Origin of the sequence: Streptomyces sp. M2CJ-2 (assembly GCF_016757295.1) — a bacterium.
Classification (GTDB): Bacteria; Actinomycetota; Actinomycetes; order Streptomycetales; family Streptomycetaceae; genus Streptomyces.
The window spans coordinates 57,672-115,342 of the sequence record NZ_JAESIF010000013.1 but is presented as its reverse complement, the minus strand read 5'-3'; the positions used below and the strand labels follow the sequence as shown (position 1 = coordinate 115,342).

Sequence of the window (57,671 nt, the reverse complement as noted above, 5' to 3'; positions counted from 1 at the left end):
GGCCGCGCGGGACGCGGCCGCCGCCGACGTCGCCGTGCTGCGGGAGCAGCTGGGCCTGATCGGGGACGCACTGGCCGACGCCGGTGAGCGCCGGGCCGGTGAGTACCGGGAGGCCGGGGCCGGGGCTCCGGTGACGCCCCTGCCCGCCCGCCCCCGCCGTACCCGCCGCCCCCTGCGGATCGCCCTCGGGGCGCTCGTCGCGGCGGCGGCCGCCACGGTGGTCGTCGGCACGGGCTGGCTCGTGACGCAGACCGGGGGAGGAGCCTCCGAGGCGTCGGGTGCCAAGGCCGCTGCCGACGCCTCGAGCGCCGAGCAGTCGGCCGGTGTCGCCTTCGGCAGCCCCCACTACCTCGCCTGCGCCCGGCTCGTCGTCGAGGGCACGGTCTCGGCGGTGGAGCCGGTACCGGGCACGGGCGCGGGCGCCGGACAGGAGCGCGTCACGCTGACGGCGACCCGTCTCTACAAGCCGGAGAAGGACACACAGGGCGGCGATGACGAGATCGTTCTCCTGCGAGAGGTCGTCGGCCACCCCCCGCTGCACGAGGGCGACCGGGTCCTGGTCGGCCTGCCCCGCGAGGGCGCCGTCCCGGACACCGTGATTGTCGGTGAGGAGGCCATCGCCCCCGAGCGGGCGCGGATCACCGCCGCGCTGCCCGTGTCGCGCACCCTGACCTGCGATTGACATCCTCCCCCTCCTGAAGAAGGAGGGGGATTCCTGGCTCAGGCTGCCGCCGGGAGCAGCGCTCCCGGGGGTCTTGTGCCCTCAGCACCAGCCGGGTCGAGACCAGCCCGGACCAGCATCACGCGTGCGGAGTTCTTGTCTCTGGGGGAGACGGCCCGGCAGGCGGTGCAGGTGTAGGTACGTTCCGAGAGAGGCAGTGCGTGCTTGGTTCTCGCTCCGCACGACGCACAGTCCATGGTGGTGTGCGCGGGATGCACCAGGCGGACGTCCCGCCCGTGCTTGCGGCCCATCTCGATCAGGGCCTGTTTGGTGGCGCCGATCGCGGCGTCGGCGGCCTTGCGGGCCATGGTGGTGCGGGCGAGGAACTTCGGCCGGAAGTCCTCGACGGCGATGGCGTCGTGGTCGGTCACGACGCGTTTGGCCCACTTGCGGGCGGTGTCCTGCCGCTGCCGGGCCACCTTCTTGTGCAGCTTCGCGGCCTGCGCCTGCGCCCGCCGATAGCCCTTGGACGCAGCATGCCCGCGGGCGGGCTTGCGGCGGGCCATCATCCGCTGATAGCGGGCGAGGCGCTGCGCGGCCCGCTTGCCGTGTTCGGCGTGCGGCAGGTCGTGCGCGTCGGACGTGGTGGTCGCAGTCTGCCTGACGCCCCAGTCCACGCCGATCACAGCGCCCGTCTCCGGGAGCGGCTGGACTTCGGTGGCGACGACGAACGACGCGTACCAGTGACCGACGCTGTCCCGGTACACGCGCACCGACGAGGGTGCGCGGGGCAGGTCCCGCGACCACACCACCATCAGGGCGATCCCGCCTGCCAGGTGCAGACGGCCGTCCTTCAGGCGGAAGCCCCGGGTGGTGTAGTTCAGGCTCGGGGCGGCCTCGCGCTTCTTCTTGTGGCGCGGCATTCCCGCACGTCGCTTCACCGGGAGACGCTTGTCGATATCTTGTCGAGCTGGGCCGGGCCGCACGTCAGCCTGTCGTCCGGGTGCGCGCGATTGTGGGCGTGCACCTGTCGGGACTTGGCCACGCATTCGTTCCACACCCAGCGGCAGCGGTCCCACTCGGCGAGCAGGGCGGTGCGGGCGGTCGACGACACCCGCAGCCGGTAGGTGTACCGGGCACGCCCCGCCCTGTCGGCCCCTGCTGCGTGCGCCACACCCTCACCCCCGTCCACATTCCGGTCGCGCCGACCCTGCGAGGCGACCATACGCACGAGATCCGCACACCCGCACCCCTCTTCCGCCCCGACCACCCCCACCAGCGAACACCGGCACACACGTTCGCCCTCACCCCCGGCCCCACCCGGCAAGCCACAGCGGCACTCCACGCTCAGAAGGGGGCAGGACGCCGCGACGTCCCGCGCCGCTGTCACGGAATGCGATTCTCCCCCGCAAGCGGGAGGTACCCCCACCCCGGCATGAACGCCGGGGCCTCCTCGCAAGAGACCAGGTGAATGATCGACGGGGGGCGCGTACGACGAGACGAAGGGGCGGGCGCCCCGGTGGACGCCCGCCCCTGCCGCTGGTGGCCGTCGGTTACGGCACGACCTTCTCGATCGTCACGCTGCCCGTGCCCGCGACCGTGCCGCGCGCGTTGACCAGCTGGACGCGTCCGAAGAACTCACGTCCCTCGGGGGCCGCCGCGACGGCGGTGACGCTGCCGGAGACGGAGGCCGAGGCACCCGTGCCGAGCTTCACCGAGGCGGCCCCGTCGACCGTGATCTCACCGAGCGTGGCGGAGAAGAACACGTCCCGGTAGTCGTACTCGGCGGAACCGGCCGGGACGGAGTAGCCCACGACCTGGACGGTGTACGTACCGGCGGCCGGCTTGGCGATGGAGACCGACTCCTCCGAGTCGCCGTCGGCGGACTGGGCGACGCGGGTGCCGGCGGCGTTGTAGACCGCCAGGTCCAGGTCGGCGGCGGTGTCGGTGACGTTGCCGATGGCCACGTCGAGCGACGCGGCGCCCGCGGGCACCTCGACCGTGGTGGTGTGGACGTCGCCCGTGCCGATGGTCGGCCGGTCGGTCCTGGCCGAGCCGAGCGGGCCGCCGACCAGCTTGCCGTCCAGGGCGGCGGCCTGGTTGGTCACCTTCCAGGAGACGTCGGCCGGAGCACCGACCTTGGCCTCCGGGACGGTCACGGTCTCCGGGTCGAAGACCGCGCCGAGCACGGCGACGTCCAGCTTGTACGGGTTGTCGAGCAGCGGCGAGGTGCGGCGCGACTCGACCTCGATCTCCCAGACGCCCGGCTGCGGGTCCGCGTACGAACGCACGTCGGGACGGCAGGTGTTGGCCGGGTTGTTGTAGTTCGGGTAGCAGTTGACCGTCGACGTCGGGTCGGCCGGGACGCCGTACGGGTGGATGGCGATGAACCGGGTCTGGCTCGTGGCCTTCAGCCCGCCGAGCGCGATCTCCAGCGTCTTCGCGCCCTCGGGCACGGTGACGAAGTAGGAGGTGGTGCTGTTGCGCTGGGCCGTACCGGAGGCGGAGAAGGTGTGCTCCAGCGGCGCCGAGACGACCACGGTGTTCAGGATCTGCCGGTCGACGCCCTCGGTGCGCGGGTCGTCGACCTCGAGGATCGCGCTCTTCAGACCGGCCGAGCCGGGCGAGGCCTGGACCTTGACGGTCACCGGCTTGTTCAGCGGCAGCTGCACGTCGCGGTCACCGAGGATGCGGAAGGTGTCGCCGGCGTTGTTCTCGAGGTCGAGCCTGTGCCGGATCGCGCGGTCGGGGCCGGACGTACGGGTGACGGTGATGTCGTACGTCTTCTTCTGACCGGCCTTGAGGCCGCCCTCACGGTCGTAGAGGCCGGTGCCGAAGCCCGGGGTCTTCAGGAACTGGTCGATCGCGGTGTCGACCGGTGCCTTGACCGTGTACTCGTGCGCGGTGGCCCCGTCGCGGATCGCGTCCCAGGCGTCCTCGATGTCGATGAGGCCGGCGCCCTCCTCGTAGGCCTGCACGTCCTTGATGTGCTCGGCGGTGGAGGTGAGGGCCGTGCGCAGCTTCGCGGGCGTGAGGTCGACGCGCTTCTGCTTCGCGGCCGACAGCAGCAGCGCGGCGGCGCCGGCGGCCTGCGGGGAGGCCATCGAGGTGCCCTGGAGCATGCCGTAACCGGCGGGCAGGCCGTAGCCCGCCTCGGCGACCGGAGCGCCCGGCGACCAGGTCTGGATGGTGTTGATCGCCGCGCCGGGCGCGACGAGCGTCGGCGTGAAGCCGCCGTCCTCACGCGGACCGCGCGAGGAGAACGGCATCATGGCGTACTTCTTCTTCACCTCGGAGCCGTAGTTGGCGGCCCACGTCTCCTTGGAGATGGTCGCGCCGACCGAGATGACCTTGTCGGCCAGGGCGGGGTCGCCGATGGTGTTGGTGCCGGGGCCGGAGTTGCCCGCGGAGATCACCAACTGGACGCCGTAGGTGTCGATGAGGCGGGTGTACAGCTGGGCGCGGGCGTTGTTGCCGTCGTTCAGCGCCGGCAGACCGCCGATGGACATGTTGACGATGTCGACACCGCGGTTGGCGACGAGGTCGATCATGCCCTCGGTGAGCGCCACGCTGGTGCAGCCGCCGGACCAGGTGCAGGCGCGGGAGGAGACGATCTTCGCGCCGGGGGCGGCGCCGTTCATCTTGCCGCCGAACAGGCCGTTGGCCGCGGTGATGCCGGCCACGTGCGAGCCGTGCGAGCCCTGGATGAGGCCGATGTTGACGAAGTCGGCCTTGGCGCCGGCCGCGTTGTACACGACGTCCTTGCGGATCTCCACGACGAACGGCTGGCGCTCGGCGACCTCGGTGGCCGGGTCGTCGGTGCCGAAGTACCCGATCTGGAAGCCGTCCTTGTACGGCTTCATCGGGGTGTCGTCGGAGAAGTCCCGGTTGTTGTTCAGGTCGACGCGGACCGTGCCGGCCGCCGCGTCGTACAGCACGCCCCAGGAGTCGGTGGTGTCGCCGTCGCGGTTGGCGTCACCGCCCGCGTCACCGCCGATGGTGTACGACTCCTTGAAGGTGCTGATCCGGTACGAGCCCTCGGGTGCCGTCCAGGTCGTGCCCTCGTGGGTGAAGGTGGGGCCGGACACCGATTCGGACATCTGGCGCCAGGTCCTGTCGCCGTCCACGAGCGGGTCGGTCGCCGTCACCCAGTCGACGATCTTCCGCTCGCCGGTGGTGGTCTTCTGCAGCGCCGGGTGGCCGAGGTCCACACCCGTGTCGAGGACGCCGATGGTGACACCGCGGCCGTCCGCCTTCGGGTTGTCCTTGACGAAGTCGACGGCGCCGGTCTCGAAGGACGGGTTGTACGGGTTCTTGGCGGGGGTCCGCTTGTCGGGAGCCGAGTAGCCGCCCTTGCCGCCCTCGCCGGCGGCGCCCTTCGTGGTGTCCGCGCCGGGCGTCGGGTCGTCCAGCGGGATCTCCTCGCGCAGGTCGATGCCGTGCACGGTGGAGAGCTTGGCGGCGGCGGCGATGGCCGAGTCCGCCTTGGCGGTGGGGACGGTGGCGCGGACGTAGCCGAGCGCGTCGTGGGTCCGGCCGACCGAACCGCCCTTGACCGCGTCCAACTGCTCGGCGACCTGCTCGGTCTTGCCGGGAGCGGTGGCGATCATCATCGTGACGTTCTTGACGCCGTCCGCCTTGGCCTCGGCGAGCAGGTCCGCGTCCTTCGAACCGAGCTTGTCGGGCGCGGACTTGACGTCACCGTCGACGGGCGCGGCGGTCGGCGCTGCGGCGGCGACCGCCAGGGGTATCGGTCCGACCGCGCTGAGCGCGGCGACGAGACCGGCGGCCAGGGCGACACGGGCGACGCGTCTCGCGCCCGATACCGCTTCGCGCTGGGAGGAATGGGTCATCGGCATCCCTTGCAGGTAAAGGCACCATCGTGGAGCGACCGGAGCTGATCGACCCTGGCCGCAGTCGTCCGGAATGCGATCCCGGACGATCGCTGAGCCTTACGCAAGGAACAGGTGTTTGGGGAGGGTTGGCCGAATCGAAATGGATGTGTGGGGAAAACCCGCTATGCACGTATCGGGCGTCCGGTGGCGAACCGGGCAAGTCGCCCGCGCGGTCGCGCCGTACGGCGCCGGCCCGTTGTCGGTTGCTCGCCTGCCGGTCCGGCGGTCGTCGGGGTAACGTCCCCGGGTGCGAGAGAAGTTGCGGGTGGCGGCCTACGCCGTGGTGGTGCGCGACGGGCAGTTGCTGCTGGCCCGGTCCCCGGTGCCCGAAGGCGCCCCCGAGTGGGTCCTGCCGGGCGGCGGCATGGAGCACGGCGAGGACCCCTACGACACCGTGCGGCGGGAGGTCGAGGAGGAGACCGGCTACCGCATCGAGGTCACCGGACTGCTCGGCGTGAACTCCAGTCGGCACACCTTCCCCGGCGGCCGCCTGAGCCGCCCCGTCGACCACCACGGCGTACGGCTGGTCTACGAGGGGCGGATCATCGGCGGCGAACTGCGCAACGAGATCGGCGGCTCCACCGAACTGGCCGCCTGGCAGCCCCTGGACGCCGTCCCGGAACTGGTCCGGGTCCGCATGGTCGACATCGCGCTGCGGCTGTGGCGGGAGCGGCCGGCCGCGGGGCGGGTCGCGGAGCGCGCGGAGGGCTGACCGGTGGGGGCGACCGGTCGAGGCCTTTGACCTCGATCGGGTGATTGCGTCAATCGTCGCTGTCGGGTTGACGTTCTCCGGCCCGGTCCTCCCGTGAAGTGAACGCGGAGTGACCGGCTCGGGGCCGGTGCGGAAGCGGGTCCCGACACACGGGGTGGTCCAAGATCCACGTACGGCGATCGGTGTCGCGCGTTGCCACCGCGTTCACACGCAGGCCATTCCCGCTGCCAAGCATCCAGTACGAGCGGGACGTTCGCCCGGCGAGCGCCCCGCGACCACTGCCGACGCGTTCGCACCCGGGGAGGGAAGCGCCATGTCGCGCATACGCTCAGTCGCCGACTCCACTGGACTCCACCGCCGTTCCGTCCTCGCCGCCACCGGTGCGGTGGCCCTCTCCGCCGGCGTCGGTTACGCCCTGCGGCCCGGCGGCGAGGCCGTCGCGGCGGACGCCGCCACGGACGGGGCCGTGCGCGCCACCTCCCGCCGGGCACCGGCCGCCCCGCTCGCCCCGTACACCCGGGGCACCACCCTCGAAGGGGTGTCCGCCCCGCGCGGCGGGTCCGGCTACCGGCGCCTGGAGGAGGGGCAGGGCTGGGGGCGGGTGGTGCGCGGCGAGCTGGCCGCGGCCCGCTCCGGCCGGGACGACCGCCGCACCACGCTGGCGGCGTTCGTGCAGCTCACCGACCTGCACATGCTCGACACGCAGCATCCGCTGCGCCTGGAGTACCTGCGCTCCACCGATGTGCGCGCCTGGCGGCCCCAGGAGGCACTCACCGTGCACGGCGCGGTCGCGCTCGTCGAGCGGATCAACGCGCTGCGCGGCGCCCCCGTCACCGGCTCCCCGCTGCACTTCGCGATGACCACCGGCGACAACACGGACAACAACACCCGCACCGAACTGGACTGGTTCCTGACGGTGCTCAGCGGTGGCCGCGTCACCCCCAACTCCGGGGACCCGCGCCACTACGAAGGCGTCCAGAACAGCGGTCTGCGGCAGTACTGGCAGCCGGACACCGCCGTCCGCGACGCCGACAAGCAGCTCGGCTTCCCGCATCTGGACGGCTTCCTGGCGGCGGCCGTCCGCGAGGTCAACAGCCCCGGCCTCAACCTTCCCTGGTACTCCACCGTCGGCAACCACGACACGATGCCGCTCGGCTGCTACGCCTCCCACGGCGACTCCCACCTCACCGAACTCGCCGTCGGCGGACGGAAACTGATGGAGATACCGGCGGCCGAGGCGAAGAAGCTCCAGCAGGCCATCAGAAAGGCCACCGACCCCCGGGGCGTCCAGTACGGCGAGTTCCTGAAGTCCCAGGCCCGCGCCATGCGTTCGGTCACCCCCGACGAGGCGTGCGCCCCGTTCACCCCCGCCGAGTACCTGAAGGCGCACCTGGACCCCGCGCACCGCGGATTCGGCCCGGTGGGCCACGGCTACACCGCCGCCAACCTCGACACGGGCACCCAGTACTACGCGTTCCGCGTCTCCGACGACGTCATCGGGATCAGCCTCGACACCACCGACCCGGGCGGCCACTACACGGGTTCCCTGGGGACGGCCCAACTGCGCTGGCTGGAGCGGACCCTGCAGGCCGACAAGGACTCCCGCGCGATCATCTTCAGCCACCACACCAGCGAATCGATGACGAACACGCACCGCGACCCGGCCCGCCCCGACGAACGGCGCCACGACGGCAGGGAACTCCTCGCGCTCCTCGGCCGGCACCGCAACGTGGTGGCCTGGGTCAACGGCCACAGCCACCGCAACGCCATCACCCCGCACACCGGCTCCGCCGGCTCCTTCTGGGAGATCTCCACCGCCTCCCACATCGACTTCCCCCACCTCGCCCGCGTCATCGAGCTGGTGGACAACGAGGACGGCACGCTGTCCCTCTTCACCACCCTGGTCGAGTCCGCGGCCCCGTCCCGCACGGACCACGACGACCTCACCCAGACCGGCCTGGCCGCCCTCTACCGCGAACTGTCCTACAACGCCCCGGGCGCCCGCACCGACCTCGGCGGCACTCCCCAGGACCGCAACACGGAACTCCTGCTGAAGAAGGGCTGAAACCGGCCAACCACCGTGACCGGAGCACCCTCAGCGGCCCCACCCGTGGTCCCCTGTCCCTGCGATCACACCCGAGGGACAGGGGAGACACGAGCGTGCGGATGCGGATGCGGATACGGACGACGGCGGTGGCAGCGGTGGCGGCGGCCCTCTCGGTGGCCCTGGCGGCCCCCGCCGTGGCGGCTCCGGGACCCGGAGCCGGACCGGGGAGCGCCACCGACACCGACCACGGGGCGACCCGCCGGGCGATGCGGTCCGCGGTCGCCGCCGGTGTGCCCGGGGTGACGGCGACGGCGCGGGACCGGCGGGGCACCTGGTCGGCGACCGCCGGAGTGGGCGACCTCCGCACGGGGCAGAAGCGTTCCCCGCGCGACCACTACCGGGTCGGCAGCGTCACCAAGACCTTCGTGGCGACGGTGGTGCTGCAACTGGCGGCGGAGGGCGCGCTGTCCCTGGACGACACCGTCGACACCTGGCTGCCCGGCCTGGTGACCGGCAACGGCCACGACGGCACCCGGATCACCCTGCGGCAGCTGCTGAACCACACCAGCGGCGTCTTCGACTACACGAACGACGAGAACTACCGGAGGACGTACTCCACGAAGGAGGGCTTCTTCGAGCACCGCTACGACACCCGGGCCCCGGAGGACCTGGTGCGGGTCGCCCTGGCCCACGAACCGTACTTCGAGCCCGGCGCCCCCGGGGAGTGGAAGTACTCCAACACCAACTACGTCCTGGCCGCCCTGGTGATCGAGAAGGCCACCGGCCGCCCCTACGGGGAGGAGGTCCACCGGCGCGTCATCGAGCCCCTGCACCTGACCGCCACCTCGGTCCCCGGCACCCGGGTCTCCCTGCCCCGGCCCAGCAGCCGCGCCTACTCCAAGCTGGGGTCGCCCGCCACGGAACCCACCTACGACGTCACGCGTTTCAACCCGTCCCGCACCTTCGCGGCGGGCGAGATCATCTCCGACTCCGAGGACCTGAACCGCTTCTACCGCGCACTGCTGACAGGCCGGCTGCTCCCCCCGGAGCAGCTGGACGAGATGACCGCCACGGTGCCCATGGGCGCCGGCCAGGGGGACTACGGTCTCGGCCTGATGAAGACGACGCTGAGCTGCGGCGTGACCGTCTGGGGCCACAGCGGCAAAACCTCCGGGTCCACGACCGTCGCCGTCACGACCGAGGACGGCCGGCACTCCCTGGCGTTCAACTTCAACGGCGACTGGGCGGGGAACACCATGGCGGTCCTCCAGGCGGAGTTCTGCGGCGACTGACGTCCGTACTCCACGCGCACGCGCAGGGACCGCCGGGCCGCGGCTCCCGGCGGCCCCTCCGCTCCCCTCCCGCGTACCGCCCTACCGGGGCAGCACCACCACGTACGCCGCGGGATCGCGGTCGTCCGCGGCCATCAGCGCCGTACGGACCACCGCCGCCTGCTGCTCCGCCGCGTCCCGCAGCTTGCACGGGGTGACGTGCACGACGGTGATGCCGAGCCGCTCCAGGAGCTCACGCCTGCGGGCGTACTCGAACCACACGTCCTCCTGGAGGGGGCCCTGCCGGGACGTCCGGGCGTCCAGCTCGAGCGCCACCGCCTGCTCCGGCCAGTAGGCGTCCAGACCGCCGAGGCGGGGGCCGCCCGGCAGGCGCAGGTCGACGTTCCACACCGGGTCGGGCAGACCGTGCTCCCGCACCATCCGGTACAGCCGGTCCTCCGCGACCGCGCGGCCCTCGGCCACCAGCGAGTCCACCGCGTCCACCACGTGCGGCCGGTTCAGGAGCTTCGCCCCGGTCAGCTCCCGCACCACCGTCGCCGCGTCGCAGTGGCCGCCGGCCACCGCCTCCGTCAGCAGCCGGCGCACCGTGGCAGCGTCGTCCAGACCGGCCACCGCGTCGGCCAGCGCCCGCGCCACCGGCGCCACCGGCACGCCCGTCACCTGCGCGGGGACCGGCAGCACCGGAGTGCGGACGATGCGGACACAGCCCGTGGAGCGCAGCCGACGCAGCCGTGGCACCAGCACGTCGAAGGCGTCCAGGGAGGGCAGCGGGGGAGCGGAGGAGAAGCCGTGCAGGGTCAGCGCGGCCAGCCCGGTGATCATCGCCTCGTCGTAGCGGGGCGCCGCCGAGTCGGCCGGGCCGGGCTGGTCGGGGACCCGCACGGACCGCTCCCGCGCCGTGTACATCAGCACCGCGTGCAGCCGCTCCTCGCTGGTCGGCGGGCCCGGGTGGAGCAGCACGACGCCGGGGAGGAGCTGCCGCCAGGCACCGCCGGGGCGGCACCGGTCGTGGACCTCCGCGGCGGAGACGCCGTACGAGCGGAGCCGGGCGGTCGTCAGCACGCGCCGGGTGCCGGCGGCCAGGTGGTGCAGGGAGCGGGGGAAGAGCGGGGTCTCGTGGTTCATGTCCGGCAATGTCCCCGCGTCGCGTCCGCCCCCGAACCCCTGTTACAGAGCCGTCGACAATCAGGGACAAGGCCGCCCTGAAGGACGCTTGTTCGGATGCCGAAAACCCCTGGTCCGTTCGGGTGGGACCAGGGGTCACGGCTGTTGTTGACCGAATTCCGTAACGGTCACGGAGCGTGTGTCCCAGGGGTGGGGTCGCGCCGGGAGCGGGTGGGTGTCAACCCGCCGCCGCAGGGGGTGTCAGCCGGCCGCCGCGTCGCACGCCTGGCCGCGCAGCGCCCGCGCCAGGTCGTCCCGGGCCTCCAGCACCAGACGGCGCAGCGCCGGGGCCGCGTCCTCGTGGGCCGCGAGCCAGGCGTCCGTCGCGTCCAGCGTATGAGGCGAGTCCCGCAGGTCGGGGAACAGGCCCCGGACCACGTCCATGCCGATCTGGATCGACCGCTCGGTCCACACCCGCTCGATCACCGCGAAGTACTTCTCCGCGTACGGTGCGAGCAGCTCCCGCTGCGAGGGCTGGGCGAAGCCCGCGATCGTCGCCTCCACCAGCGCGTTGGACAGCTCGTCCGACTCCACGACCCGCTCCCACGCCCGCGCCTTCACCTCCGCCGACGGACGGGCGGCCAGGCAGCGGACCTGGTGGCGCTTGCCCGAGGCGGTGTCGTCCCGGGCCAGCTCCTCGGCCAGCGCCTTCTCGTCGGCGAGCCCGTGCGCGGCCAGCGGCTCCAGGAACACCCAGCGCAGCTCCTGGTCGACGTCGAGCCCGTCGACCGTCACCGTGCCCGACAGCAGCTCCTGGAGCAGCTGGAAGTCGCCCGGCGCACCGGCCGACCGGGCGAAGAAGCGGGCCCAGGCCAACTGCTGCTCGCTGCCCGGCGCGGCGGCCTCCAGCTCGTGCCGGGCGCCCTCGGCGAGCAGCCGCCCGCCTGTCTCCCGCCAGGCGGGCGCCGCGTAGTGGACGAGCGCCGACTCGGCCCAGGCGTGCAGCATCTGGAGCACCCCGATGTCGGACTCGCGCCCGCCGAACCGCAGCACCAGGTCCACGAACTCCCGGGCCGGCAGCAGCGCGTCCCGCGTCATGTTCCACAGCGCCGACCAGCACAGGGCGCGGGCCAGGGGGTCGGTCAGCGTGCCCAGGTGCGCGCGGAGCGTGGCCAGCGAGGTCTCGTCGAAGCGGATCTTGCAGTACGTCAGGTCGTCGTCGTTGACCAGCACCAGCTCGGGCGCCTCGGCACCCGCCAGCTCGGCGACCACCGTACGCGCCCCCTCGACGTCCGCCTCGGCACGCGCGTACCGCTCCAGCGCGCCGCCGTCCGTACGCCGGTACAGGCCCACCGCGACCCGGTGCGGGCGCAGTTCGGGGTGGGATTCGGCGGCCTCCTGCACCACCGCGAGCTCCTCGACCCTGCCGTCCGCGCCCAACAGCACTTGGGGGGTCAGGGAGTTGACCCCTGCCGTCTGCAGCCAGGACCGCGTCCAGGCCGCCATGTCCCGCCCGCTGGTCTCCTCGAGGACCGACAGCAGGTCACCGAGGCGGGTGTTGCCGTACGCGTGCCGCTTGAAGTAGCGCCGGGCACCCTCCAGGAAGGCGTCCTGGCCGACGTACGCCACCAGCTGCTTGAGCACCGAGGCGCCCTTGGCGTAGGTGATGCCGTCGAAGTTGAGCTTGGCGTCCTGGAGGTCGCGGATGTCGGCGGTGATCGGGTGCGTGGACGGCAGCTGGTCCGCACGGTACGCCCAGGCCTTGCGGCGGTTGGCGAAGGTGATCCAGCCGTCGGTGAAACGGGTGGCGCCCACCAGCGAGAACGCGCCCATGAAGTCGGCGAAGGACTCCTTCAGCCACAGGTCGTCCCACCACTCCATGGTGACCAGGTCGCCGAACCACATGTGCGCCATCTCGTGCAGGATCACATTGGCCCGGCCCTCGTAGGAAGCCTGCGTGACCTTGCCGCGGAAGATGAACTCCTCCCGGAACGTGACGAGTCCGGGGTTCTCCATCGCGCCCAGGTTGTACTCGGGCACGAACGCCTGGTCGTACTTCCCGAAGGGGTACGGGTAGTCGACGTGGTCGTGGAAGAAGTCCAGGCCCTGCTTGGTCACCAGGAACACGTCGTCGGCGTCGAAGTGCGGTGCGAGACCCTTGCGGCACATCGCGCCGAGCGGGATCTCCAGCCGCGTGCCGTCGGGCAGTTCACGCTCGTAGGTGTCCGTGACGTAGTGGTACGGCCCGGCGACCACGCACGTGATGTACGTCGAGATCGGCTTGGTCTCCGCGAACCTCCAGACGTCGTCGGCGAGTTCACCGACGCCGTTGCTCCACACCGTCCAGCCCTCGGGGGCCCGCACCTCGAAGCGGTAGGGGGCCTTGAGGTCGGGCTGCTCGAAGTTGGCGAAGACGCGCCGGGCGTCGGCCGGCTCGTACTGGGTGTAGAGGTACACCTCGCCGTCCTCGGGGTCGACGAAGCGGTGCATGCCCTCGCCGGTACGGGAGTACGCGCACCGGGCGTCGACGATCAGCTCGTTGTCGGCGGCCAGGTCCTCCAGCAGGATCCGGGAGCCGTCGAACACCTCCCCGGGGTCGAGATCCCGCCCGTTGAGGGAGACGGCCGTCACGCTCGGCGCGATCAGGTCCGCGAAGCTGCTCGCGCCCGGCTCCGCGCAGCGGAACCGGAGGGTCGTCACCGAGCGGAAGGTGTGCGGCCCGGTCGCGCCGTCACCGCCGTCAGACCTTCCGTCCCCGCCGGCCGCGGAACGCAGGTCGAGGGACACCTCGTACCCGTCCACCGACAGCAGTGCGGCCCGCTCCCGGGCCTCGTCACGGGTCAGGTTCTCACCGGGCACGGGCGGACTCCTCGTACGTCGTCGTCGACAGGGCTGGACAGCACCGATCCTGCCATGCGCCCCTGATCAGGGGCAGCCGGGAATGACCGGGGGGACTTCGGGCGTTTCCCCGGGGAAACGTCCGCTCCGCACTTCCCTCCCGAGGAGAGACATGCCCGACACGTCCCCTGCCGCCACCCCCGTGGACTTCTGGTTCGACCCGCTGTGCCCCTGGGCCTGGATGACCTCCCGCTGGATGCTGGAGGTGGAGAAGGTGCGGGACGTCAAGGTCCGCTGGCACCTGATGAGCCTCGCGGTCCTCAACGAGGACAAGCTCGACGAACTGCCCGAGGAGTACCGCGAGATGCTCGAGACCAAGGCATGGGGACCCGTCCGGGTCGTCGCCGCGGCCGAGCAGGAGCACGGTGCCGAGGTGCTCGGCGACCTCTACACCGCGCTCGGCACCCGCATCCACAACCAGGGCGAGGGCCCGGAGAAGGAGGCCGTCGCGGCCGCCCTGAAGGAGGTCGGCCTGCCCGACTCCCTCATGGAGCACTGGGACTCCACCCCGTACGAGCCCCAGCTGCGCGCCTCCCACCAGGAGGGCATCGACAAGGTCGGCCAGGAGGTCGGCACCCCGGTCATCGCCGTGCCCGGCGCGGACGGCGGGCAGATCGCCTTCTTCGGCCCGGTCGTCACCCCCGCACCCCAGGGCGAGGAGGCGGCCCGCCTCTGGGACGGCACCCTCGCCGTGGCCTCCGTCCCCGGTTTCTACGAGATCAAGCGCACCCGCACGAAGGGCCCGGACTTCAGCAACCTGTGAGGGCGACGGGTCGCTTCGGGGCGGGTCACTCCGGGACGGGCACGCGGACGGCCTTGGGGAACGGCTTCATGACGAACCCCGTGCGCAGGTTGCGGCACTGCCTGCCGGTGTCCGGGTCCAGCACGTTCTCGCAGAGCCAGAACTCGTTCACGCCCGTGCGGCCCAGCCGCTCCTTGAGCCAGTCCTGCTCGGCCTTGTCGAGCTGACGGTGCTGCTGGTCGGCGTCGCACGTCCAGCAGGGCAGTTTCATGGTCCTGGGTGTCGTCATGGGTCACTTTGACCCGGAACGCCGCATACCGGAAGCCCCCGCGAGTCCTGTCCTCGCAGGGGCTTCCCTTTTTCCGCCTGCCGGGTGAACGGTGAGAAGACGATCACGAGGCAGGACGCTCACCGGGGCCTTGCGGGCCCCTCGGAGTGCCGGGCCTCACGAACCTCTTACTGCGACAGTGTCGCAACTGCACGCTAGCAGCAGAAGGGGGTGGATCGTGTGCCCGGGACGCACGCGGGCAGGGAAAAGGCCCTCGGCCGGACGATGCGTCCTGCCGAGGGCCTTCGTCGTCGCGGGAGGGGGCTTCGGGGAGGGCTTCAGCTCCCGGCGCCGGCCCGGTTCCGGGCCCGCTGCCAGGCGTAGCCCACGGCCGCCAGGACCAGGACCATGCCACCCGTCGAGTACAGCTGCACGCGCGTGCCCGGCTCCCGGGCCATGAGGGCGAAGACGCCCGCCATCCCGGCCAGCGCGATCCACGTCAGCCACGGGAACGCCCACATCCGCACCACCAGCTTCTCCGGTGCCTCGCGCTCCAGGACGCGCCGCAGTCGCAGCTGTGAGACGGCGATGAAGATCCAGACGACCAGGATCACCGCGCCGATCATGTTCAGCAGCCAGGAGAAGACGTCGTCGGGCCGCCAGTAGCTCAGCAGCACGCACAGGAATCCGAAGACCGAGGAGGCCAGCACGGCGAGCCGCGGCACCCCGGCCGACACCAGGTTCAGCACCTTCGGCCCCTGCCCGCGCTCCACCAGGGAGTAGGCGATGCGCGAGGCGCCGTAGATGTTGGCGTTCATCGCGGACAGCAGCGCCACCAGCACCACGACGTTCATCAGCTGACCGGCGCCCGGGATGCCGAGCCGGTCCAGGGCGGCGACGTACGGGCCGCTCTCGACCACCGCCGGCGAGTCCCACGGGACCAGGGCCACGATGACCGCCATCGAACCGACGTAGAACAGCGCGATCCGCCACATCGCGGTACGGACCGCGACGGCGACGCCCTTGACCGGGTTCTCCGACTCGGCCGCGGCGATGGTGACCGTCTCCAGTCCGCCGTACGCGAAGACGGAGGCGAGCAAGCCGATCACCAGCCCCTCGCCGCCGTTCGGGAACAGATCGGTGAGGTTCGAGGCGCCCGGGGAGTCGGTGCCCGGCAGCACGCCCGTGAGGGCCAGCACCCCGAGCACCAGGAACAGGGAGATCGCGCCGACCTTCAGTGCCGCGAACCAGAACTCGAACTCGCCGAAGTTCTTCACGGCCGCGAGGTTCGTGCCGCAGAACACCACCATGAACAGCGCCACCCACGCCCACTCGGGCGTGCCCGGGAGCCAGCCGGTGACGATCTTCGCGGCACCGATGCCCTCCAGGCCGACGGCCGTGCACAACAGCACCCAGAACGCCCAGCCCACCGTGAAGCCCGCCCAGGGCCCGATGGCCCGCTCGGCGTGCGCCGAGAAGGAACCGGACGACGGATGCGCGGCCGACATCTCGCCGAGCATCCGCATCACCAGCATGACCAGCAGGCCGGAGAGGGTGTAGGCGAGGACGATCGAGGGCCCGGCGGCCGCGATACCCGCGCCGGAGCCGACGAACAGCCCGGCCCCGATCACCCCGCCCAGGGCGATCATCGACAGATGGCGCTGCTTCAGGCCGTGGGAGAGGGAGGACTCCTCCCGCTGCGGCGGTGTCTCGACGGAGGTGCTGGGAACGGGCACGGCTCGTCCAATACGGGAGACGATGAAACTCCGTCAGTTTGGGCGGCCGCTCCCGCCCGGCGGAGGGGGTGACCACCATGTGGACTCGGGTCATGCGGAGGGTGTGAATCCGGTTACCGCCGGGTGGACCAGGGTCGCCCGGCGGCGGGCCGGGCAGGGGGCGCGGACCGAGCACGGGGCGTGGGTGCCGGTTTGGCGGGACCCTACAGACGTCGGCCGGGCGGTCCTTGTGGGAGAGGCCATGTCACCTCCGTGACCGGTATCACGCCGTTCCCCGGGTTGGGTGCGTTCTTTGTCCGGAGCCCACCATCCGCGGGTCGGCGCCTTTGTCGAGCGCTGACGGTGATCGGCGCGAGGACGCTGGGATAGCGTCGCTGTCGTCCCCAGCCCTCTCACCCCGCGGAGTCCCCATGAGCACCGCTGCCGCCTCGTCCGCCCTGCCCCAGGAAGGCGGGGCCCGCGTCGGTCTGGTCCTCGCCGACCTCGTCCCGGCCTCCCGCGTGCGGGACGTGGCCCTCGTGGTCGGCGGTGCCGCGCTCACCGGCGTCGCCGCCCAGCTCGCCGTCCCGGTCCCCGGATCCCCGGTGCCGGTGACCGGCCAGACCTTCGCCGCGCTGCTCGTCGGCACCACCCTCGGCGCCCGGCGCGGTCTCCTCTCCCTCGCGCTGTACGCGCTGGCGGGCGTCGCGGGCGTGCCCTGGTTCGCCGAGGGCGCGTCGGGCTACGGGGCGCCGTCGTTCGGCTATGTCCTCGGCATGCTGCTGGCCGCGGCCGTCGTGGGCGCCCTGGCCCGTCGCGGCGCCGACCGCTCCGCCTGGCGGACGGCGGGCACCATGCTGCTCGGCTCGGCGGTCATCTACGCCGTCGGCGTGCCCTACCTGGCGCTGGCCACCGGCATGTCCGCCTCCGCCGCGATCGCGGCGGGCCTCACCCCGTTCCTCATCGGTGACGCCCTGAAGGCGGCCCTGGCGATGGGCGTGCTGCCGACCGCCTGGCGGTTCGTCGACAAGCGGTGACCCTTCGGCGGTCCCCGAAGGGGGCCGTCCGGGCGCACGCACAGCGCCCGGACGGCCCCCTTCCGCGTCCGCGACGGCCGTGGAGCCGTGTCTGGGAGCCGTGTCACACGCCCCCGCGCGCCTGCCCGCGATCCCGCGTGTCACACTCGGACCATGCGCGTGTACCTCGGTTCCGACCATGCCGGATACGAACTCAAGAACCACCTCGCCGAGTGGCTCAAGGACGCGGGTCACGAGCCCGTCGACTGCGGGCCCCACATCTACGACGCCCAGGACGACTACCCGCCCTTCTGTCTCCGCGCCGCCGAGCGGACCGCAGCCGACCCCGAGGCCCTCGGCATCGTGATCGGCGGCTCCGGCAACGGTGAGCAGATCGCCGCGAACAAGGTGAAGGGCGTACGAGCGGCCCTGGCGTGGAGCGAGGAGACCGCGGCACTGGGCCGCCAGCACAACAACGCCAACGTGGTCGCGATCGGTGCGCGCATGCACACCTCGGACGAGGCGACGAAGTTCGTCGAGGTCTTCCTGGGCACCCCGTTCTCGGGCGACGAGCGCCACATCCGCCGCATCGACATGCTGGCGGACTACGAGACCACCGGCGACCTCCCCCCGATCCCGCCCCACCACCCCCAGCAGTAGCCGGCGGGGAAGCGGGAAAATCGGGCGAGGGGCGGGGAAGCCGGGCGGTCCCAGGCGGCCGAGCGGGCTGAGAGAGTCGAGAGGGAGGGGAACGAAGCCGTGCCGGAGGGCCACACCATTCACCGGCTGGCCGAGGATCACGCCGCGGCCTTCTCCGACGGCACCCCTCTGCGGGTCTCCAGCCCCCAGGGCAAGTTCAGCGACGCCGCCGCCCTTTTGGACCGCACCGTCCTGCACACTGCCGAAGCCCACGGCAAGCATCTCTTCCTCGGCTTCCGCGACCCCGAGCACACCGACTGGGTCCACATCCACCTCGGCCTCTTCGGCAAGGTCGCCCTGGGCCCGGCCCCCGCGCCCCCGCCCACGGACACCGTCCGGCTGCGCCTCACGCACCACGCGGCGTACGCCGATCTCCGCGGGCCCACCACCTGCGCCCTGATCACGGACACCGAGAAGCGGGCGATACACGACCGTCTCGGTCCCGACCCGCTGCGCCCGGACGCCGACCCGGACGCCGCGTACCGCAGGATCAGCCGCAGCCGTACGACGATCGCCGCGCTCCTCATGGACCAGAAGCTCATCGCCGGCGTGGGCAACGTCTACCGCGCCGAGGTCCTCTTCCGGCACCGTATCGACCCGTACCGTGCGGGCCGGGACATCACCCCCGCCGAGTGGGACGCCCTGTGGACCGACCTGGTCGGGCTCATGCGGGAAGGCGTCCGCAACAACCGGATCGACACCGTCCGCCCGGAACACACTCCGGAGGCGATGGGCCGCCCGCCGCGTGTCGACGACCACGGCGGTGAGGTGTATGTCTACCGCAGGGCTCATCAGCCCTGCCACGTCTGCGGCGAGGAGATCCGCACCGCCGGCCTCGCCGCCCGCAACCTCTTCTGGTGCCCGGCCTGCCAGCACCGGTGAGACCGGCCCGGCAGGGCGGGGCCGGTGCGCGACGGGCGGGCGGAGCGGGACGTCCGGCACGATTTCCGCCGGACGACCACGCGACGGCGCCCGGTGAAGTTCACTGTGAAGTCGGTCCCCGGACGGGGGACAACCAGGACCTCCCGTGCCAAGTGGTCGCTCCGATGGATAGGGTCCCGAACTGATGGCAGCAGGACGAGAGAGGCGCGCGGCAGCCGACACGCTCACGGCCCGGGTGAAGAAGCAGTGGCACCGGGCCCGCGTCGGCGTGCGCCGGGCCGCCGTCGACTACTTCCGCGGGGACGGCTCCGACTGGATAGCCCTCGCCGGCCTGCTGCTGACGGTCCCGCTCATCTCGGCCGCGACGCTCGCCAACTCCGTCTGGTTCGCACCGTCCGCGCTGGTGCTCCCGATCGTCGCCGGCGGGCTGCTGCTCCGCCCGGCGAGCCTGCTCGGCCTGTACGCGGCGGCGGCGACGGCACTGATCGTGGAGGCCGTCCGACTCGGCCCGTACACCGAGGGCGTGTCCCGGGTGACCCCGGGCGTCGTCCTCACCGTGGCCGCCTGCGGCTTCTTCGGGCTGGTCGTCGCCCAGTTCCGCAGCCGGGTGGGCGTGCCCTGGCGGCGCGGCGGCACCATGCTCTTCGACCTGCGTGAACGCATCAGGGTGCAGAGCCAGTTGCCGGCCCTGCCGAGCGGGTGGCACCGGGAGATGGCCCTGCGTCCCGCCGGTGGCCAGTCCTTCTCCGGCGACTTCGTGGTCGCGGCCCGCACCAACGGCGGGCGCACACTGGAGGTCGTCCTGACCGACGTGTCGGGCAAGGGCATGGACGCGGGCTCCCGCGCCCTGCTGCTGTCCGGCGCCTTCGGCGGCCTGCTCGGCAGCCTCCCGCCGCACGCCTTCCTGCCGGCCGCCAACGGCTACCTGCTCCGCCAGGAGTGGGAGGAGGGCTTCGCCACCTCCATCCACCTCGTCCTCGACCTGGACTCCGGCGACTACGAGTTGTACTCCGCAGGGCATCCGCCGGGTCTCCAACTCAGCGCGGGCAGCGGCCGCTGGGAGGAGAAGTCGGGCGACGGCCCGCTGCTGGGCGTGTACGACGGCGCCCAGTTCGACCCGGTGAAAGGCTCGTTGCGCCCCGGGGACGTGCTGATGCTGTTCACCGACGGCCTGGTGGAGACCTCGGACCGGGACATCGTCGAGGGCATCGACCGCCTCACCGGCGAGGCCGACCGCTATGTCGCCGGTGGCTTCCACGGAGCGGCCTGGCACCTCATCGAAGCGGTCGCCAAGGACGTCAACGACGACCGTGCGCTGCTGCTGATCTGCCGCGAGGGCAGCACGGCCGCTCTGCCCCGCTGACCCCGGCTCTCCGAGCCCGGACCGGCGGCCTCCACCACTCTCCTGCCCTGCCCGGGCCGTGCGGCACGGCGGGGGCGGGGACACTGGAGGGGTGACCGAGACACCGCGCAACCTGCTGACCCCCGCCCAGATCGAGGCCATCGCCCGTGCCGTGCACGAGGGCCAGACCGACAAGGCGGGCATGCCGTACGCCGAGCACCTCCGGGCCGTCGCCGAGGGCGTCCGGGCCGGCGGCGGCGACGAGGAGCAGATCGCGGCGGCCTGGCTGCACGACGCCGTCGAGGACGGCAAGCTCTCGGAGCAGTGGCTCAGGGAGGCGGCACTGAGCCGGCGGACCCGGGACATCGTCCTCGCGGTCACCAAACGGTCCGGGGAGCCGCCCGAGGTCTACGCGGCCCGCATCCTCGCGACCCCCGGTGCCCTGCTGGTGAAGGAGGCGGACCTGGCGCACAACGCCGATCCGGCGCGGCTGGCGGTGCTGGACGAGGCGACCCGCGGCCGACTGGCCGAGAAGTACGCGCGGATGCGCACACTTCTCGGCCTCGTGGCGGGGACACGGCCCGACCGCCCCGCACCGACGACCGACTAGGGCCTGTCCGGCGGATCCTGCCGCAGACGCGGGGTCCGGCACGCCCTCCCCCAAGCTCTTCGAGCAGGGGGGACCCCCAGCGGCGTTGTCGTCGGTTGCCGACTCCCCCGAGCTCTCGACGAGCTCGAGCAGGGGGGACCCCCACCGCGTCGACTCCCTCCTCCGCCTTGCAGCTGGACGCACCAGACCCCGCTCACCCGCGCCGACAAGGCACCGTCGATTTCCTGCGACCTGATCCGCCGGACAGGCCCTAGGCGGAGACGGTCTCCTGCATCCCCTGCTTCTCCCGGTCGTCCCGCTTCTCGCGGGGTTCGCGCTCGCGGTCGCGGGCCGACCGCGCGGCATCCCGCTTGAAGGCCCATTCCATCTTCGGCTCCATCGCGAACCGGAAGACCCGCTGCACCGGCCTGGAGCACAGGAACGTCACCAGGACGGCCGCGAAGACGGTCACGGCGACCAGGCCGATCGGCTCGTGCAGCGCGGAGTGCTCGAACCAGCCCCGGTAGTCACCGGCCTTCACCGCGAAGCCGTGCAGCAGATAGCCGTAGAGCGTGCCCGCGCCGAGCGCGGTGAACCACATGTGGCGGCCGGGCACCCAGGAGAAGAAGCAGGCGGTCAGCAGCACGGAGCAGCCGAACAACGCCAGCATCATGATCGGACCGGCCCACCACGGGGCACCCAACTCCTGCGCGGCGGCACGGTGGTAGAACCACCCGGTGGGCATCCGCGGCACCGTCCACCAGGCGAAGGCCAGCGCCGCCGCGAAGACCGGCACCGCCGCGATCCGGACCGATCGGCGGCGCACCAGCTGGAAGTGCTCAGGCTTCATGGACAGACCGAGCACGAAGTACGGCAGGAACTGCAGGACCCGCTGCAGATCGAGGTCGTCGCCGATCTGGGGGGAGACGCTCGCCAGCATGGCGATGCCGAGCGCGAGCGGCAGCGGGTGGCGTACCGCCTTCCAGATCGGTGTGGTCAGGCGCCAGATGAACAGCGCGCACAGGAACCAGGTGAGATACCAGGGGTCGAGAAGGCTGATCGCATACTGCGGGTCGTTGTCGATGACGCGCTTGAAGAGCGGATACGCCGTCTCGAAGATGATGTACGGCACGGCGACGCCGGTGACCAGTCGCCGCAGCCGGTCCGGGCGCATGTCGAAACTGCGCGAGAAGTAGCCGGAGATGATGATGAAGGCCGGCATGTGAAACGTGTACACGGTGAGGTACCCGGCTTCCAGGACCCGGTTCTCACCCTTGAAGGGCTCCCAGAAGTGGCCCACGGCCACCAGCACGATCGCCAGGTACTTGGCGTTGTCGAAGAACGCGTCCCGCTGCTTGCCGGAGGTGGCCTTCGCCTTCTGTGTGCTCTGTATGTTCTCCGTGCGCGGGCCCGGCGCTTCGGAGTCCGGCGGTTCGGCCGGGGGAAGCGGCGCCCTGCGGTTGCCGTTCGGTTGCAGCGAGTCCATCACCGAACCACCCGCCAGGAACTCGGGGAGGGGATCGGTCTGCTCGCTGCGCTTGCGGGGGACGAGGCAGCGTGGAACATCTGAGGCACCCTAGCGTTCGGCGTGGGTATTCGTAAAACTCCCACGTCATTACTGGTCGTCGAATCCGGATGCCCCCGATCCGTGAATGCAGGCGGCTTTGCGGGAGTGACGGCCGACACATCGCGCGGGCAAGGGTTCCCCGTGCTCCACGGGACCCTTTTGTCGCCATCGCTCCGTGCGAAATGGCACATATGCCCACCGAACGGGTTCGGCGGGATGTCCGCTTCACGTAGTTTCGCGGGCTGCCGGGGGGCTCGTCGGGATACGCGTGGAGGTAATTCGAAATAGCTGAGAACGTGTTGTGTGGGGACGGCAACGGTACGGTCGAATTCCCCGCGCGGGGTCACGCCGAATTGCTGTGCGATGCCGCGCCGTTGGCTCCGCGCGTGCCCCGCGCACGCCGGTGCGGGTGCCCTGCGGGGAGTGCGCGCCCGCGGGGCGCGGCCGAAGGGGGGATGAACGATGCGTCACTCGCCGCATAGGACGGGCCTGTTGGTGGCACGATGGTTCTGGCGGGGTGCGCGGGGATGCGTCGCCCGGGCCGGCGAAGCGGACCGACCGAGGGTGTGATCAGTTGTGGCCATTTCACTGTCTGTCGTGGTGCTGTTGGCGATCGTCCTTGTGGTGCTGATCAGAGGGGGGTCCATCAAGGCCGGCCCCGCGATCGTCGCGGTCCTCTTCGGCTTCTTCCTCGCCTCGACCGGCATGGCCCCGTCGATCAACCGCTTCATGGACTCGATAGCGGACATGATCAGCTCGATCAGCTTCTGACCCCCGCGGATGCCCGGAGGGTGCCCGCGCGACGGCGAAGCCGGTACGTGCGGCACGGGGCGGGCCGGAACGCGATCAGGGCCAGGTGGAGGAGAAACCCTCCGACCTGGCCCTGAGCCGTGTGGAGCGGGCGACGGGAATCGAACCCGCGTAGCTAGTTTGGAAGACTAGGGCTCTACCATTGAGCTACGCCCGCAGGAGCGCACCGCAGGCCGGGAGGGCCGCGGTACTGACAGGCATCGTAGCGGGTGGTGCGCCCTCGTCGCACATCCCGTGCCCGTTCAGGCCCCGCCGCCGCACCGGGCCCGCGATATGCGGAGGCCGGAGTGCGCGGCGGCATGTACCCTACGTGTCGCACCAGACGGGGTGTGGCGCAGCTTGGTAGCGCGTCCGCTTTGGGAGCGGAAGGCCGTGGGTTCAAATCCCGCCACCCCGACCACTCGCCCGATCACTGCCGGTGATCGGCTTTTGGGCGCTGTAGTCGCTGCCGTTACTATGCAAGCTGCACGCCCGTGTGTCTCAGGTCTGAAGTCTCCGGGCGGCGAATCCGCCGGACCGCTCTGGTCCCGGCAGAATCCGAGAAGTCAGCCACAAGGAGACCGAACCGTGAAGAGCGCCGTGGAGACCCTGAACCCGACCCGGGTTCGGCTCACTGTCGAGGTGCCCTTCGAGGAGCTCAAGGACAGCCTCGACGCGGCGTACAAGAAGATCAACCAGCAGGTCACGGTGAAGGGCTTCCGCAAGGGCAAGGTCCCGGCCCGGGTCATCGACCAGCGCTTCGGCCGCGGTGCGGTGCTGGAGGAGGCGGTCAACGACGCCCTCCCGAAGTTCTACACCGACGCGGTCAACGAGGCCGAGCTGAACCCGCTGGGCCAGCCCGAGGTCGACATCACGGAGCTGAAGGACGGCGAGACGCTGAACTTCACCGCCGAGGTCGACATCCGCCCGACCATCGAGATCCCGGACTACTCCGGCATCGAGGTCGAGGTCGACGCCGTCGAGGTCACCGACGAGGACGTCGACAAGGCCGTCGAGGAGCTGCGCGGGCGCTTCGCCTCCACCTCCCCGGTCGAGCGTGCCGCCGAGGACGGCGACGTCGTCACCATCGACCTGGAGGCCAAGGTCGACGGCGAGGTGCTGGAGGACGGCATCGCCAACGGCGTCTCCTACACCATCGGCTCCGGTGAGCTGCTGGACGGCGTCGACGCCGCTGTGACGGGCCTGTCGGCCGACCAGGAGGCCACCTTCACCTCCGAGCTCAAGGGCGGCTCCGCGGCGGGCAAGGAGGCCGAGGTCACCGTCAGGGTCACCCAGGTCGCCAAGCGTGAACTGCCCGAGCTGGACGACGAGTTCGCGCAGCTCGCCTCCGAGTTCGACACCCTCGAGGAGCTGCGCGCGGACAGCCGCAAGCGCCTGGAGAACATGAAGCAGTACGACCAGGCCACGCAGGCCCAGGAGCGCGTCCTGGACAAGCTGCTCGAGCTGGTCGAGGTGCCCGTCCCCGAGAAGCTGCTCGAGGACGAGATCAACACCCGTAAGCACAACCTCGAGCACCACCAGCTCGCTCAGATGGGTCTCGACCTCGAGAAGTACCTGGAGATCCAGGGCAAGACGGCCGAGGAGTTCGACACCGAGACCCGCGAGGCCGCGATCAAGGGCATCAAGACCCAGTTCGTGCTCGACCAGCTCGTCAACCAGGAGAAGCTGAACGTCAACCAGGAGGAGCTCACCGAGCACCTCATGCGTCGTGCGGCCTCCTCCGGCATGTCCCCCGACCAGTTCGCCCAGGCCGTCGTCGAGCAGGGCCAGGTTCCGCTCCTGGTCGGCGAGGTCGCCCGCGGCAAGGCCCTGGCCGCCGTGGTCGAGAAGGCCACGGTCAAGGACACCAACGGCGAGATCATCGACCTCGAGGACGAGGAAGAGGAGGACGAGACGGAGGCCGGCGAGGCCGCCGCCGAGTCCACCGACGCCGCCGAGTCCAAGGCCGACGAGGCCGACACCAAGGCGGACAAGACCGATGCCAAGGCCGACGAGGCCGAGGAGAAGACCGAGGGCTGACCCTCGCGCCGCCTCTGACGGACGTACGACGGGCCCCGGACCATCATGGCCGGGGCCCGTCTGCCGTACGGCCGCACCGGCCCCTCCGGCCGGAGCGCCCACGGCGCGAGGCACCCCGTCCCGCCCCGCGGAGCCACCTGCGCTCACAGCGAACACCCCCCGCTGCGGGATTCCTCGAAGGGGCCCGCGCGTTAGGGTCCATGAATACGAGGGCAGGGGAGTCCGCGAGTACGGCCGGACGGCCCCACACCCCGGCAGAACACGTGAGACGGCCCGGCGCCGTCGTAAGACGAGCAGGTGGATACGTGACGAATCTGATGCCTTCAGCCGCCGGCGAGCCTTCCATCGGTGGTGGCCTCGGCGACCAGGTCTACAACCGGCTGCTCAACGAGCGGATCATCTTCCTCGGCCAGCCGGTGGACGACGACATCGCCAACAAGATCACCGCACAGCTGCTGCTCCTTGCCGCCGATCCGGACAAGGACATCTACCTCTACATCAACAGCCCCGGCGGCTCGATCACGGCCGGTATGGCGATCTACGACACCATGCAGTTCATCAAGAACGACGTGGTGACCATCGCCATGGGCCTCGCGGCCTCGATGGGTCAGTTCCTGCTCAGCGCGGGCACGCCCGGCAAGCGCTTCGCGCTGCCGAACGCGGAGATCCTGATCCACCAGCCCTCCGCCGGCCTGGCCGGCTCGGCCTCGGACATCAAGATCCACGCCGAGCGGCTGCTGCACACCAAGAAGCGCATGGCCGAGCTCACCTCCCAGCACACGGGCCAGTCGGTCGAGCAGATCACCCGCGACTCGGACCGCGACCGCTGGTTCGACGCCTTCGAGGCCAAGAACTACGGCCTCATCGACGACGTCATCCCCACGGCCGCGGGCATGCCGGGCGGCGGCGGCACCGGGGCGGCCTGAGCGGCCCACGGGAGCCCCAGCGGCCCCGTAGGACCCCCGTCGGACCCTCTCCAGGGTCCGACGGCAGCCCCAGCAGCCCCGGCCGACCGCCTCAGCCCCTTTCCAGGAGACACTGTGAACGACTTCCCCGGCAGCGGCCTGTACGACCGCGCCCGTGCCGAGTACACCGGCCCCGCGGCCGAGTCCCGCTACGTCATCCCGCGCTTCGTCGAGCGCACCTCCCAGGGCATCCGCGAGTACGACCCGTACGCGAAGCTCTTCGAGGAGCGCGTGATCTTCCTCGGCGTGCAGATCGACGACGCCTCCGCCAACGACGTCATGGCGCAGCTGCTGTGCCTGGAGTCGATGGACCCCGACCGGGACATCTCGGTCTACATCAACAGCCCCGGCGGCTCCTTCACCGCGCTCACGGCGATCTACGACACCATGCAGTACGTGAAGCCGGACATCCAGACGGTCTGCATGGGCCAGGCGGCCTCCGCCGCCGCCGTGCTGCTCGCCGCCGGCACCCCCGGCAAGCGCATGGCCCTGCCGAACGCGCGCGTGCTGATCCACCAGCCGTACAGCGAGACCGGCCGCGGCCAGGTCTCCGACCTGGAGATCGCCGCCAACGAGATCCTCCGGATGCGTTCGCAGCTGGAGGAGATGCTGGCCAAGCACTCCACCACGCCGGTCGAGAAGATCCGCGAGGACATCGAGCGGGACAAGATCCTCACGGCCGAGGACGCGCTGAGCTACGGTCTGATCGACCAGATCATCACCACCCGGAAGATGGACAACACCAGCCTGCGCTGACGCGTGGGATCCGGGAGGCTGTATTGTCTGCCGCTCCTTGGCACGGTCGTGGACGGTCCACGTCGAAGCGAACCGTGCCAAGGGGGGCCCGGACGGGGGGCCCGGCAAGGTACCGTCGGACATAAGGCAGCACCAGGAGTCGATGGACGTTGACGTCCAGGGGCTCCCAGGCGAAGGGGAAGCACACCGTGGCACGCATCGGTGACGGCGGCGATCTGCTCAAGTGCTCGTTCTGCGGCAAGAGCCAGAAGCAGGTCAAGAAGCTCATCGCAGGGCCCGGTGTGTACATCTGCGACGAGTGCATCGACCTCTGCAACGAGATCATCGAGGAAGAGCTCGCCGAGAGCAGCGAGGTCCGCTGGGAGGAACTGCCCAAGCCCCGCGAGATCTACGAGTTCCTCGAGGGGTACGTGGTCGGCCAGGAGTCGGCCAAGAAAGCTCTCTCCGTCGCGGTGTACAACCACTACAAGCGGGTCCAGGCGGGGGAGAACGGCGGCGCCCAAGGCCGCGAGGACGCCATCGAGTTGGCGAAGTCCAACATCCTGCTGCTGGGCCCCACCGGCTCCGGCAAGACCCTCCTCGCCCAGACCCTCGCCCGCATGCTGAACGTCCCGTTCGCGATCGCCGACGCCACCGCCCTCACCGAGGCCGGGTACGTCGGCGAGGACGTCGAGAACATCCTGCTCAAGCTGATCCAGGCCGCCGACTACGACGTCAAGAAGGCCGAGACCGGCATCATCTACATCGACGAGATCGACAAGGTCGCCCGCAAGAGCGAGAACCCGTCGATCACGCGCGACGTGAGCGGCGAGGGCGTCCAGCAGGCCCTGCTGAAGATCCTCGAGGGCACCACGGCCTCCGTCCCGCCGCAGGGCGGCCGCAAGCACCCGCACCAGGAGTTCATCCAGATCGACACGACGAACGTCCTGTTCATCGTGGGTGGCGCCTTCGCCGGCCTGGAGAAGATCATCGAGGGCCGCGCGGGAGCCAAGGGCATCGGCTTCGGCGCCACCATCCGCTCCAAGCGGGAACTGGAGTCCAAGGACCAGTTCGAGCAGGTCATGCCGGAGGACCTGGTCAAGTTCGGCATGATCCCCGAGTTCATCGGCCGGCTCCCGGTCATCACCTCGGTCCACAACCTCGACCGCGAGGCCCTGCTGCAGATCCTGGTCGAGCCGCGCAACGCGCTCGTCAAGCAGTACCAGCGCCTCTTCGAACTCGACGGCGTCGAGCTGGACTTCGAGCGTGAGGCGCTGGAAGCCATCGCCGACCAGGCCATCCTCCGCCAGACCGGCGCCCGCGGTCTGCGCGCCATCATGGAGGAAGTCCTCCAGGGCGTCATGTACGAGGTCCCGTCCCGCAAGGACGTCGCCCGCGTGGTCATCACCGCGGACGTGGTCCTCTCCAACGTCAACCCGACCCTGATCCCGCGCGACGCCCGCGGCCGCGGGCCGGGCGAGCAGAAGACGGCGTAGCGGCAACAGCCGTCCCCGGCACAGATGAAGGGCCCCGGTCGAGTGACCGGGGCCCTTCATGCGCTGCGTACCGCTACGCCGGGACGCGCACCTCGTCGCGGAGCTTCGTGGCGATGTCCGCGGCGGCGTCCTTCGTGATGTCCTTGGTGTTGTCACCGGGGGAGACCACCACGACCGTGCTGTAGTCCGCCCAGATGCAGAACCAGTTGGTGGTGTCCTGCTTGGTGAGGTTGTTCTTGCCCTTGCCGGCCTGGCACTTCATGACCGCACCGTCGAGCTCGACATCCTCGGGCTCGCCCACCAGCTCGGACAGGAGCGCGTTGTCCGAGCCCTTGCTCTTGCCGGTCTCCTTCTTGATGTTGGCGAAGAGCTTGTCCACGGCCGCCTCGGGGTCCTCGACTTCGCCGTAGGCGCCGAGGAACGTCACGCCCTTCGCCGCGAGCAGCTCTTCCTTGCTGGGCAGGTCGGCCGGGTCGGGGTTCTTGAGGTCGTACCGGCTGAAGTCGGCCGTCGAGTAGGAGGCGCCCACCGACTTGCCGTTCTTCACGCCGCCCTTGGCCAGGTCCTTCGTGGTGCTGGAGCTCGAGTCCTCGCCGCCCTCACCGACCCGGGTGTACTCGCCCATCACCTTCTCCGGCGCCGAGAGCTTGTGCGGGCCGTCGTCCTCCAGGCCGCCCGCGCCGCCGCCTCCGCCGAACACGAAGTACGCGCCGACACCGATCGCCACCACGACCGCCGCCGCGCCGACGATCCAGCCGGCCTTCTTGGAGCCGCCGTCCGGCGCCGGGGGCTGCGGGGCGCCGTACGGGGCCTGGCCGTAGGGGGGCTGCTGGGGCGGGACGCCCTGGCCGGGCTGGGGCGGGTAGCCGTAGCCGGGCTGGCCGGGCGGGGGAGCCTGCTGGGGGTAGCCGTAGCCGGGCTGCGGAGCCTGCGGCTGCTGGCCGTAGGGACCCGGCTGACCGTACGGTCCGGGCTGCTGGGGCTGCCCGCCGTACGGGCCCGGCTGGTTGTGGCTCATCTTCTGGGTTCCCCTCCAGATGTTTACGTGTCGTTGACATCCTGACCCAGAGTGGAGGCGATCAAGTCGGCGGGGGGTGCACCGTTACAAAGGAATCGCGTTTCGGGACTGGGCCGTGACACCCGTAAACTGACGCCCGTGACCGAGAACACTCAGCAGCCGCAGCCAGCGTCCACCCCCGAACTGCCGACCCAGTACGCGCCGGCCGACGTAGAGGGGCCGCTGTACGAGCGCTGGGTAGAACGGGGCTACTTCGAGGCCGACGCCAAGAGCGACAAGCCTCCGTACACCATCGTCATCCCCCCGCCGAACGTCACGGGCAGCCTGCACCTCGGGCACGCCTTCGAGCACACGATCATCGACACCCTCACCCGCCGTGCGCGCATGCAGGGGTACGAGACGCTGTGGCAGCCCGGCATGGACCACGCCGGCATCGCCACGCAGAACGTCGTCGAGCGGGAACTCGCCAAGGAGGGCAAGTCCCGGCACGACCTCGGCCGGGAGGCCTTCGTCGAGCGGGTCTGGCAGTGGAAGGGCGAGTCCGGCGGACAGATCTCCGGCCAGATGCGGCGCCTCGGTGACGGCGTCGCCTGGTCGCGTGAGCGCTTCACCATGGACGAGGGGCTGTCCAAGGCCGTCCAGACCATCTTCAAGCGGCTCCACGACGACGAGCTGATCTACCGCGCCGAGCGCATCATCAACTGGTGTCCGCGCTGCCTGACCGCGATCTCCGACATCGAGGTCGAGTACCAGGACGACGACGGCGAACTCGTCTCCATGAAGTACGGCGACGGGGACGAGACGATCGTCGTCGCCACCACCCGCGCCGAGACCATGCTCGGCGACACGGCCGTCGCCGTCCACCCCGAGGACGAGCGGTACAAGCACCTGGTCGGCAAGCTCATCAAGCTGCCGCTGACCGACCGCTCCATCCCGGTCGTCGCCGACGAGCACGTCGACCCCGAGTTCGGCACCGGCGCCGTCAAGGTGACCCCGGCGCACGACCCGAACGACTTCGAGATCGGCCGGCGGCACGACCTGCCCGCCATCGCCGTCATGGACGAGCACGCGGTCATCACCGCCCACGGCCCCTTCCAGGGCCTGGACCGGCTCGAGGCCCGCTCCGCCATCGTCGGCGCGCTGCGCGCCGAGGGCAGGATCGTCGCCGAGAAGCGGCCGTACGTCCACAGCGTCGGCCACTGCTCGCGCTGCAAGACCACCATCGAGCCCCGGCTGTCCATGCAGTGGTGGGTCAAGGTCGGCCCGCTGGCCAAGGCCGCCGGTGACGCCGTCCGCGACGGCAAGGTCAAGATCCACCCGCAGGAGATGGAGAAGCGGTACTTCGACTGGGTCGACAACCTCCACGACTGGTGCATCTCCCGCCAGCTGTGGTGGGGCCACCGCATCCCCGTCTGGTACGGGCCGGACGGCGAGGTCGTCTGCGTCGGTCCGGACGAGGAGCCGCCCAGCGGCGAGGGCTGGCACCAGGACACCGACGTCCTCGACACCTGGTTCTCCTCCGGCCTGTGGCCGTTCTCCACCCTCGGCTGGCCGGAACAGACGGAATCGCTCGCGAAGTTCTACCCGAACTCCGTCCTGGTCACCGGCTACGACATCCTCTTCTTCTGGGTCGCCCGGATGATGATGTTCGGCCTGTACGCGATGGACGGCACGCCGCCGTTCCACACCATCGCCCTGCACGGCATGGTCCGCGACCAGTTCGGCAAGAAGATGTCGAAGTCCTTCGGCAACGCGGTCAACCCGCTGGACTGGATGGACAAGTACGGCTCCGACGCCCTGCGCTTCACGCTCGCGCGCGGCGCCAACCCGGGCGTCGACGTGCCGATCGGCGAGGACTGGGTCCAGGGCTCGCGCAACTTCGCCAACAAGATCTGGAACGCCACGCGCTTCGCGCTGATGAACGGCGCCACGGTCGAGGGCCCGCTGCCGGACGCCTCGAGGATGTCGTCCACCGACCGCTGGATCCTGTCCCGGCTGAACTCCGTCGTCGCCGAAGTCGACGCGTTCTACGACGACTTCCAGTTCGCCAAGCTGTCCGACGCGCTGTTCCACTTCGCCTGGGACGAGGTCTTCGACTGGTACGTCGAGCTGTCCAAGACGACGTTCCAGGCGGGCGGCGAGCCGGCCGAGGTCAGCAAGCGGGTCCTCGGCGAGGTCCTCGACGTCACGCTGCGGCTGCTGCACCCGGTGGTCCCCTTCGTCACCGAGACGCTGTGGACGACGCTGACCGGCGGCGAGTCGGTCGTCATCGCCGACTGGCCGGGGGCTGTGTCCGTTCCCGGTGCTGACGCACCGGGCGGCTTCCGGGACGCCGACGCCGAGCGGGAGATCGAGACGCTCCAGTCGGTGATCACCGAGGTCCGCCGCTTCCGCGCCGACCAGGGCCTGCAGCCCGGCCAGCGGGTCCCCGCCCGGCTGACCCTGGACGGTTCGGCCCTCGCCCCGCACGAGGCGGCGATCCGGCAGCTGCTCCGGCTGCAGCCGGAGGGTGACGCGTTCACCGCGACGGCGACCCTGCCGGTGGCGGGCGTCGAGGTCGCCCTGGACCTCTCCGGGGTGATCGACTTCGCGGCGGAGCGCAAGCGCCTCGCCAAGGACCTGGCCGCCGCGCAGAAGGAGCGCCAGCAGGCGGAGGCCAAGCTGGGCAACGAGGCGTTCCTGGCGAAGGCCCCCGACCACGTGGTCGACAAGATCCGTACGCGGCTGGCCAAGGCGGACGAGGACATCACCCGCATCCAGACCCAGCTGGACCGGCTGCCCCCGGCGTGACCGCGAGCGGCGAAGACGACCGACGGCCCCCGGAACCCGAGCACGGTTTCGGGGGCCGTCGGCTGCCGTGAAAGGGGGCGCGGTCCGGGTACGTAGACTGGGCTCCGTGAGTGAGCTCCCCCCGAACGACAGCGAGCAGCCCGGCTCCGGTGATCCCCTCGACTCCTTCGAGGAGATCATCGAGGCCGAGACGGAACGAGACCCCGACCTCGCGGTGATCGAGGCCGGCAGCCGCACCCTGCGCACGCAGGGCGGCCCGCCGCAGGCCGAGGTGCCCGCGCGGCCGGCCGACCCCGAGGTCGACAAGGCCCTGCGGGAGGTCGAGGGGGAGCTGGCGTCCCGCTGGGGCGAGACCAAGCTGGAGCCGTCGGTCAGCCGTATCGCCGCGCTGATGGACGTGCTGGGCGAGCCGCAGCGCGCGTACCCCTCGATCCACATCACCGGCACCAACGGCAAGACGTCCACCGCCCGCATGATCGAGGCCCTCCTCGGCGCCTTCGAACTGCGCACGGGCCGGTACACCTCGCCGCACGTCCAGTCGGTCACCGAGCGGATCAGCCTCGACGGGGCGCCGATCTCCGCCGAGCGGTTCGTGGAGACGTACCAGGACGTCAAGCCGTACGTCGAGATGGTCGACTCCCGGCAGGAGTACCGGCTGTCCTTCTTCGAGGTGCTCACGGGCATGGCGTACGCGGCGTTCGCCGACGCGCCGGTGGACGTCGCCGTCGTCGAGGTCGGCATGGGCGGCACCTGGGACGCCACCAACGTGATCGACGGGAGCGTCGCCGTGGTGACGCCCGTGGACCTCGACCACACCGACCGGCTCGGCGCCACGCCCGCCGAGATCGCCACCGAGAAGGCCGGTGTCATCAAGCCGGACGCGACGGTGATCATGGCCCAGCAGCCGGTCGACGCGGCCCAGGTACTGCTGAAGAAGGCCGTCGAGGTCGACGCGACGGTGGCCCGGGAAGGGCTCGAGTTCGGTGTCGTCGACCGGCAGGTCGCCGTCGGCGGCCAGCAGGTGACCCTGCGCGGCCTCGGCGGGGAGTACCCCGACCTGTATCTGCCGCTGCACGGCGCCCACCAGGCGCACAACGCGGCCGTGGCGCTCGCCGCCGTGGAGGCGTTCTTCGGCGTCGGCGCGCAGCGGGCCGAACCGCTCGACCTCGACACCGTGCGGGGGGCGTTCGCCGCCGTCGCCTCACCGGGCCGACTGGAGGTCGTACGCCGCTCACCCACCGTCGTGCTGGACGCCGCACACAACCCGGCGGGCGCGCGGGCCGCGGCCACGGCGATCGGGGAGGCGTTCCAGTTCAGCCGGCTCATCGGCGTGGTGGGCGCCAGCGGCGACAAGAACGTGCGCGGGCTGCTCGAGGCCTTCGAGCCGGTCTTCGCCGAGATCGTCGTCACCCAGAACTCCAGCCACCGCGCGATGGACGCCGACGAACTGGCGGGGATCGCCGTCGAGGTGTTCGGCGAGGACCGCGTCCAGGTCGAACCCCGGTTGCCCGACGCGCTGGAGGCCGCGATCACGCTGGCCGAGGAGGAGGGCGAGTTCACCGGCGCCGGTGTGCTCGTCACCGGTTCCGTCATCACCGTCGGCGAGGCCCGGCTGCTCCTGGGAAGGGGCTGAGAAACCGTGCGTACACTCTGCGCTTCGACCCTGATCAGCGAGGTCCTCGTCATCGGCTTCGCCGGACTGGTCGCGATGAAGGACCCGGACCTCTCCGTCACCACGGTGTGGACGGTGTGCGGCATCGCCATGTTCCTGTGCGTGGCGCTGTGCGGGATGATCACCCGGCCCGGCGGCGTCGCCCTCGGCTGGGTCCTGCAGCTCGCCCTGCTCGCCTCCGGCTTCTTCGTCCCGACGATGTTCTTCCTGGGCGTGATGTTCGCGGTGCTGTGGTGGGCCTCGGTGCACTACGGGCGGAAGATCGACGAGGCGAAGGCCCGGTTCGCCGCCATGGAGGACCGGCCCGACGCTGCCTGACGGGCGCGGCGACGCGCCCGGTAACCTGCACAGAACCTCTCAGCACCCTCAGCACCCTCGCCCTGAACCCCAAGGAGCTCCGCCGTGACCCAGCGCACCCTCGTCCTCCTCAAGCCCGACGCCGTCCGTCGTGGCCTGACCGGCGAGATCATCAGCCGTATCGAGCGCAAGGCCGGCTGGCAGCTCACCGCGCTGGAGCTGCGCACCCTGGACCAGGACACGCTGGAACAGCACTACGGCGAGCACAAGGGCAAGCCTTTCTACGAGCCGCTGATGGAGTTCATGGCCTCCGGCCCGGTCGTGGCGATGATCGTCGAGGGTGAGCGGGTCATCGAGGGAGTGCGTCAGCTGGCCGGTCCGACCGACCCGGTCGCCGCGGCCCCGGGATCGATCCGCGGCGACTTCGGCGTGATCGTCCGGGAGAACCTGATCCACGCCTCCGACTCCGAGGAGTCCGCCGAGCGCGAGGTGAAGATCTTCTTCCCCGGCCAGGCGTGACGTCCCGTCCACCGAGACCGCGCATAACAATCGCATAGCGGCCGTGCGCTGCGCTTTTGGCCGTCCGGCGGCTGGTCTGGGGGCTTTGCCCCCAGACCTTTTTGACATATGCGCGGCGTTCGGGGGAACGCATGACCCCGATGGCCCGTCTCCACGAGCAACCCGACCCGCCATCTGATGACAATGGCGAAGACCCTCGCGCAGTGTTTGCGAAGGCGCGTCTACGATGGAAGCCTTCGCGTCACCGCACCCACCTCGCCGACCTGAAAAGCCCTCAAAAGCCAGTGGGAAGGCCAGACGAATCCTCATGGGGAACTCTATGTCGTTCATCGGCCGTGACATGGCTGTCGACCTCGGGACCGCCAACACGCTGGTGTACGTGAGAGGTCGCGGAATCGTACTCAACGAGCCGTCCGTCGTCGCCATCAACACCAATACCGGTGGCATCCTCGCGGTCGGGGCCGAGGCGAAGAAGATGATCGGGCGCACCCCCGGCAACATCGTTGCCGTACGCCCGCTGAAGGACGGCGTCATCGCCGACTTCGAGATCACCGAGCGGATGCTCCGCTACTTCATCCTGAAGATCCACAAGCGGCGGTACCTGGCCCGTCCGCGGGTCGTCGTCTGTGTCCCCTCGGGCATCACCGGCGTCGAGCGCCGTGCCGTCATCGAGGCGTCGTCCCAGGCCGGCGCCCGCCAGGTGCACATCATCGAGGAGCCCATGGCCGCCGCCATCGGCTCCGGCCTGCCGGTCCACGAGGCCACGGGCAACATGGTGGTGGACATCGGCGGCGGCACCACGGAGGTCGCGGTCATCTCCCTCGGCGGCATCGTCACCGCCCAGTCCATCCGGGTCGCGGGCGACGAACTGGACAACGCGATCATCCAGCACATCAAGAAGGAGTACTCCCTCCTGCTGGGTGAGCGCTCGGCCGAGCAGATCAAGCTCACGATCGGTTCGGCGTACGATCTCGACTCCGACGAACACACCGAGATCCGCGGCCGGGACCTGGTCTCCGGGCTGCCCAAGACCGTGGTCATCTCCGCCGAAGAAGTGCGCAAGGCGATCGAGGAGCCGGTCAACGCCATCGTGGACGCCGTCAAGACCACCCTGGACAAGTGCCCGCCGGAGCTGTCCGGCGACATCATGGACCGGGGCATCGTGCTGACCGGCGGCGGAGCGCTGCTGCGCGGTCTGGACGAGCGGCTGCGCCGCGAGACGGGCATGCCCATCCACATCGCGGAGGACCCGCTGGACAGCGTGGCGCTCGGCTCCGGAAAGTGCGTCGAGGAGTTCGAGGCACTCCAGCAGGTGCTGGACGCCCAGCCGCGCAGATGACGCGACTCTTCGATTCCGCCGTACGGGACGATCTCCCCTCGTACGGCGGATCGTTGATATAGAGACATAAGCTGACCCCCCGTAGTTCCCAGGCTCGTAGAACCGTGGATCCGCAGAACCATAGATCCGCAGAACCGTGGATCCGCAGATCGTCAGATCCGCGGTTCCCGTAATTCCCGGCAGTTTCCGACCACTTCGGTACCATCCCCGTTTTCGCTACCCGTTCTCGACGAGGAAGGCACGGCCGTCGCACGTGAGGGACACACGAGAGAGCCGGCTGCTCCTGGTGCTGCTGATCACCACCGCTTTCGCACTGATCACGGTGGACATCCGAGGCGGAGAGGATTCACCGGTCGACGGTGCCCGGCAGGCCGCGGCGACGGTCTTCGGTCCGATCGAGAACGGAGTGGCCGGTGCGGTCGACCCGATCGGCAACGCCGTCTCCGCGGTCCGCGACTCCGGTGACCGGCACGACCGGCTCGCCGAACTGGAGCGGGAGAACGCCGCGCTCAAGGCCGAACTCGGCAGCGACGACCGCAACCGCAGCAGAGCCAAGCAGCTCGACAAGTTGCTGAAGGTCGCCGGCCAGGGCCAGTACGGCATCAAGGGCGCCCAGGTCATCGCCATAGGAGCGGCCCAGGGCTTCTCCTGGACCATCACCATCGACGTCGGCGCCAACGACGGCGTCAAGCGCGACATGACCGTCCTCAACGGCGACGGGCTCGTCGGCCGGGTCACCACCGTCGGCCCGAACACCGCCACCGTGCTGCTCGCCAACGACCCCGACTTCACCGTGGGCACCCGCATGGAGGCCGGTGACGAACTCGGCTTCGCCTCCGGCCAGGGCGACCAGCCCCTGCGCGTCGAGCTCCTCAACGGCAAGGCCGAGATCAAGAAGGGCGACCGGCTGGTCACCTTCGGCTCACAGGCCGACAAGCCGTTCGTGCCCGGCGTCCCCGTCGGCACCGTCTCCCGGGTCGACCCCTCCGGCGGTGACCTCACCCGCACCCTCTACGTCACGCCGTTCGTCGGCTTCACCAAGCTCGACGTCGTCGGTGTGGTCGTCCAGGCCCCCGAGAAGGACCCGCGCGACACGGTGCTGCCCAAGAAGCCGAAGCCCACGCCCACGCCGACCGTCACGGTGACCGTCACCCCGTCAGCCCCGGCCGGCGGCCAGGACCAGCAAGAGCAGTAGGAGCTGTCACCCCATGCGCGTCAACCGGATCCTGCTCTCCAGCTCACTGGTCGTGGTGGCCCTGGTGATCCAGGTGAGCGTCCTCGCCCGCTTGCATCTCCCGGGCGCCGTCCCCGACCTGCTCCTCCTGACGGTCCTCGGCCTCGCCCTGGTCTACGGCCATGTCGGCGGCTCCCTCGTCGGCTTCGCCGCCGGACTCCTCGCCGACCTGGCCCCGCCCGCCGACCACGCCGTCGGCCGCTACGCCCTCGTGCTGTGCGTCGTCGGCTACCTCGCCGGGCTGGTCAAGCCCGAGAGCGGCCAGATGAGATCGGCGACCGGCCCGATGGCCGTGGTGGTCGCCGCGGCCATCGGCACCACCCTGCTCTACGCCGGTGTCGGCGCCCTCGTCGGCGACACCGCGGCCCGCAACGTCGGCCTCGGCGGACTGCTCTTCAGCGCGGCCCTCTACGACCTGCTGCTCGCCCCCTTCGTCGTCCCCGGAGTCATGGCCCTGGCCCGGCGCGCCGAGAACGATCCACTCGCCGAGAACAGCTCCGCCAAGTCCGGTGACGTCGCCTCCGGCTGGAGCTCGAGCGGCACCGGGCTGCGCATCGGCGCCCAGCGGGGACTGAGGGCGAAGGCGGCGCGGGCGCGGGTGGCGCGGGCCGGCCGCATCAAGGGGGTAAAGCGCCTGTGACACCGCAGAACCCCGCCGAGGGGGAGGAAGCCGCCGTGACCTCCCACCCGTCTCCCACCACCACCCTCAACGGAATGGGCTGCGCCCATGACTAACATCCCCGAGACCGGGCGCAGCCCACGGGTCCAGATCCGGCTCGTCGTCATCCAGGTCCTCGTCCTCTCCCTCCTCGGCACCCTGGGCGGGCGCCTGTGGTACCTCCAGATCCGCGAGGGCGCCGAGTACGCGAAGAAGGCCTCCGGCAACCACGTGCAGCAGGTCGTCCAGCCCGCGGTCCGCGGCTCCATCCTGGACGCCCGCGGAGTGGCCCTCGCCGACAACGAGACCCGGCTGGTCGTCTCCGCCTCCCGCACCGAACTCCTGAAGATGCGGGACGACGGCAAGGCCGTCCTCACCAAGCTCGCCGGCGTCCTCGGCATGCCCACCAAGGAGGTCATGGAGAAGGTCCGGCTGTGTGACGCCAAGACCCCCCAGCCCTGCTGGAACGGCTCGCCCTACCAGCCCATCCCCATCACCGACGAGGCCACCGCCAAGCAGGCCCTGCAGATCCGCGAGCGTGCCGAGGACTTCCCCGGCATCAGCGCCGAGCCCCAGGCCGTACGCCGGTACGCGGCCCCCGGGCAGGCCAACACCGCCCAGGTCCTCGGCTACCTCTCGCCCGTCACCGACGAGGAACTCCAGGAGGCCCAGGACACCGACTCGCCCTACCTGCGCTCCGACCAGGTCGGCCGTTCCGGCCTGGAACGCGAGTACGACAAGCAGTTGCGCGGCAAGGCGGGCGTCACCCGCTACGAGGTCGACAACCTCGGTCGCGTCATCGGCGAGGCCCAGGCCGACCCCGCCCAGCCCGGCGCCAACCTCGTCACCAGCATCGACGCCCGCGTCCAGCGGGTCGCCGAGTACGAGCTGAACGAGGCGATGAAACAGGCCCGCAAGGAGATGGACCGCAACACCAACCGCCTCTACGAGGCCGACTCCGGGGCCATCGTCGTCATGGAGGCCAAGACCGGCCGCGTCGTCGCCATGGCCTCCAACCCGAGCTACGACCCCAACGCCTGGGTGGGCGGCATCTCCGGCAAGGACTACGCCAAGCTCACCGGCAAGAAGTCCAACTACCCGCTGCTGAACCGCGCCATCCAGGGTGTGTCGGCACCCGGCTCCATCTTCAAGGTCATCCCGACGGCCGCCGCGATCAACGCCGGCTACTCCTTCGAAGGCCCCTACGAGTGCTCCAGTTCGTACTCCATCGGCGGCCAGGTCTTCAAGAACTTCGAATCCCAGAACCACGGCGGGATCAGCCTCGGCCGTGCCCTCGAAGTCTCCTGCGACACCGTCTTCTACCGGCTCGCCCACGAGGAGTGGAAGCGCGACGGCGGCAACAAGCCGAAGAAGAACGCCAAGGACTGGTTCTACAAGACCTCCCACCAGTTCGGTCTCGGTGAGCTGACCGGCATCGACCTGCCCAACGAGGTCACCGGCCGCGTCCCCGACCGCCAGTGGAAGGCCGACTACTGGAAGGCCAACAAGGACGCCTGGTGCAAGTCCGGCAAGAAGGACGGCAGCTACGTCGAGCGCATCGCCTACGAGAACTGCCTCGAAGGCAACCGACTGCGCGCCGGTGACTCCGTCAACTACTCCATCGGCCAGGGCGACACCCTCGTCACCCCCATCCAGATGGCCACCGTCTACGCGGCCCTCTCCAACGGCGGCACCCTCTACCACCCCACCGTCGGCAAGGCCGTCATCAGCCCCGACGGCAAGCAGGTCACGGAGATCGAGCCCAAGGCGCACAGCAAGCTGCCGGTCACGAAGAAGACCCTCAGCGCCATGGACGGAGCCCTCGAGGGAGTCGCCACCCGCGGTACGGCCGCCTGGCGGTTCGGCGGCTGGCCGCAGGACGAGATCCCGATGCACGCCAAGACCGGTACCGCCGAGGTCCACGGCAAGCAGACCACCTCGTGGTTCGCGACCTACACCAAGGACTACTCGATCGTCATGACGATCTCCCAGGGCGGCACCGGCTCCGGCGCCTCGGGCCCCGCCGTGCGCAACGTCTACAACGCGCTGTACGGAGTCTCCCCGGACGGCGAGATCGACAAGAAGAAGGCACTGCTGCCCACCCCGCAGAAGACGCTGCCCAAGGTCAGGACGGACGGCACCATCATCTCCCCGAAGATCTCCAAGGACCCGGCCAAGGACCTGCGGGCCACCGAGGAGGCCGGGACCGAGGAGAACGGAACCGAGGAGGACGGGACGACCCCCGACGGCCAGGACCAGGGCGCGACCGTGAACACGTCCCCGCCCGCCAACCGCGACACCCGCCGCCGAGACGCACGACGGAGCGCCGGCCGGGCGCGCCGCACGGCAGGCCGGAGGACGGCGCCATGACCGGCGGAGTCAACAGCTTCCACGTCTCCGGCTACGGACCCGAGCGGGCCGGCTGGACGCGGCTCCTCGCCCGCGACTCCCCGGCCCGGCGACTCGACTGGCCGATACTGCTGTCGGCGATCGCCCTGTCGCTGCTCGGCTCCCTCCTGGTCTACTCGGCGACCCGCAACCGCACCGAGCTCAACCAGGGGGACCCGTACTACTTCCTGGTCCGGCACTGGCTGAACACCGGCATCGGCCTGGCCCTGATGATCGGCATGCTCTGGCTCGGCCACCGCGCCCTGCGCACCGCCGTACCGGTCCTCTACGGCGCCTCGGTCTTCCTGATCCTGCTGGTGCTCACCCCGCTGGGCTCCACCATCAACGGCGCCCACTCCTGGATCAAGCTCGGTGGAGGCTTCTCGCTCCAGCCCTCGGAGTTCGTGAAGCTCACCATCATCCTGGGCATGGCCATGCTGCTCGCGGCCCGGGTCGACGCCGGCGACAAGCCCTACCCCGACCACCGCACGGTCCTCCAGGCCCTGGGGCTGGCCGTCGTACCCATGCTGATCGTGATGCTGATGCCCGACCTCGGCTCGGTCATGGTCATGGTCGTCATCGTGCTCGGCGTACTGCTCGCCTCCGGCGCCTCCAACCGGTGGATCTTCGGCCTGATCGGCGCCGGAGCCATCGGCGCCGTCACCGTCTGGCAGCTCGGAGTCCTGGACGAGTACCAGATCAACCGCTTCGCCGCCTTCGCCAACCCCGAACTCGACCCCGCCGGCGTCGGCTACAACACCAACCAGGCCCGCATCGCCATCGGCTCCGGCGGCCTCACCGGCTCCGGTCTCTTCCAGGGATCCCAGACCACCGGCCAGTTCGTGCCCGAGCAGCAGACCGACTTCGTCTTCACCGTCGCCGGGGAGGAACTCGGCTTCATCGGCGGCGCGCTGATCATCGGCCTGCTCGGTGTCATCCTGTGGCGCGCCTGCCGCATCGCCCGCGACACCACCGACCTGTACGGCACCATCGTCGCCGCCGGCATCGTCGCCTGGTTCGCCTTCCAGACCTTCGAGAACATCGGCATGACCCTCGGCATCATGCCGGTCACCGGCCTGCCCCTGCCGTTCGTGTCCTACGGCGGCTCGTCGATGTTCGCGGTGTGGCTGGCCGTGGGCCTCCTGCAGTCGATCAGACTGCAACGCCCGCTGTCCGCGTGACCGCGGGCCTGTCCGGCCGTACGACCGGTGCGCGGCGGCCCCGCCGCCGCGCACCGGTCACGACTAGATCCAGGTCTGGCGGATAGGTTCATCTCATGGCGGACACCACACGCGAAATCGAGCGAAAGTACGAGTCCGGCGACAGTGGACTCCCCGACCTGACCGGCGTCCCCGGCGTGGCGTCCATCGCCGACCAGGGCGTCGTCCACCTCGACGCCACCTACTACGACACCGCAGACCACCGCCTCGCCGCCGCCTCCCTCACCCTGCGCCGCCGCACCGGCGGCGCCGACGCCGGCTGGCACCTGAAGTTCCCCGTCGCCCCCGGAGTGCGCGACGAGATCCAGGCCCCGCTCTCCGACACCGTCCCGGAGGACCTCGCCCGGCTCGTCCGCTCCCGCGTCCGCGGCACCGCACTGAGCCCCGTGGTCCGGCTGCGCTCCGACCGCGACGTACGCCACCTCCTCGACGCCACCGGCCGGCTCCTCGCCGAGGTCAGCGTCGACACCGTGCACGCCGAACGCCTCACCGGCGACGGCACCGCCCGGTGGACCGAGATCGAGGTCGAACTCGCCGACGACGGCGACCCCGCCTTCCTCGACAAGGTCGACGAACGGCTCCGCGAGGCGGGCCTGCGCCCCTCGAAGGCGCCCTCCAAACTCGCCCGGGCCCTCGCCGAGACGGCACCCCCCACGCACACGCCCGAGGCCGCCCCCGCACCCGCGGCCGCCCCGGCCGCGGCACCGAAGCGCAAGCATCGCAGCCGCCCGGTGGGCACACCCGTCACAGCCGGCGACCACGTCCTCGCCTACGTCCGCGCCCAGCGGGACGCCCTCGTCGAACTCGACCCCGCCGTACGCCAGGACGTGCCCGACTCCGTGCACCGCATGCGCGTCGCCACCCGCCGCCTGCGCAGCACCTTCCGCTCCTTCCGCAGCGTCCTCGACCGGAAGACCACCGACCCCGTCGGCGTCGACCTGAAATGGCTGGCCGGAGAGCTCGGCCTGGACCGCGACCAGGAAGTCCTCGCCGAGCGCCTCATCACGGCCCTGGACGACCTGCCCGACCCCCTCGTCCACGGGCCCGTACGCGACAGGCTGACCACCTGGTCCGAGACCGGCCACCGCGGAGCCCACGGCAAGGTCACCGGAGTCCTCGACTCCCGCCGCTACCTCACCCTGCTCGACACCCTCGACGCCCTGCTGGCCGACCCGCCCCTGCGCAAGAAGGCCGCGGCCGGCCCGGACAAGGTGCTCGCCAAGGCCGTGGGCAAGGACCTCGACAAACTCTCCGGCCTCGTCACCCGGGCCCTGGACCTCCCGCCCGGCCACGAACGCGACCTCGCCCTGCACGAGGCCCGCAAGAAGACCAAGCGCACCCGCTACGCCGCCGAGACCGCCGTCCCGGCTCTCGACGACCCCGCCAAGGACCTGGTCAAGAGCATGAAGTCCCTCCAGGGCCTGCTCGGCGACCACCAGGACAGCGTCATGGCCCGCAAGACACTGCGCGAACTCGCCGCCGTCGCCCACGCGGCGGGGGAGAGCGACTTCACGTACGGGGTGCTGTACGGACGTGAGGAACGGCGCGCGGAGATCACCGAGAACGCCCTCCCGGAAACCTGGAAGCCGATCAGAAAATCCGCCGCCTTCTGAAGCGGTTAGGCTGGATGGTCACCCGCCCCCAGCCTCCGGCCGGGGGAGCCCCCGCCAGCACACGAAGGTTCCCGAGATGCCTGCCGAAGCCGCCGTGGCCGCCGAGTCTGTGTTCCCGCAGCTCGAAGCGCTGCTCCCGCATGTGCAGAAGCCGATCCAGTACGTCGGCGGAGAGCTCAACTCCACGGTCAAGCCTTGGGACAGCTGCGATGTCCGCTGGGCCCTCATGTACCCCGACGCGTACGAGGTCGGACTGCCCAACCAGGGCGTCATGATCCTCTACGAGGTGCTCAACGAGCAGGACGGCGTCCTCGCCGAGCGCACCTACAGCGTCTGGCCGGACCTGGAGGAACTGATGCGGGAGCACGCCGTCCCGCAGTTCACGGTCGACAGCCACCGCCCGGTCAAGGCCTTCGACGTGTTCGGCCTGAGCTTCTCCACGGAGCTCGGCTACACCAACATGCTCACCGCCCTGGACCTGTCCGGCATCCCGCTCGAGGCCAAGGACCGCGGCCTCGACGACCCGATCGTCGTGGCCGGCGGCCACGCCGCCTTCAACCCCGAGCCGATCGCCGACTTCATCGACTGCGCCGTCATCGGCGACGGCGAGCAGGCCGTCCTGGAGATCACCCGGATCATCCGCGCCTGGAAGGAGGAGGGCCGCCCCGGCGGCCGCGAGGAACTCCTCCACCGCCTGGCCCGGACCGGCGGCGTGTACGTCCCCGCCTTCTACGACGTCGAGTACCTCCCCGACGGCCGGATCGCCCGCGTGGTACCGAACAAGTCGGGCGTCCCGTGGCGCGTCTCCAAGCACACGGTGATGGACCTCGACGAGTGGCCCTACCCCAAGCAGCCCCTCGTCCCGCTCGCCGAGACGGTCCACGAGCGCATGTCGGTGGAGATCTTCCGCGGCTGCACCCGCGGCTGCCGCTTCTGCCAGGCCGGCATGATCACCCGCCCGGTGCGCGAGCGCTCCATCACCGGCATCGGCGACATGGTCGAGAAGGGCCTGAAGGCCACCGGCTTCGAAGAGGTCGGCCTGCTCTCCCTCTCCTCCGCCGACCACTCGGAGATCGGCGACATCGCCAAGGGCCTCGCCGACCGCTACGAAGAGGACAAGATCGGCCTCTCCCTCCCCTCCACCCGCGTCGACGCCTTCAACGTCGACCTGGCCAACGAACTGACCCGCAACGGCCGCCGCTCCGGCCTGACCTTCGCCCCCGAGGGCGGCTCGGAGCGCATGCGCAAGGTCATCAACAAGATGGTCTCCGAGGACGACCTGATCAGGACCGTCGCCACGGCCTACGGCAACGGCTGGCGCCAGGTCAAGCTCTACTTCATGTGCGGCCTGCCCACCGAGACCGACGACGACGTCCTCCAGATCGCCGACATGGCGATGAACGTCATCCAGAAGGGCCGCGAGGTCTCCGGCTCGGGCGACATCCGCTGCACCGTCTCCATCGGCGGTTTCGTCCCCAAGCCGCACACCCCCTTCCAGTGGGCACCGCAGCTGTCGGCCGAGGAGACGGACGCCCGCCTGACCAAGCTGCGCGACAAGATCCGCGGCGACAAGAAGTACGGCCGCTCCATCGGCTTCCGCTACCACGACGGCAAGCCCGGCATCGTCGAAGGCCTCCTCTCCCGCGGCGACCGCCGCGTCGGCGCGGTCATCCGCGCGGTCTACGAGGACGGCGGCCGCTTCGACGGCTGGCGCGAGCACTTCTCCTACGACCGCTGGACGGCCTGCGCCGACAAGGCCCTGGCGCAGTACGGCGTGGACGTCGACTGGTACACCACCCGCGAACGCTCCTACGAGGAGGTCCTCCCCTGGGACCACCTCGACTCCGGTCTCGACAAGGACTGGCTCTGGGAGGACTGGCAGGACGCCCTCGACGAGACAGAGGTCGAGGACTGCCGCTGGACCCCCTGCTTCGACTGCGGGGTGTGCCCCCAGATGGACACCAGTATTCAGATCGGACCGACCGGTAAGAAGCTTCTTCCCCTGACGGTGAAGAACACGGCCTGACCGTGCGGCACACAGCGCCCGCTCCCGGCGGTGCGTCGTCCTGAGCCGTCGTTTTGGGACGTTCGGTGGGCCCACTCCGGAACACGGAGTGGGCCCACCGGCGTTCGCGGCCTGCGACGGGTGCGGTGTCACGACCGGGCCGTGTCGGGGGTGGGGGCTTGCTCGGGTTGGCGGGGCGGGAGGACGGCTTCCAGGTCGTCCAGGGCCCTTCTGGCGATGGCGATGCGGGTGCGCAGGTCCACGGCGGGGTCCACGGCGGGGTCCACGGCGGGGTCCGGGGCGGGGGCCGAGGGCGCTTCGAGGGCGGGGGAGTGTTCGCGTTCCAGTTCGCGGGCCTCCTCCAGGGAGCTGATGACGACTCCGATGAGGACGTTGACCAGGACGAACGAGGCGAGCAGTACGTAGGAGGCGTAGTAGAGGATGCTCCAGCGGGAGATCTCCAGGCCGGCGTGGACGGCGTCACCGAGGCCGTCCAGGGTCATCAGCAGGAAGAGGGTGAGGACGGCGCGGCCGATGGAGCCGAACTGGCCGGGGTCCGCCTCGCTGAAGAAGACCCAGCCGACCATGGCGTAGAGGTAGAGCAGGAGCGCGCCCACCAGGAGGAAGCTGACGGTGCCCGGCAGGCTGCGGGCCACCGCGACGAAGACGATCCGCAGCTGGGGGAGGAAGCGGGCGGTGCGCAGGACGCGGGCGAGGCGCAGCAGCCGCAGGACGGTGGTGTTCTCACGGACCAGGGGCAGGAACGCGCAGGCGACGACGGCCAGGTCGAAGAGGTTCCAGGGGTCGCGGAAGAAGTCGCGGGGACGGTCCGCGTGGGCGCAGGCGCGCAGGGCTATCTCGACGGTGAAGGCGGCGAGGCAGAGGTGTTCGGCGAGGCGTAACCCGTGGTGCCAGTCCCTGGAGAGTCCGCTGTAGGTCTCGGCTCCCAGCAGGGCCGCGTTGGTGAGGATCAGGGTGAAGACGGTGAGGGCGAACCAGCGGGCTTCGGTGACGGCACGGGCTCCCTCCGCCAGGGTGTGGCGGAGGGGCCGGGGCGTGGCGCCCGTGGGGGCAGGGTGGTCGTTCATATCGTGCTGTATCTGCTCCTTCGTGCCGCGCGCCATGCCCGCGGCGCGGACGGGCCGGCGGGTTCGCGCGGCGGTGACACTCCAGAGCTGATTTCTACAGCATTGTAGATTCACGGGTGCTCGCGCGGGCGGGGCGGTGCCGGTGCATCCGAACGGCCTGCCGGGGCGTCCTCCCTTGCATGGATCTGGAGAAGCAGGACGCCGGGAGACCGGCACCGCCCGCACACCCGTCTTCGCCGCGGCAGCCGGAGGCGGCGGGTGAGGGGTGTCTGGTCGTGGCGGTCCGCCTGCCGGTGCGGATCTTCGTGTTCCTCGTGGTCCTGCCGGTGCGGATGGTGTGGGACGGGTGTGTCGCCGCCGCGCGGTGGCTGGACCGTGCCGTGTTCCGGCCGCTCGGGCGGGCGCTGTGGTGGGTGGGGCGAGCGGTGTTCGTGTGGCCGCTGGTGGGGCTGTGGCGATATGGCCTCGTGCCGCTCGGCAAGGCGCTCGCCCGGCTCGGGAACCTGGTGGTCGTCGTTCCCGCCGGGTGGCTGTACCGGTGTGTGCTCGTGCCGCTCGGGCACGCGCTGGTGTGGCTGTACGGGCGCGTGCTGACGCCCTTCGGGCACGGCGTGATGTGGGTGCTGCGCGGGATCGCGGCCGTGTCGGCCGCGATCGGGCTCGGGGTGTTCGCGGCCCTCGCCCGGCTCACGCGGTACTTGGTCGTCGTGCCCTGTGCGTGGCTGTACAGGTGGGTGCTCACACCCGTCGGACAGGCCGTCGCCTGGTGCGTGAAGGGGGTGGCACGGCTGGCGGGCATGCTCGTCACCGGTATCGGTACGGGGCTGTACTGGATCACCCGGATCCTGCTCGTGCTGCCCCTGCTCGCCGTGTGGCGCTGGGTTCTGGTGCCGGTCGGGCGGGTGCTCGCCGTCGTCGCGCGGGAGATCGGCGACGCCCTCGGGCATGCCTGGCGGGCCGCCGGGTACGTCTCGCTCGCGGTGGGGCGGTTCCTGGGCGCCTTGGTGCGGTGGATCGTCGTGGAGCCCGCGCGGTGGGTGTACGCGCGTGTGCTGGCACCGGTGGGGCGCGCGGTGCGGGACGCGGTGCTGCGGCCCGCCGCCGAGGCCGGGCGCGCCGTGGGAAGGGCCGTACGGCAGTCACTCGCCGCCGCCCGCGCGTCGGTGCGGCGGGCCCGTGCCGATGTCCGCCGGATGTTCCTCGGAGAACAGGGGGAGCCGGTGCTCGCGGACCGACGGGAACCTATCGGCGGTGAGACGCGTACTCTTGGTAGCAGCACAACCGCTCTCACGAAGGACTGAACGACACTGGGCAAGCGACAGCCCGAAGGCCCGCCGCCCGCACCCGCGGTACAGCGCATTCGACTGCGCTACACCAAGCGCGGCCGCCTCCGGTTCACCAGCCACCGTGACTTCCAGCGTGCCTTCGAGCGCGCGTTGCGCCGTGCCGAGGTGCCGATGGCGTACTCGGCGGGGTTCACGCCGCACCCGAAGGTGTCGTACGCCAATGCCGCACCCACCGGCACGGGCAGTGAGGCGGAGTACCTGGAGATCGCGCTCACCCAGGCGCGGGATCCGGAGCGGATCAGAGCCCTCCTCGACGAGTCGCTGCCCGCCGGGCTCGACATCATCGAGGCGGCCGAGGCCCGTACCCCGGGGCTCGCCGACCGGCTCACGGCCTCGGTGTGGGAGCTGCGGCTGGCCGGTGTCGACCGGGAGGAGGCCCGCCGAGCGGTGGACGCCTTCGACGCGGCCGGTACCGTCGAGGTGCAGCGCCGGACGAAGAACGGGATGCGTACGTTCGACACCCGTTCAGCGGTCGTGGCTCTGGAAAGCCTGGAAACGCCCCCTTCGTCGGCTGATAGGCCGACCGACCAGCCCTGTGCGATACTGCGGCTGGTTGTTCGGCACGTGACGCCTGCCGTTCGACCCGACGACGTCCTGTCCGGTCTCCGCGCCGTGGCCGATCTGGCGCCGCCGGTCCCCGCAGCGGTGACCAGGCTGGCGCAGGGGCTGCTCGATGAAGAGACCGGCACGGTGACCGACCCGCTCGCGCCCGACCGCGAGGCAGCAGCGACCGAGCCGCATCCGGCCGGTGCCACTGCCACCGCGACGGCGCCGGTGTAAGGAAGGTCCCGCGTAGGGACGGATGTCGTAGCGCCGCCCTCGTACCTCGGGAGCCACCTGGGTCGGGCAGCGCACCGACCACAAGACTTTCGCCAGGCCGTGCGCATTCGGTGTACGGAACCGGTGAGACAGGACACAGAGAGTTCCCGTGCGGCGCCCGCGCCCCGGACGGCGGCAACCGCGCTTCGCGCGAGCCGCGGACGTCACCGGCATCGCCGGACCGGGTGCGGCGCCCGGGAGCCTGACGGGAGAAACCCCCGCATGCTCGAACCGACCGAGCCCACAGAGGGCTCCGAACCGAACAGCCCCAGCGACACCCTGCCGCCGCGTCGACGGCGCCGTGCCGCGTCCCGTCCGGCCGGTCCGCCGACGGCGGGCACCGGCACAAAGGCCGAGACGGCCACGTCGGCCATACCGGCCACTGGGTTCCCTGAGTCTTCTGAGCCCGCCGAGCCGCTCGACGAGAACGACGAGCTCGCTGCCGAGGAGGGCACCGGGACCGAGGCCGCCGCGCAGCCGACGGCCGCCGGGGAGGAAGCACCGGCCGCCCCGGACACCGCCGCTCCGCCCCGGCGCCGTCGGGTGGTGCGCCGCTCGGCCTCGCCCGCCGGGGCACCGGTCTCGGCGGAGGCCGCCGAGACCGTCGTGCCGACGGCCGAGACCCCTGCCGCCCCGGCCGCTCCGGCTGCCGGGCCCGCCGTGGAGACAGCGGCGTCCGAGCCCGTCGGGGACGCCGCCCCGCCGCGTGCGCGCCGTCGTGCGACGCGCCGTGTGACCTCGCCGACGACCACCGCCACCGAGGCCCCCGAACCGGCGGAGAGCGCCGCGACCGCGACCGCGAGCACCGCACCGGCCGCCGATACGGCCGGCATCACCGACACCGACACCGCCGAGGACGCGGCTCCCCGCCGTACCCGGCGCCGTGCCTCGCGCAGCGTCTCCGCGCCCGCGACCGCCGAGGCCGCCGCCTCCCCCGCCGAGGAGGCGCAAGCTCCCGTGACCGAGCCCACCGGACAGACCGCGGCCTCCGGGACGACCGCCGAGCCCGCCGCGGACGACGCCGCTCCGCGCCGCCGTCGCCGTGCGGTCCGCAAGGCCGCCGCCGGGTTCGCCGAGCCCGCCCGGCCGGCCACCGGATCAGCCGCGACCGGGGCCGAGGCCGGGACGTCGAGGCGCCCCGCCCGTCCCGCCGTCGCCGTCTTCCAGGCTCCGGTGTTCGCCGAGCCCCAGTTCCAGACGCCGGAGCGGGCCGCCGCCGAAGCGGCCGCCGAGGCCGCCGGCACGCCGGAGCCCGAGCAGCCGGAGGAGACCGAGGAGCTCCCGGAGGAGCAGCCCGCCGCCTCGCGCCGCCGTCGTCGCCGTCGGGGCGCGGCGGACGAGACCGACACGGCCCCGGCCGCTGCCGCCGCCCGCGTCGAGGACGACGAGGAGCAGTCCGCCGACGACGCGGAGCACGCCGACGAGTCGGCGGAGGGCCCCTCCGACGACGACCACGACGAGAACGACGACCACGACGAGAGCGAAGGGGCCGGTTCCCGCCGGCGCCGTCGTCGCGGTGGCCGTCGCCGCAGGCGCGGCGAGTCCGCCGAGACGGACGCCGAGGGCGGCGAGTCCGGGGACGACACCGAGCGCACCGGCGCCGAGCACGACGCCGAGGACGGCGCGGACCAGTCCGCCGACGACGCGGAGCACGCCGACGAGTCGGTCGAGGACCGCGACGAGGCGGGCACCGAGGGCGGCTCCAGCAGCAGCCGGCGCCGTCGGCGCCGTCGTCGCCGGGCCGGGGACGGCGGCGGCGAGGCCGAGACCTCCACCGACGACCCCGAGCGCACCGTCGTCAAGGTCCGCGAACCGCGCAGGCCCGCCGAGCCGTCGGACGAGGTGCAGTCCATCAAGGGCTCCACCCGCCTGGAGGCGAAGAAGCAGCGCCGCAGGGAAGGCCGTGAGCAGGGCCGCCGGCGCGTCCCGATCATCACCGAGGCCGAGTTCCTGGCCCGCCGTGAGGCCGTCGAGCGCGTCATGGTGGTTCGGCAGTACGGCGACCGTACGCAGATCGGCGTCCTGGAGGACGGGGTGCTCGTCGAGCACTACGTCAACAAGGAGCAGGCGACCTCGTACGTCGGCAACGTGTACCTCGGCAAGGTGCAGAACGTGCTGCCGTCGATGGAGGCCGCGTTCATCGACATCGGCAAGGGCCGCAACGCCGTGCTCTACGCCGGTGAGGTGAACTTCGAGGCGCTGGGCATGGCCAACGGCCCGCGCCGGATCGAGGCCGCGCTGAAGTCGGGCCAGTCGGTCCTCGCCCAGGTGACGAAGGACCCGATCGGGCACAAGGGCGCTCGTCTGACCAGCCAGGTCTCCCTCCCGGGCCGCTACCTCGTGTACGTCCCCGAGGGTTCGATGACCGGCATCAGCCGCAAGCTGCCCGACACCGAGCGGGCCCGGCTGAAGACCATCCTCAAGAAGGTCGTCCCCGAGGACGCGGGTGTCATCGTGCGCACCGCCGCCGAGGGCGCGAGCGAGGACGAGCTGCGCCGTGACGTCGAGCGGCTGCAGGCGCAGTGGGAGGAGATCAAGAAGAAGTCCAAGAGCGGTGGCAGCTCGAGCGCGCCGTCGCTGCTGTACGGCGAGCCGGACATGACCGTCCGGGTCGTGCGGGACATCTTCAACGAGGACTTCTCCAAGGTCGTCGTCAGCGGCGACGAGGCGTGGGAGACCATCCACGGGTACGTCGCACACGTCGCGCCCGACCTGGCCGACCGGCTGCAGAAGTGGACCAGCGAGGTCGACGTCTTCGCCACGTACCGGATCGACGAGCAGCTCGCCAAGGCGCTCGACCGCAAGGTCTGGCTGCCCAGCGGCGGTTCGCTGGTCATCGACCGGACCGAGGCGATGGTCGTCATCGACGTCAACACCGGAAAGTTCACCGGTCAGGGCGGCAACCTCGAGGAGACGGTCACCAGGAACAACCTGGAGGCGGCCGAGGAGATCGTGCGCCAGCTGCGGCTGCGCGACCTCGGCGGCATCATCGTCATCGACTTCATCGACATGGTCCTGGAGTCCAACCGGGACCTGGTGCTGCGGCGCCTGCTGGAGTGCCTGGGCCGGGACCGTACGAAGCACCAGGTCGCCGAGGTGACCTCGCTGGGTCTGGTGCAGATGACCCGCAAGCGGGTCGGCCAGGGCCTGCTGGAGTCGTTCTCGGAGACCTGCGTCCACTGCAACGGGCGCGGTGTCATCGTCCACCTGGACCAGCCCACCTCCACCGGTGGCGGCGGCAAGCGCAGGAAGCGGGCGCGGGCCGGTGCCGGGGAGCACCTCCACGAGCACGAGGCCGACATGGTCCCGACGGCGGAGCAGGAGGCGGAAGCGGAGTCGGAGACGGCGGCCGAGGTCGCCGCCGAGGTCGCCGAGCCGGTCGCGCTTCCCGCCCCGGAGTACACGCCTGACGAGGAGCTGTACAGCAGCGCCGCCGAGGCGGAGGCCGCGGCCACACGCGGACGTACCCGCCGCCGGGTGAGCCGCCGGGCCTCGGCCCCGGCGGGTGCGCCGAGGCGCGAGCAGTCCCGGCGCGAGCCGGCTGCCGCCGCCGTGGCCGCCGATGGGTCCGGGCCCGACGGGTCCGGCGCGGAGGTGCCGACGGCTCAGGAGACGACGGTCGCCGAGGAGACCGCACGCCCGGTCCAGCCGGAGTCGGCCGCCGAGGCGCACGCCGTGCCGGCCGCCGCCGAGGACCCGACCGTCGAGGCGCCCGCCGCCGCGGCAGCGCCTGCCGAGGGCGCCGCTCCTCAGGGGCGTACGCGTCGCCGGGCCACCCGCAAGGTGTCCGCGCCGGCCAGTTCGCCGGCGGGTGCGCAGGCCGCGGTGGTGACCATCGCAGACACCGCAGCCACGGTGGACACAGCCCCTGCGGCGCCCGAGCAGACGCCGGAGCCGGTGGCCGACGAGTCCCCGGCCGAGCCGTCGCCCGAGGCGCTCGAGCCGGCGGCCGAAACCGCCGCCCCGCCCCGCCCGCGCCGCCGCGCGGTGCGCAAGCCCACCGTGTCCACCGCGTCCGAGGAGGCGGCCGTCGTGGTCGTCCCGTCGGCCCCGGCGGCGGAGACGGCCCCGGCGGACGAGGCGGCGACCGCCGAGGCAGCAGCGGCCGTCACCGCGACGGCGCCCGCCGAGGAAGCCGCCGACGAGACGGCTCCGGCCAAGAAGACCGCCCGCACGGCGGCCAAGAAGGCGACGGCGAAGAAGGCGGCCACGAAGAAGACGGCGGCCACCAAGGCCACCGCCAAGAAGACGACGGCCACGAAGACGACGGCCACGAAGAAGACGGCGGCCACCAAGGCCACCGCCAAGAAGACGACGGCCAAGAAGACGACGGCGAAGAAGGTGACGGCGAAGAAGACGGCGGCGGCCGAACAGCAGTCCCCCCCGTCCGTGTCGACCACCACCGACGGGGAGTGACGTCGAACCGTACGAGGAGCATGATCCGCCCCCGGCCTCGCCGGGGGCGGATCGCTTTTGCCCCGGCTCTCGGCTGTCGCACAGGAATCGGGTGCGTGAACAGCGGGTGAATCGAATTTCCTGAGGCAGGATTATGATGCTGCTCGAGATTCACGCCGATTTTGGACAAGTGGGGCTTTCCTCCCTGTGTGAGCGGAGTATGGGGGCGTAAGAAGTGAAGGCTCTCGTGCTTTCCGGGGGAGCGGGGACCCGTCTTCGTCCCATCACCCACACCTCGGCCAAGCAGTTGGTGCCCGTCGCCAACAAGCCTGTGCTCTTCTACGGACTGGAAGCGATCGCCGAAGCCGGGATCAGCGAGGTCGGGATCATCGTCGGCGACACCGCGGGCGAGATCCATGAGGCGGTGGGGTACGGCTCCCGATTCGGGATCGAGGTCACCTACATCCCCCAGGAGGCGCCCCTGGGGCTGGCGCACGCCGTGCTCATCGCCCAGGACTTCCTCGGTGACGACGACTTCGTCATGTACCTCGGCGACAACTTCATCGTCGGCGGCATCACCGGACTGGTGGAGGAGTTCCGGACGGAGCGGCCCGACGCGCAGATCCTGCTGACCAAGGTCTCCGACCCCACTTCCTTCGGCGTCGCCGAACTCGGCGGCGACGGTCGGGTGGTGGGTCTGGAGGAGAAGCCGAAGCAGCCGAAGAGCGATCTGGCTCTCGTCGGCGTCTACCTGTTCACCCCGGCCGTACACGAGGCGGTCCGCTCCATCGAGCCCTCCTGGCGCGGCGAGTTGGAGATCACGCACGCCATCCAGTGGCTGATCGACGAGAAGCGGGACGTCCGCTCCACCACGATCTCCGGGTACTGGAAGGACACCGGCGACGTCACCGACATGCTGGAGGTCAACCGGTCCGTCCTGGAGTCCCTGGAGCCGCACAACGCGGGCGTGGTGGACGAGGCCAGCGAGATCGTCGGCCGGGTGCGCATCGATGAGGGCGCGCGCGTCCACGGCAGCCGGATCGTCGGGCCCGCGGTCATCGGCGCGGGTACGGTGGTCAACGATGCGTACATCGGCCCTTTCACCTCGGTGTCCGAGGACTGCCGGATCGAGGACAGTGAAATCGAGTACTCCATCGTCCTGCGGGGCTCGTCCGTGGTCGGCGTGCGCCGGGTGGAGACCTCGCTCATCGGGCGCGACGTCGAGGTCACGCCCGCTCCCCGTAACCCCAAGGCCCACCGGCTCGTGCTCGGTGATCACAGCAAGGTGCAGATCTCCTCATGACGGCCCCTTCCTCCCACGCCTCCCCGGCCCGCCCGACCCGGATCCTGGTGACCGGTGGTGCCGGCTTCATCGGCTCGCACTACGTGCGTACGCTGCTCGGCCCCCAGGGCCCCGGTGACGTCGAGATCACCGTCCTGGACAAGCTGACGTACGCGGGCAACCCGGCCAACCTCGACGAGGTGCGCGCGCACCCGGGGTTCACCTTCGTGCAGGGAGACATCTGCGACCCGGATCCGGTCGGCAAGCTGATGGCCGAGCACGACCAGGTCGTGCACTTCGCCGCCGAGTCGCATGTCGACCGCTCCATCGACGGTGGCGCGGAGTTCGTCCGCACGAACGTGGTCGGCACCCACACGCTCGTCGACGCCGCGCACCGGGCCGGCGTCAGGACCTTCGTGCACATCTCCACCGACGAGGTCTACGGCTCGATCGACGAGGGCTCCTGGCCCGAGACCCACCCGCTGCAGCCCAACTCGCCCTACTCCTCGGCGAAGGCCTCCAGCGACCTGATCGCGCTGTCCTACCACCGCACCCACGGCCTGGACGTCCGTGTCACCCGCTGCTCCAACAACTACGGGCACCACCACTTCCCCGAGAAGGTCATCCCGCTCTTCGTCACCAACCTCCTCGACGGCAGGAAGGTCCCGCTGTACGGCGACGGCGGCAACGTCCGCGACTGGCTGCACATCGACGACCACGTCCAGGGCATCGAACTGGTCCGCACCAAGGGCCGCGCGGGCGAGGTCTACAACATCGGCGGCGGCACCGAACTCTCCAACAGGGAACTCACCGGGCTGCTGCTGGAGGCGTGCGGCGCCGACTGGGAGACCGGCGTCGAGTACGTCGAGGACCGCAAGGGCCACGACCGCCGCTACTCCGTCGACTGCACGAAGATCCGCGAAGAGCTGGGCTACGAGCCGCGCAAGGACTTCCGCGCGGGCCTTGCCGAAACCGTCCAGTGGTACAGGGACAACCGCGACTGGTGGGAGCCGCTGAAGGAGCGGGCGGCGCTGAGCTGACGCGCCTTCACCCCCCTGCGGGCCGGGGACCGCCCTCGTCCCGAGCCATCCGGCACAGAGGACGAGAAGAGGGATGAACCCGATGAAGGAACAGGCCGACGCTCCGGCCGGCTGGCTGGTCACCGGGGCGGGCGGCATGCTCGGCCAGGACGTGCTGGCCCGGCTGGCCGCGGCGGGTGCGCAGGCCACCGCCCTCGACCGGGAGGCGCTGGACCTCACGGACACCGACGCCGTACGGCGGACACTTCAGCGTCACCGGCCCGCCGTGGTCGTCAACTGCGCGGCCTGGACCGCCGTGGACGACGCCGAGACCCGCGAGGCCGAGGCGCTCGCGATCAACGGCGACGGCCCGGCCCACCTCGCCGACGCCTGCGCCCGTACCGGCGCCGTCCTGCTCCACGTCTCCACCGACTACGTCTTCGCCGGCGACGCCACCACGCCGTACGCCGAGGACGCCCCCACCGCCCCGCGCAGCGCCTACGGCCGCACCAAGCTCGCCGGCGAACAGGCCGTCCTGAAGACCCTCCCGGACAGCGGCTACGTCGTCCGCACCGCCTGGCTGTACGGCAAGGGCGGCCCCAACTTCGTCCGCACCATGATCGGACTGGAGGGCCGGCGCGAGACCCTGGACGTCGTGGACGACCAGCGCGGCCAGCCCACCTGGAGCGCCGACCTGGCCGGTCTGCTGCTCGAACTGGGGCGCGGAGCCCTGGCAGGCACCGCCCCGGCGGGCGTCTACCACGGCACCGGCTCCGGCGAGACCACCTGGTACGGCTTCACCCGGGAGATCTTCCGCCTGCTCGGCGCCGACCCGGACCGGGTCCGTCCCACCACCAGCGAGGCATTCGTCCGCCCCGCTCCCCGCCCGGCCTACAGCGTGCTCGGCCACGAGCGCTTCGCCGCCGCCGGCATCGAGCCGCTGCGCGACTGGCGCGCGGCCCTCACCGAGGCGTTCCCGGAGATCCACCAGGTCCACAAGAAGGAGAACCCGGCGTGACAGTCAAGGTCAGCGTCGTCATCGCGGTCCACAACCCGGGCAAGTACGTGGAGGACTGCATCACCGGCCTGCTGCGGCAGAGCCTCACCCCCGACGAGTTCGAGGTCCTCTTCGTCGACGACGGTTCCACCGACGAGACTCCCGACCGGCTGGACCGGCTGGCGGCCGAGCACCCCCACATCCACGTCATCCGCCAGGAGGCGTCCGGCTGGTCCGGCAGGCCCCGTAACACCGGCATCGACGCCGCCCGGGGCGAGTACGTCATGTTCGCCGACCACGACGACTGGCTCGGCGACGAGGCCCTGGAGCGGATGTACGACTACGGCAAGGCGAACGACGCCGACGTGGTCGTGGGGAAGATGGCGGGCATCGGCCGCCCGGTCCCGCAGGAGCTGTTCCGGGTGAACCGGCCGCGTGCGACGGTGGAGAACGCGCCGCTGATCGACAGCCTCACCCCGCACAAGATGTTCCGGCGGGAGTTCCTCGCCCAGCACGGCATGCGCTTCAAGGAGGGCCGCCGCCGGCTGGAGGACCACGTCTTCGTCGTCGAGGCCTATCTGCGGGCCGAGAGCGTCGCCGTCCTCGGCGACTACCCGTGCTATTACCACATCACCCGCGACGACGGCTCCAACGCCGGCTTCCAGCGCTTCGACCCGGTCGGCTACTTCAAGAACCTCCGTGAGGCCCTCGACGTGGTCGAGGAGCTCACCGAGCCCGGCCCGCTGCGCGACAGGCTGTTCAGCCGTTGGCTGCGCAACGAGATGGTCGAGCGGCTGCGCGGCGACCGGCTGCTCAGGCTCCCCGAGGACTACGCCGAGGAGCTGTACCGCGAGATCCGCGGTGTGATCACCGAGCGGTTCGGGCCGGGCGTGTTCGCCAGGGTCGCCCCCACGCAGCGGGTGGTGGCCGGACTGATCGCCGCCGACCACTACCAGGACGTCCGCGCCCTCGCCCACTGGGAGGCCGGGATCAGGCCCACCGGCACCCTGGACTCCCTGGACTGGGAGGACGGCGTCCTGAACATCGGATTCACCTCCGAGTACCAGGTCGACGGCGAGCCGATGACCTTCCGCCGGGAGGGCGGGCACGACCTGCTCGGCCTGCCGCTGTCCGACAAGGCGCTCGAGGCGCTGGCCGGCCAGGGCATCACTCTGGACGCCCCGGTCGACAAGAGCGACGTGGACCTGGTGGTCCGCCACCGGGAGAACGCCACGCAGTACTACCTCCCGGTCGAGTGCGCACCGCACCGCCCGGACGCGGGGGACGGCTCCTTCCGTCGGCGGATCACCGCGCGCGCCACCCTCGACCCGGAGACCGCGGCCGCGGGCAAGCCCCTGGACAAGGGCATCTGGGACCTGCACCTGCGCATCAAGTCCTGCGGCTGGAGCAAGGAGACCCGACTCGGCGCGGTACGCGGCAAGGAGGCGGAGGCCGGACGGCTGGCCGCGCTCACCGGTGAGCCGAGGCGGCTGGTCCTGCCGTACTGGACCGACGGGC

41 protein-coding genes, 2 tRNA genes and 1 pseudogene (2 of these 44 cut by a window edge) are annotated in these 57,671 nt (G+C 71.0%); 34 read left to right on the top strand and 10 right to left on the bottom strand.

Translation table 11 applies throughout. The features are described 5' to 3' along the window. Positions 1-682, top strand: the 3' portion of a protein-coding gene (locus JL475_RS13575; protein ID WP_307825040.1) for a hypothetical protein. The gene continues 119 nt to the left of window position 1, outside the view; only the last 682 of its 801 coding nucleotides appear in the window; its start codon lies off the left edge, out of view; it ends in the stop codon at positions 680-682. A 38-nt stretch (positions 683-720) separates the two neighbouring features. Here JL475_RS13575 and JL475_RS13570 read toward each other — a convergent pair. Together JL475_RS13570 and JL475_RS13565 are read right to left on the bottom strand one after the other, a co-directional pair. Beyond that, positions 721-1,835 (bottom strand): annotated as a pseudogene (locus JL475_RS13570) (RNA-guided endonuclease InsQ/TnpB family protein). Positions 1,836-2,214: 379 nt separating this feature from the next. After that, complete coding sequence (locus JL475_RS13565) at positions 2,215-5,514, bottom strand: S8 family serine peptidase (RefSeq protein WP_202277840.1); 3,300 nt, start codon at positions 5,512-5,514, stop codon at positions 2,215-2,217. A 289-nt stretch (positions 5,515-5,803) separates the two neighbouring features. On the opposite strand from JL475_RS13565, the gene JL475_RS13560 reads away from it, so the two are divergent. From JL475_RS13560 to JL475_RS13550, 3 genes are all read left to right on the top strand, one after another. Then, the gene (locus JL475_RS13560; protein WP_307825039.1) at positions 5,804-6,268 is read left to right on the top strand and encodes an NUDIX hydrolase; all 465 of its coding nucleotides are present in this window, start codon (positions 5,804-5,806) and stop codon (positions 6,266-6,268) included. A 313-nt stretch (positions 6,269-6,581) separates the two neighbouring features. Continuing rightward, entirely contained in the window at positions 6,582-8,333 is a 1,752-nt protein-coding gene (locus JL475_RS13555) for a TIGR03767 family metallophosphoesterase (protein WP_202277839.1), read from the top strand. Between the two features lie 101 nt (positions 8,334-8,434). After that, on the top strand, positions 8,435-9,607 hold the full coding sequence (locus JL475_RS13550) for a serine hydrolase (RefSeq protein WP_202277865.1): 1,173 nt from the start codon (positions 8,435-8,437) through the stop codon (positions 9,605-9,607). An 81-nt stretch (positions 9,608-9,688) separates the two neighbouring features. Here JL475_RS13550 and JL475_RS13545 read toward each other — a convergent pair whose 3' ends face one another. Both JL475_RS13545 and pepN read right to left on the bottom strand, forming a co-directional pair. Next, positions 9,689-10,732, bottom strand: coding sequence for a hypothetical protein (locus tag JL475_RS13545; RefSeq protein ID WP_202277838.1), 1,044 nt, complete (start codon positions 10,730-10,732; stop codon positions 9,689-9,691). A 240-nt stretch (positions 10,733-10,972) separates the two neighbouring features. Further along, on the bottom strand, positions 10,973-13,570 hold the full coding sequence (gene pepN / locus JL475_RS13540; RefSeq protein ID WP_202277837.1) for an aminopeptidase N: 2,598 nt from the start codon (positions 13,568-13,570) through the stop codon (positions 10,973-10,975). Between the two features lie 151 nt (positions 13,571-13,721). On the opposite strand from pepN, the gene JL475_RS13535 reads away from it, so the two are divergent. Beyond that, on the top strand, positions 13,722-14,372 hold the full coding sequence (locus JL475_RS13535; protein ID WP_202277836.1) for a DsbA family protein: 651 nt from the start codon (positions 13,722-13,724) through the stop codon (positions 14,370-14,372). Between the two features lie 25 nt (positions 14,373-14,397). On the opposite strand, the gene JL475_RS13530 is transcribed toward JL475_RS13535, so the two are convergent. Then, a complete protein-coding gene (locus JL475_RS13530; RefSeq protein ID WP_202277835.1) occupies positions 14,398-14,640 on the bottom strand; it encodes a hypothetical protein in 243 nt (80 codons plus the stop codon). A gap of 317 nt (positions 14,641-14,957) precedes the next feature. Next, positions 14,958-16,355: an amino acid permease gene (locus JL475_RS13525; RefSeq protein WP_202277834.1), complete on the bottom strand. Its 1,398-nt coding sequence runs from the start codon at positions 16,353-16,355 to the stop codon at positions 14,958-14,960. Positions 16,356-16,765: 410 nt separating this feature from the next. Here JL475_RS13525 and JL475_RS13520 point away from each other — a divergent pair, with 410 nt between their 5' ends. From JL475_RS13520 to JL475_RS13500, 5 genes are all read left to right on the top strand, one after another. Next, a complete protein-coding gene (locus JL475_RS13520; RefSeq protein WP_202277833.1) occupies positions 16,766-17,371 on the top strand; it encodes a biotin transporter BioY in 606 nt (201 codons plus the stop codon). Between the two features lie 153 nt (positions 17,372-17,524). After that, positions 17,525-18,010: a ribose-5-phosphate isomerase gene (locus tag JL475_RS13515; RefSeq protein ID WP_202277832.1), complete on the top strand. Its 486-nt coding sequence runs from the start codon at positions 17,525-17,527 to the stop codon at positions 18,008-18,010. 99 nt (positions 18,011-18,109) lie between these two features. After that, on the top strand, positions 18,110-18,931 hold the full coding sequence (locus tag JL475_RS13510) for an Fpg/Nei family DNA glycosylase (RefSeq protein ID WP_202277831.1): 822 nt from the start codon (positions 18,110-18,112) through the stop codon (positions 18,929-18,931). Between the two features lie 184 nt (positions 18,932-19,115). Further along, positions 19,116-20,294, top strand: a complete 1,179-nt coding sequence (locus JL475_RS13505; protein WP_202277830.1) for a PP2C family protein-serine/threonine phosphatase — start codon at positions 19,116-19,118, stop codon at positions 20,292-20,294. Between the two features lie 91 nt (positions 20,295-20,385). Beyond that, entirely contained in the window at positions 20,386-20,883 is a 498-nt protein-coding gene (locus JL475_RS13500) for an HD domain-containing protein (protein WP_202277829.1), read from the top strand. Positions 20,884-21,133: 250 nt separating this feature from the next. Here JL475_RS13500 and JL475_RS13495 read toward each other — a convergent pair whose 3' ends face one another. Next, entirely contained in the window at positions 21,134-22,351 is a 1,218-nt protein-coding gene (locus tag JL475_RS13495; RefSeq protein WP_307825038.1) for an acyltransferase family protein, read from the bottom strand. Positions 22,352-23,005: 654 nt separating this feature from the next. On the opposite strand from JL475_RS13495, the gene JL475_RS13490 reads away from it, so the two are divergent. Further along, a complete protein-coding gene (locus tag JL475_RS13490; protein WP_202277827.1) occupies positions 23,006-23,200 on the top strand; it encodes a hypothetical protein in 195 nt (64 codons plus the stop codon). Positions 23,201-23,322: 122 nt separating this feature from the next. On the opposite strand, the gene JL475_RS13485 is transcribed toward JL475_RS13490, so the two are convergent. Then, positions 23,323-23,396: transfer RNA gene (locus tag JL475_RS13485), tRNA-Gly, on the bottom strand. Between the two features lie 166 nt (positions 23,397-23,562). On the opposite strand from JL475_RS13485, the gene JL475_RS13480 reads away from it, so the two are divergent. The 5 genes from JL475_RS13480 (at position 23,563) to clpX (ending at position 28,454) form a co-directional block, all read left to right on the top strand. Beyond that, positions 23,563-23,639 (top strand) — tRNA-Pro (locus tag JL475_RS13480). Positions 23,640-23,806: 167 nt separating this feature from the next. Further along, positions 23,807-25,258, top strand: coding sequence for a trigger factor (gene tig / locus JL475_RS13475; RefSeq protein ID WP_202277826.1), 1,452 nt, complete (start codon positions 23,807-23,809; stop codon positions 25,256-25,258). A 317-nt stretch (positions 25,259-25,575) separates the two neighbouring features. Next, complete coding sequence (locus JL475_RS13470) at positions 25,576-26,184, top strand: ATP-dependent Clp protease proteolytic subunit (protein WP_181383553.1); 609 nt, start codon at positions 25,576-25,578, stop codon at positions 26,182-26,184. Positions 26,185-26,298: 114 nt separating this feature from the next. Further along, on the top strand, positions 26,299-26,979 hold the full coding sequence (locus tag JL475_RS13465; protein ID WP_109379097.1) for an ATP-dependent Clp protease proteolytic subunit: 681 nt from the start codon (positions 26,299-26,301) through the stop codon (positions 26,977-26,979). 188 nt (positions 26,980-27,167) lie between these two features. Continuing rightward, positions 27,168-28,454 carry an ATP-dependent Clp protease ATP-binding subunit ClpX gene (gene clpX / locus JL475_RS13460; RefSeq protein ID WP_109379096.1) on the top strand — a complete coding sequence of 429 codons (1,287 nt, stop codon included), beginning with the start codon at positions 27,168-27,170 and terminating at the stop codon, positions 28,452-28,454. Between the two features lie 73 nt (positions 28,455-28,527). Here the strand turns inward: clpX and JL475_RS13455 are convergent, their stop codons facing one another. Next, positions 28,528-29,472 carry a hypothetical protein gene (locus JL475_RS13455; protein WP_202277825.1) on the bottom strand — a complete coding sequence of 315 codons (945 nt, stop codon included), beginning with the start codon at positions 29,470-29,472 and terminating at the stop codon, positions 28,528-28,530. A gap of 138 nt (positions 29,473-29,610) precedes the next feature. On the opposite strand from JL475_RS13455, the gene JL475_RS13450 reads away from it, so the two are divergent. The 11 genes from JL475_RS13450 (at position 29,611) to JL475_RS13400 (ending at position 45,228) form a co-directional block, all read left to right on the top strand. After that, complete coding sequence (locus JL475_RS13450) at positions 29,611-32,262, top strand: valine--tRNA ligase (protein ID WP_202277824.1); 2,652 nt, start codon at positions 29,611-29,613, stop codon at positions 32,260-32,262. A gap of 106 nt (positions 32,263-32,368) precedes the next feature. Further along, on the top strand, positions 32,369-33,895 hold the full coding sequence (locus tag JL475_RS13445; RefSeq protein WP_202277823.1) for a folylpolyglutamate synthase/dihydrofolate synthase family protein: 1,527 nt from the start codon (positions 32,369-32,371) through the stop codon (positions 33,893-33,895). A 6-nt stretch (positions 33,896-33,901) separates the two neighbouring features. Next, the gene (locus JL475_RS13440) at positions 33,902-34,252 is read left to right on the top strand and encodes a DUF4233 domain-containing protein (protein ID WP_202277822.1); all 351 of its coding nucleotides are present in this window, start codon (positions 33,902-33,904) and stop codon (positions 34,250-34,252) included. Between the two features lie 84 nt (positions 34,253-34,336). Beyond that, a complete protein-coding gene (gene ndk, locus JL475_RS13435) occupies positions 34,337-34,750 on the top strand; it encodes a nucleoside-diphosphate kinase (protein WP_202277821.1) in 414 nt (137 codons plus the stop codon). A gap of 319 nt (positions 34,751-35,069) precedes the next feature. Continuing rightward, positions 35,070-36,089: a rod shape-determining protein gene (locus JL475_RS13430; RefSeq protein WP_202277820.1), complete on the top strand. Its 1,020-nt coding sequence runs from the start codon at positions 35,070-35,072 to the stop codon at positions 36,087-36,089. Positions 36,090-36,342: 253 nt separating this feature from the next. Continuing rightward, the gene (gene mreC / locus JL475_RS13425) at positions 36,343-37,284 is read left to right on the top strand and encodes a rod shape-determining protein MreC (RefSeq protein ID WP_202277819.1); all 942 of its coding nucleotides are present in this window, start codon (positions 36,343-36,345) and stop codon (positions 37,282-37,284) included. A 13-nt stretch (positions 37,285-37,297) separates the two neighbouring features. Beyond that, on the top strand, positions 37,298-37,963 hold the full coding sequence (gene mreD / locus JL475_RS13420; RefSeq protein ID WP_202277818.1) for a rod shape-determining protein MreD: 666 nt from the start codon (positions 37,298-37,300) through the stop codon (positions 37,961-37,963). A gap of 87 nt (positions 37,964-38,050) precedes the next feature. Then, the gene (gene mrdA, locus JL475_RS13415; protein WP_202277817.1) at positions 38,051-40,351 is read left to right on the top strand and encodes a penicillin-binding protein 2; all 2,301 of its coding nucleotides are present in this window, start codon (positions 38,051-38,053) and stop codon (positions 40,349-40,351) included. Then, entirely contained in the window at positions 40,348-41,550 is a 1,203-nt protein-coding gene (gene rodA, locus JL475_RS13410) for a rod shape-determining protein RodA (protein WP_202277816.1), read from the top strand. Before mrdA ends, rodA begins: the two co-directional genes overlap by 4 nt. Positions 41,551-41,645: 95 nt before the next feature. Further along, positions 41,646-43,202 (top strand): CYTH and CHAD domain-containing protein, encoded by a 1,557-nt coding sequence (locus JL475_RS13405; RefSeq protein ID WP_202277815.1) that lies wholly within the window; start codon positions 41,646-41,648, stop codon positions 43,200-43,202. Positions 43,203-43,278: 76 nt separating this feature from the next. Then, entirely contained in the window at positions 43,279-45,228 is a 1,950-nt protein-coding gene (locus tag JL475_RS13400) for a TIGR03960 family B12-binding radical SAM protein (protein ID WP_202277814.1), read from the top strand. A 128-nt stretch (positions 45,229-45,356) separates the two neighbouring features. Here JL475_RS13400 and JL475_RS13395 read toward each other — a convergent pair whose 3' ends face one another. After that, on the bottom strand, positions 45,357-46,295 hold the full coding sequence (locus JL475_RS13395; protein WP_202277813.1) for an ion transporter: 939 nt from the start codon (positions 46,293-46,295) through the stop codon (positions 45,357-45,359). Between the two features lie 179 nt (positions 46,296-46,474). Here JL475_RS13395 and JL475_RS13390 point away from each other — a divergent pair, with 179 nt between their 5' ends. The 7 genes from JL475_RS13390 to JL475_RS13360 form a co-directional block, all read left to right on the top strand. After that, on the top strand, positions 46,475-47,596 hold the full coding sequence (locus tag JL475_RS13390; protein ID WP_202277812.1) for a hypothetical protein: 1,122 nt from the start codon (positions 46,475-46,477) through the stop codon (positions 47,594-47,596). A gap of 6 nt (positions 47,597-47,602) precedes the next feature. Beyond that, positions 47,603-48,421 (top strand): TIGR03936 family radical SAM-associated protein, encoded by an 819-nt coding sequence (locus JL475_RS13385; RefSeq protein WP_202277864.1) that lies wholly within the window; start codon positions 47,603-47,605, stop codon positions 48,419-48,421. Between the two features lie 261 nt (positions 48,422-48,682). Next, a complete protein-coding gene (locus JL475_RS13380) occupies positions 48,683-52,876 on the top strand; it encodes an Rne/Rng family ribonuclease (RefSeq protein ID WP_202277811.1) in 4,194 nt (1,397 codons plus the stop codon). A gap of 214 nt (positions 52,877-53,090) precedes the next feature. Next, positions 53,091-54,158: a glucose-1-phosphate thymidylyltransferase gene (locus JL475_RS13375; protein ID WP_202277810.1), complete on the top strand. Its 1,068-nt coding sequence runs from the start codon at positions 53,091-53,093 to the stop codon at positions 54,156-54,158. Next, the gene (gene rfbB, locus JL475_RS13370; RefSeq protein WP_202277809.1) at positions 54,155-55,177 is read left to right on the top strand and encodes a dTDP-glucose 4,6-dehydratase; all 1,023 of its coding nucleotides are present in this window, start codon (positions 54,155-54,157) and stop codon (positions 55,175-55,177) included. Before JL475_RS13375 ends, rfbB begins: the two co-directional genes overlap by 4 nt. A gap of 73 nt (positions 55,178-55,250) precedes the next feature. After that, on the top strand, positions 55,251-56,174 hold the full coding sequence (gene rfbD, locus JL475_RS13365; RefSeq protein WP_202277808.1) for a dTDP-4-dehydrorhamnose reductase: 924 nt from the start codon (positions 55,251-55,253) through the stop codon (positions 56,172-56,174). Next, on the top strand, positions 56,171-57,671 hold the 5' portion of the coding sequence (locus tag JL475_RS13360) for a glycosyltransferase family 2 protein (protein WP_202277807.1). Its footprint extends 479 nt past the window's final position; the window shows 1,501 of its 1,980 coding nt (coding positions 1-1,501); the start codon lies at positions 56,171-56,173; the stop codon falls past the right edge of the window. The genes rfbD and JL475_RS13360 overlap by 4 nt, the downstream gene beginning before the upstream one ends.

Bases quoted from the DNA above. Each gene is read 5' to 3' on its own strand.
- JL475_RS13565 (WP_202277840.1), bottom strand. From the start codon at position 5,514: ATGACCCATTCCTCCCAGCGCGAAGCGGTATCGGGCGCGAGACGCGTC.
- JL475_RS13555 (WP_202277839.1), top strand. From the start codon at position 6,582: ATGTCGCGCATACGCTCAGTCGCCGACTCCACTGGACTCCACCGCCGT.
- JL475_RS13550 (WP_202277865.1), top strand. From the start codon at position 8,435: ATGCGGATGCGGATACGGACGACGGCGGTGGCAGCGGTGGCGGCGGCC.
- JL475_RS13545 (WP_202277838.1), bottom strand. From the start codon at position 10,732: ATGAACCACGAGACCCCGCTCTTCCCCCGCTCCCTGCACCACCTGGCC.
- JL475_RS13535 (WP_202277836.1), top strand. From the start codon at position 13,722: ATGCCCGACACGTCCCCTGCCGCCACCCCCGTGGACTTCTGGTTCGAC.
- JL475_RS13530 (WP_202277835.1), bottom strand. From the start codon at position 14,640: ATGACGACACCCAGGACCATGAAACTGCCCTGCTGGACGTGCGACGCC.
- JL475_RS13520 (WP_202277833.1), top strand. From the start codon at position 16,766: ATGAGCACCGCTGCCGCCTCGTCCGCCCTGCCCCAGGAAGGCGGGGCC.
- JL475_RS13515 (WP_202277832.1), top strand. From the start codon at position 17,525: ATGCGCGTGTACCTCGGTTCCGACCATGCCGGATACGAACTCAAGAAC.
- JL475_RS13505 (WP_202277830.1), top strand. From the start codon at position 19,116: ATGGCAGCAGGACGAGAGAGGCGCGCGGCAGCCGACACGCTCACGGCC.
- JL475_RS13470 (WP_181383553.1), top strand. From the start codon at position 25,576: ATGCCTTCAGCCGCCGGCGAGCCTTCCATCGGTGGTGGCCTCGGCGAC.
- JL475_RS13455 (WP_202277825.1), bottom strand. From the start codon at position 29,472: ATGAGCCACAACCAGCCGGGCCCGTACGGCGGGCAGCCCCAGCAGCCC.
- JL475_RS13430 (WP_202277820.1), top strand. From the start codon at position 35,070: ATGTCGTTCATCGGCCGTGACATGGCTGTCGACCTCGGGACCGCCAAC.
- mreD (WP_202277818.1), top strand. From the start codon at position 37,298: ATGCGCGTCAACCGGATCCTGCTCTCCAGCTCACTGGTCGTGGTGGCC.
- mrdA (WP_202277817.1), top strand. From the start codon at position 38,051: ATGACTAACATCCCCGAGACCGGGCGCAGCCCACGGGTCCAGATCCGG.
- rodA (WP_202277816.1), top strand. From the start codon at position 40,348: ATGACCGGCGGAGTCAACAGCTTCCACGTCTCCGGCTACGGACCCGAG.
- JL475_RS13405 (WP_202277815.1), top strand. From the start codon at position 41,646: ATGGCGGACACCACACGCGAAATCGAGCGAAAGTACGAGTCCGGCGAC.
- JL475_RS13400 (WP_202277814.1), top strand. From the start codon at position 43,279: ATGCCTGCCGAAGCCGCCGTGGCCGCCGAGTCTGTGTTCCCGCAGCTC.
- JL475_RS13395 (WP_202277813.1), bottom strand. From the start codon at position 46,295: ATGAACGACCACCCTGCCCCCACGGGCGCCACGCCCCGGCCCCTCCGC.
- JL475_RS13390 (WP_202277812.1), top strand. From the start codon at position 46,475: ATGGATCTGGAGAAGCAGGACGCCGGGAGACCGGCACCGCCCGCACAC.
- JL475_RS13380 (WP_202277811.1), top strand. From the start codon at position 48,683: ATGCTCGAACCGACCGAGCCCACAGAGGGCTCCGAACCGAACAGCCCC.
- rfbB (WP_202277809.1), top strand. From the start codon at position 54,155: ATGACGGCCCCTTCCTCCCACGCCTCCCCGGCCCGCCCGACCCGGATC.
- rfbD (WP_202277808.1), top strand. From the start codon at position 55,251: ATGAACCCGATGAAGGAACAGGCCGACGCTCCGGCCGGCTGGCTGGTC.